We start from the raw sequence: 45,429 nt of genomic DNA, 5'->3' as shown, positions 1-45,429 counted from the left end.
CGACCGACCGCAACCACGGGTTCATCGTCGTGCATCACCTCGACAATCTGCGCCGCAGCGGACGCATCGGCGGCGCGGGGGCGTGGTTGGGCACCAAGCTGTCGCTGAAGCCGCTACTGCGCATCGATGGCGGCAAACTGGTTCTCGCGCAACGGGTTCGGACGGCCAACAAGGCAGTCGCGACGATGATCGACCGGGTATGCGAGATCGTCGGAGAGCGGCGCGCCTCGATCGCGGTCCATCATGTCGCCAACCCCGACGGTGCGCAGAACCTGGCCGGCGCGCTCGCCGAGCGGTTGCCCGGCTGCGAGCCGGCGATCGTCACCGGGCTGGGCCCGGTGCTGGCGTTACATGTCGGCGCCGGCGCGCTCGGCGTCTGCGTGGAAGTGGACGACTAGCTCGTCACGACTTGTGCACGGCCAGCGGCGCGGTGTTGGCGTCCTCGGTGACGGCCGCCGGCGGCTTCGGCTTGGCGTGGTCGCCGCGGGGATGGACAACCTGCGGCCACCAGAACCAGCGGCCCAGCAGCGTCGCCAGCGACGGCATGAACAGCGTTCGCACGATCAAAGTGTCGAGTAACAGACCGATGCAAACCGTCGAGCCGAACTGGCCCAGCACCGTCAGCTCGCTGCCCAGCATGGCCGCCATCGTGAAGGCGAACACCAGACCTGCCGAGGTCACCACCGCGCCGGTGCCGGCCATCGACCGGATGTACCCGGTTTTGAGACCGGCGTGTATCTCTTCTCGGAACCGGGACACCAGCAGCAGGTTGTAGTCGGAGCCGACGGCCAACAGGATGATGACCGACAGCGCCAACACGATCCAGTGGAGATGGATGCCGAACAGGTCCTGCCAGATCAACACCGACAGACCGAACGACGCGGCGATCGAACTGCTCGCCGTCCCGACGATCACCAGCGCCGCCACCACGCTGCGGGTGAGCAGCAGCATGATCATGAAGATCAGCGTCAACGCCGACACCACGGCGATCATCAGGTCGTACTTCGCACCGTCGGCCATGTCCCGGAAGGTCGCTGCGGTTCCGCCGAGATACACTTTGGCGTCCGACAGCGAGGACTGCTTGATTCCCTCCTGAGCAGCGGTTCGCTCCGCGCCCACCCGGTCGATGCCCTCAGGTGTCATCGGGTCACCTTGGTGAGTGATGAAGAACCGCACCGACTTTCCGTCGGGGGAGAAGAACATCTTCACACCGCGAATGAATTCCGGGTTAGCGAACGCCTCGGGCGGCAGGTAGAAGAAGTCGTCATTCTGCGACTTGTCGAAGCTTTGCCCTTGGACGATGGCGGTGTTACTCATCGCCTCCATCTGGTCGATCATGGCGTGGAATGTCTGGTACATGGTCAGCGTGAGACCATGCGTCGTCTTCAACGTGTTGAGCATGATCGGGATCAACTGCTCCAACTCGTGGGACGCCGCCGCGGTGCGGGCGATGTCGCCGGAGAGCTCGTGGAACTTCTCGGCGAGTTGGTCGAAACCGTCGACCGAGTCGAACAACGACCGAAACGAGAAACAGACCGGTATGTCGTAGCAGTGCTTCTCAAAGTAGAAGTAGCTGCGGATCGGCCGGTAGAAGTCCTCGAAATCCGCGATGTGGTCACGCAGGGTGTCGGTGATTTCGGAGGTTTCCTGCGTGGTTTTCGCGCTGTCGAGGGCGGCGGTGGCCAGGTCATGGGTGACCTTCGCCTGGCGTTCCGTCACGTCGATCATGATCTGCATCTGGTCGGCCATCGTCAGAAGGTCTTTCATTCTGTCTTTGAGAAAGCCCATATTCTGGATGGTCGTCTGGCTCTGAATGCTATTCTGGAAAGGAATTGAGCTGTGCTGGATCGGAATTCCCAACGGCCGGGTGATGTCCTGGACCATCGAGATGCCGACGGTGCGGATCTCGTTCTTGGCGACCTTGTCCAGCACCAGCATGTCGGCGGTATTGCGCATATCGTGGTCGGCCTCGATCATCAGCAAGTCCGGGTTCATCCGGGCTTCGGAGAAGTGCCGATCGGCCGCGGCATACCCGATGTTGGACGGCGCAGTTTCGGGTAGGTAGTGGCGGTCGTTGTAGCTCGTCTTATACCCGGGCAACGCGACCATACCCACCAGCACGACCGCGGCGCTCACCGCGAAAATTGGTGCGGGCCAACGCACGACGGCGGTGCCCACCCGCCGCCACAATCGTCCGCGGCCCTGGCCCTTCTTTTCGAAGAGACCGAAGCGGCTGCCCAGGAAAACCACGGCGGGTCCCAGCGTCAGGCCGGCCAGCACCACGACGATCATCCCGATAGCCACCGGTGCGCCCATGGTGTTGAACCAGGGCAGCCGCGCAAAGCTCAGGCAGTACGTCGCGCCGGCGATCGTCAGACCCGACCCCAGCACGACGGGAGCTACTCCGCGATATGTCGTGTAGTACGCAGTCTCCCGGTCTTCGCCGGCTCGGCGCGCTTCCTGGTAACGCCCGATGAGGAAGATCCCGTAGTCCGTGCCGGCCGCGATCGCGAGCATCGTCAGGATGTTTGCCGCGAACGTGGTGAGCCCAAATGCGTTGTTGTAACCAAGAACTGCGACGATGCCTCGGGCACAGGCCAGCGCGACAAACGTCATGAAGAGCTGGATCAGCGTCGTGACGATCGAGCGGTAAACCAAAAGCAGCATGATCGCGATCGCACCCAGGGTGAACAGTGTGATTTTCGCCAGACTGCCGTTGCCGATCACGTGTGTGTCGTTAGACAACGCTGCGGGGCCGGTGACGTAGCCCTTCACTCCGGGTGGCGCCTTTTCTTCGTCGACGACCTTGCGGACGGCCTCGACGGAGTTATTGGCTTGGGTGGTGCCCTGGTTACCGGCGATATTGGCCTGCACGTAGGCGGCCCTGGCGTCGGCGCTCTGGGCGCCCGCCGCGGTGAACCGGTCGCCCCAGAAGTCCTGGATGTGCTCGATATGCTTGGTGTCCTTGCGCAGTTTGCGCACGATGTCGTCGTAGTAGCGGTGTGCGGCCTCGCCGAGTGGCTGCTGGCTTTCCACCACGAACATCACCGTGCTGTTGGAGTCGAACTCTCCGAAGTCGTGTCCCACCCGCATCATCGCCTTCATCGACGGTGCGTCCAGCGGAGCCATCGGCGCCGAATGCGCCTCACCGACGACTTCCAGCGTTGGGACCGCGACGTTGACGATGACGGTCAGGGCGACCCAGCCGATGATGATCGGGATCGCAAAGATGCGGATGACGTGTGGGATGAACGCGCGGTGCGGCTTGGCTTCGGGTGTCTGAGTGCTGGCTTCGTGGTTACTCATGCGGACTTCACCAGGCAGAAAGTCTGGGCGTTGTGCCCGTCGGAACTCTGGTGCTCGCGCAGCTCGCCGTCGACGGTGATGCGGCAACCGATGAATCCGCCGTCGGTCTGCGCCATGATGTTGGCGCTCACTGTGGGCAGCGTCGTCGACACCGTGTAGGACCAGGGCAGCGGCGCATCGTTGATCTGATGGGTGTTCGCGTCGGCGTCCCAGTAGTTGATGTTGGCGGTGCTACCGGGCGCGCCGAAAATCTCGTATTTCACGACTTTCGGGTTGAACTGCACGATCTTGATTCCGGCTCCTGAATTCGCATTGAGGTCCTGCGAGGCGAACACCTTGTGCAACCGCGTCACGACGAGCGCGGAAACCGACAGCACGACAATGAGCAACAATGGTATCCAGGCACGTTTGAGCACACCGCTGATCGACATCGCCCTCACTCGGTCTCCTCCCGCCGCCCGTCCGCAATATTGCCCGCGAACGCGTCACGCCACGGATGCTTTCCGCAGTCGAGAACGGACCCATCCGGGGCAGCTTCGCCGAAAGAGCTGGCCTGAGCCGGGCATCGATGCGATGCCGATCAGAACCTTTGCTCGGCTAACGATGCTAGACGATAGAGCACGGCTGCGTTCTGATAGGGCCAACAATCCTTCGCCTTCGGCGAATCAGTGGGATGCGCGCCCGGTGACCGGCGGCAGGTCGGCCAGTGTGACGATGCCGGGCCTGGCCGCGACCACGGCGGGCACCGCGTTGGTCACCGGCATCGCGGTGTAGATCATCCCCAAGCCCATGAACCCCGGCTCGGTCCAGCCCTTGGGCGGCAGGCAGTGCACCACCGTGCGCATGTTGGGCACACCGAATACCTGAATGACGTGGCCGTGCTCGAGTGGCTTCGGCGGCGTGACGTAATTGCCCATCGTCCAGTTGAATCCGACGCTGACCACATTGCGATCGCCCACCCAGCCGCGGTGGTAACCGAAGACACTGCCGACGGTGCCGGCCGGAATCTGCATAAAGCCCAGGTCGGAGTCGGCGGTGGCCGCGGTGAACGTGACGTCGAAGGTCAGCTTGTCCAGGTGGGCGCCGATCGCGTCGGCCATCATCGCGGCCGATTCGGCGAAGACTTCGCTCTCGCGCCGCACGTTCTCGGCCAGTCCCGGCGTCTCGGGGTCTTGCGAAAATCCCATCGCGATCTGCGTCTCCGCCGACTCATAGGTCGAGCAGTCCACGGATTCGGTGATGCGGATCTCGTCGACGCGTTCGCACGACCCGCTGAGCGCCATCGCCACCAGGTTCGTCATCCCCGGATGCGCACCGCTGCCGAAGATCGTCGACTTGCCCCGCTCGCAGGCATCGAGGATGCGCCGCCGGTCTTGCGGCGTCTGCTTGCCGCCGGTGATCCAGGCTGCGCTGGTGCAGACGTTGACGCCGGACGCAAGCAGCCGGACCAACTCGTCGACGCTGGGCCACAGCGGGTTGTAGCAGCACGCATCAGGCTCGAGGGCCAGTAGTGCGTCGATGTCGTTGGTGGCCAGCACCCCCGTCGGCTCGGGCCAGCCGGACAGATCCGCCGCATCCACCCCGACCTTGTCCTGGCCGTGCGCGTAGACACCGACCAGTTCCAGGTCCGGCCTGCCGATGATGGCGTGGAGCGAGCGCCGGCCGATATTGCCGGTGGTCCACTGGATCACGCGTAACGGACGGTCGGCGGATTCGGTCATCTGACTCGCCCTAGAGCGTGACGACCTCGTAGTCGTTGACCTGATCGATCAGCACGTGCAGCTGGTCTTGCGCGGAGCCCAGGGTGTTGTCGATCGCAGTCAGCCGGGACGCGTAATGGCCGACCGGGTATTCGTTGGTCATTCCGATGCCGCCGTGCAACTGGATCGCCTCTTGGGCGATGTGACGGCCGGATCGTCCGATCTGCAGCTTGGCGCGCGCCGCGATGACCGGGTCGTAGTTGCCGTCGGCAACCGAGAGCCCAGCGTAGAGGTTCATGCTGCGAGCCAACTCCAGCGAGACATACATATCGGCGGAGCGCTGCGTCAGCGTCTGGAAGGTGTTCAGAGTGACGCCGAACTGCTTGCGCTGCTTGAGGTAGTCGGTAGTCAGGCGCAGGGCTTCTTCCATTGCGCCAACCGCCTCGGCGGCCAATGCGGACTGGATCCGAACGATGCCGTTACGGATCGCGGTCGAGGCGTCCACCGCGTCGCCGAGTGGTTCGCCGGGGGCGTTGTCCAGGTCGATCTGCGCGCCGCGCTGTCCGTCGAACGTGCGGTACGGGTGGCGGCTGACCGCCTCGCCATCGACCAGGAACAGTCCGACTCCGCCGTCGGGCAGCTTCGCGCTGACGACCAGGGTGTCGGCCGAGTCGCCGGCCAGCACCGGGTTCTTGTGTCCGGTCAGGACCCACGAATCACCTTGCTGCACCGCCGTTGTCGCGACGGCTTCGATGGCTGCCCCGCGAGCGCCAGGCTCCAGGTGTGCGAACGCCAGCAACCGCTGACCTTCGGCGACCTCGGCCAGCAGTTCTTTCTGGGCGTCGTTGCCGACCTCGGCGATGATCGCGCCGGGTCCCAACGCGGCATGCACGATGGGTTCGGGTGCCAGCCGGCGACCGACCTCGGTGAGCACGGTGATCACCTCGAGCTGCCCGGCCTCTTCGGGGTCGAATCCCAGTCCGAGAATTCCGGTTTCGGCAAGTTGCGTCCACACCTCGCGGCTCCAGCCCAACTCGGAGTCGACGGCCTTGATGCGGCTTTCGGCGTCGTAGCTCCGCGACAGCAGGTCGCGGGTGGTGTCGCGGAGCAGCGTCTGTTCTTCGCTCAGTTGAAAGTCCATGTCAATTCCTGTCTTACAAGCCGAGAATGGTCGACGCGATGATGGTGCGCTGTACCTCATTGCTGCCGCCGTAGATCGACGTCTTGCGGTAGTTCAGATAGTGCGGCGCGCTGCCCTGCGCCCAGGACGGGGACGCGATGTCATTACCGGCTTCGAACGGCAACGAATCCGGCCCGGCGACCTCCACGAGCAGTTCCGTGGCGATCTGCTGCAGCTGGCTGCCGCGCAGTTTGAGCACCGACGATGCCGGGTTGGGCTTGCCGCCTTTAGAGCCGGATGCGACCCTCATTTGGGTGAGTTCCAGTGCGAGCAGGTCGTTTTCGGCTTCAGCGACCCGGGCTGCGAACAGCGGATCGTCGAGCAGGCCGCTCTCGGCGGCACGCTTTTTCACATCGGCCAGCTTGACCTTGGTGCGGCCCACCTGAGCAATGCCGGTGCGCTCATTGCCCAGCAGGAACTTGGCGTAACTCCAACCCTGATTCTCTTCTCCGACAAGCTGATCAGCGGGCACCCGGACGTCTTCGAAGAAGACTTCGTTGACCTCGACGCTGCCGTCGATCAACTTGATCGGGCGCATCGTGATGCCCGGGGTGTCCAGATCGATGAGCAGGAACGAGATACCAGCCTGCTTCTTGGGCGCCTGCGGGTCGGTGCGGACCAGGCAGAAAATCCAGTCGGCGTACTGGCCGAGCGTGGTCCACGTCTTCTGCCCGTTGACGACGTAGCTGTCGCCGTCGCGCAGCGCGGTGGTGCGCAGCGAGGCCAGGTCCGAACCCGCTTCCGGTTCGGAGAACCCTTGGCACCACCAGATGTCCAGGGCGGCCGTCGGCGGGAGGAAGCGTTCCTTGATCGCCTGCGAGCCGAACTCGGCGATCACCGGGCCGACCATCTTGGCGTTGAAGTTCAGCGGCTCGGGCACCGAGGCCAGCTGCATCTCGTCCAGCCAGATCTGATGCTGGGCCGGTGTCCAGTCCTTGCCGCCCCACTCGACGGGCCAGCTAGGCACCGCGAGGCCGTGTTCGTTGAGAATCTTGTGGCTGGTCGCGAGGTCGTCGCGGTCCAGGCCTTCGCCCGAGCGGGTCCGCTCGCGGATCTCCGCGGGGATCTTCGTCGTATAAAAGGTGCGTAGCTCGTCGCGGAAGGCGGCTTCGTCCTCTGTGAGCGCCAATTGCACGGCAGTCTCCTTGGTTGGATCAGACGGTCCTGTGTTGCACGTTATCCGGCTGCCCAACCAACCAGTCAGGCGGCTCGTCGCTGAATCGTTCATGCACAGTCGCCGGCTCATCCACAGCAGGCACGTGCGGAGCACCGCGACAGCGCCGCCGGCGCGGTGGGCGGCCCTACGGTCGGCACATGCGAACAGAACTGCCCGCCGAGCGATTGCGCCGGCGACTCGGTGCTCAGCCGAGTGCGGCCGGGCAAACCGACTCAGACGCCGACGACAGCGACGATGCCGATACCGATCCCAATTCGCTTCTTCCGCGCTGGCTTCCGGACGATTCGATGCACGACGACGGCTGGCTGGCCAAGGTGCGCGCCGACCCCGGGCGCGCCGGGGCTATCGCGTTGGCCGCGGTCGCGGCGATCGCCGTGCTGGTCACCATCTTCACGCTGATGCGCGAACAGCCCGCACCGGTGGCGTCGGCGAAGTTGCCGCCCGTTGACATGGCGGCCACCGCGAGCCACACTCCAGGCCCTGCCGCGCACCCCAACCAGCCGGTGGTGGTCAGCGTCGTGGGCCTGGTACACAGCCCGGGGCTGGTCACGCTGCCGCCGGGGTCGCGCATTGCCGACGCACTCAAAGCGGCGGGGGGCACCACGGACGGCGCGGACACCATCGGGCTCAACATGGCTCGCCAGGTCGACGACGGTGAGCAAATCGTGGTCGGGTTGGCCCCGGTGAAAGGACAGCCCGCAGTGTTGGGGAGTTCGGTGAGCCCTGGATCGACTACCGCCGCGCCGACCGGTTCGCCTTCCCGCCCGGCCAAGGGCGGTCCGGCGCAGACGATCAACCTGAACACCGCGACCGTGCAGCAGCTCGACACCCTGCCCGGGGTCGGGCCGGTGATGGCCGCGGCGATCGTGGCCTGGCGGCAGGCCAACGGAAAGTTCACCAGCGTCGACCAACTGGGCGAGGTCGACGGCATCGGCCCCGGGCGGCTGGAGAAGCTGCGCCCGCTGGTCCGTGTCTGAGGCCGGTGCCGCAACCATCCACCGCCGATCCCAGTGCATCGCGGTTGGATGCACGCCTGGTGCCGGCGGCCCTGACGAGTTGGATCGTGACCGCCGCCGGAATCGTCTGGCCGATCGGCACGGTGATCGGTTGGATCTGGCTGCTCGCGAGCGCCTCCGGCGCGCTGCTGTGGCGCTTCGGGCCCCGGCGTCCCCGGGCCCGGGCGATCGGCGTCGGCCTGATCGCTGCGGGCATCGTCGGCGCCGGCTTCGGATTCGCGATCGCGTTGCGCGCCAACGCAGTCGCGCACCACCCGATCACCGCGGCGTTCGGTACCACTGTCGAGGTGGCCGTCACGCCGACCGAAAGCGCGGTGTCGGTCGGTCACAGTCGGCTGCTGTTCCGCGCCACGCTGCGTCGGCTCGGAGGCAGCGAAACTGACGGCCGCGTCGTGGTTTTCGCGCCGGTGCGCGACTTCGGCGCGGTGATGGTCGGCCAGCCGATGCGTTTCCGCGCGCGGATCAGCGCGCCCACGCGCCGAGATTTGAGCGTGGCCGTCATCACCGCGATCGGTGCGCCGACGATGGGCCGCGCCGGGCCGCTGAACCGCGCCGCGTACGCGGTTCGGGCCGGGTTCGCTGACGCGGCTCGTCGCGTACTGCCCGCCGATCAGGCGGCCATGCTGCCGGCGCTGGTGCTCGGCGACATGTCGACCGTCACGCCGGTCACCGGCCAAGAATTCCGCACGGCGGGTTTGACGCATCTGACCGCGGTGTCGGGGGCCAACGTCACGATCGTCTGCGGCGCGGTGCTGTTTTCGGCACGGCTGATCGGCCCGCGGGCCGCGGTCGCGCTGGCCGGCGTCGCGCTGGCGCTGTTCGTCATCGTGGTCCAGCCCTCGGCCAGCGTGCTGCGCGCAGCTGTGATGGGCGCCATCGCCTTGGTGGGTGTGCTGTCCTCGCGGCGCCGGCAAGCGATTCCGGCGCTTGCGGCCACCGTGCTGCTGTTGATGGTCATCGCGCCGCACTTGGCCGTGGACATCGGGCTGGCGTTATCGGTGCTGGCGACCGCGGCGTTGGTGATCATCGCGCCGATTTGGTCGCGACGTCTGGTGGCGGCGGGCTGGCCCAAGCCATTCGCCGACGCCGTGTGCGTGGCGTGCGCGGCGCAGCTGGTGACGGCGCCGCTGATCGCCGGTATCTCCGGGCGGCTCAGTGTGGTCTCCGCGGCGGCCAACCTGGCGGTCGCGGCGTTGATCGCCCCGATCACCGTGCTGGGTAGTGCGGCGGCGGCGCTCTGCCCGTGCTGGCCGGCCGGGGCGCAGCTGCTGATCCGGTTCACCGGCCCGGAACTGTGGTGGCTGTTGCGGATCGCGCACTGGGCGGCAAGCGTGCCTGGCGCCAGCGTCCCGGTGCCCCCGGGGCTATCCGGTGTCGTGATCGTCGGCGCCGGGGGATTGCTGGCCGTGCTGCTGTGGCGATGGCGGTGGTTCCGGGCCGGCCTGGCGCTGGCGGCGTGCGCGTTGCTGGCGTGGTCGCTGTCCGGTCTGCTGGCGGGGGCCGGTGGACCTGTCGGCCGAACATGACACGATCTACCGGTGAGCCAGCAGGATTCGGCAGTGCATCTCGTCCTAGGAGATGAAGCACTGCTGGTCGAGCGTGCCATCGCGGACGTGTTGCGGTCGGCCCGCAAGCGCGCCGGCACTGACGACGTTCCGGTCGACCAGGTACGAGCTGGCGATGTCGGGGTGTATGAACTGGCCGAACTGCTGAGCCCGTCGTTGTTCGCCGACGAGCGCGTCCTGGTCCTGGAATCTGCCGGCGAGGCCGGCAAAGAAGCGGCCGAGCTGATCGCCAAAGCCGCCGCGGACGTGCCGGCCGGCACGGAACTGGTCGTCGTGCACTCCGGGGGTGGGCGCGCCAAAGCATTAGCCAATCAACTGCAAGCGCTGGGCGCGCAGGTGCATCCCTGCGCGCGGATCACCAAGGCCGGCGAACGGTTCGACTTCGTGCGCAAGGAATTCCGTGCGCTGAAGGTCAAAGTCGACGACGACACGCTCAGCGTGCTCCTCGATGCGGTCGGCTCTGATGTGCGCGAATTAGCTTCGGCCTGTTCACAATTGGTCGCCGACACCGGCGGGCACGTCGACGTCGCGGCGGTCCGGCGCTATCACCACGGCAAGGCCGAGGTGAAAGGGTTCGACATCGCCGACAAGGCGGTAGTGGGCGATGTCGAGGGTGCGGTCGAGGCGCTGCGCTGGGCCATGATGCGCGGCGAGCCGCATGTGGTGTTGGCCGACGCGCTGGCCGAGGCCGTGCACAGCATCGGGCGGGTCGGGTCGCTGTCGGGTGATCCCTACCGGCTGGCCTCAGAGTTGGGAATGCCGCCCTGGCGGGTGCAGAAAGCGCAGAAGCAGGCCCGGCGCTGGTCACGCGACGCGGTCGCGACGGCGATGAGGTTGGTGGCGGCGCTGAACGCCGACGTCAAGGGCGCAGCCGCGGATGCGGACTACGCCCTGGAATCTGCGGTACGGAAGGTCGCCGAGTTAGTGGCTGATTAGCTGCTCAGCTTGTGCAGTGCGTGGGCGAGCGCCGACTTCTTGTTGGCGGCCTGGTTCTTGTGGATGACGCCCTTGCTGGCGGCCTTGTCCAGCTGACGGCTGGTCGAGACGAGTAGTTCGGCGGCCTTGTCCTGCTCGCCGGCCTCGGCGGCTTCACGGAAGTGGCGGACAGCCGTGCGAAGCGACGACTTCACCGACTTGTTGCGCAGCCGCGCACGCTCGTTGGTGCGGTTGCGCTTTTGCTGCGACTTGATGTTGGCCACGCGTAATTCCTTCGTAAATCTGAATGGCTTGTGGTGTCACGGTTTGCTCCAGCGGTTCACCGCTTAAGCGACGACTGCCCAGGGTATCAGTCCCCGATGCCTTCAACCAAAGCGAAGACCCCGGACCTGCGGAGCATAACGATTTGATGCAGCATGGCACAGTGGCCCTACGAACTTTGCCTGGAGAAACCAGACGTCAACAGCGCAGCAAGCCGCAGTCGCCGCCGCCCTACGAGGCCATCTTCGACGGCTATAACACAGCCACTGGGTGCTATCTGGAAGCGTTCGACGAGATGTTCGACGCACAGGGCAATGTCCGCGGACCGTACAAGGGCATCTACAAAGCACTGGCGCCGTCGGATGCCGGGGACCTCGACGACCGCGCTGAGGCGCTAGCCCGTGCGTTTGTCGACCAGGGCATCACATTCTCGCTGTCCGGTCAGGAGCGGCCGTTCCCGCTGGACCAGGTCCCGCGCGTCATCTCGGCCGCTGAATGGACGCGGCTGGAGCGCGGCATCACCCAGCGTGTGAGGGCCCTCGAGGCGTACCTCGACGACATCTACGGCGACCAGGAAATCCTGCGCGACGGCGTCATCCCGCGCCGGCTGATCACCTCCTGCGAGCACTTCCACCGCCAAGCCGTTGGGATCGTCCCGCCCAACGGCGTACGCATCCACGTCGCCGGCATCGACATGATCAAGGACGAGAAGGGCACCTGGCGGGTGCTCGAGGACAACCTTCGATCACCGTCGGGAGTGTCCTACGTGATGGAGAACCGGCGGACGATGGCGCGGGTCTTCCCGAACCTGTTCGCCAGCCACCGGGTGCGCGCCGTCGACGACTACGCGGCCCACCTGTTGCGGGCGCTGCGAAAGTCCGCGGCCACCAACGAGGCCGATCCGACCGTGGTGGTGTTGACCCCCGGCGTCTACAACTCGGCGTATTTCGAGCACTCGCTGCTGGCCCGTCAGATGGGCGTCGAGCTCGTCGAAGGCCGCGACCTGTTCTGCCGCGACAACCAGGTCTACATGCGGACCACCGAGGGCGAGGTGCAAGTCGACGTCATCTACCGGCGCATCGACGACATCTATCTGGACCCGATGCACTTCCGCCCCGACTCGGTGCTCGGCGTTGCGGGTCTGCTCAACGCGGCCCGGGCGGGCAACGTGGTGATCTCCAGCGCGATCGGCAACGGGGTGGGTGACGACAAACTCGTCTACACCTATATGCCGACGATCATCGAGTACTACCTCGGCGAGAAGCCCATGATCGCCAACGTCGACACCTATCGCTGCTGGCTGGACGACGAGCGCGAAGAGGTGCTCGACCGGGTCGATGAGTTGGTGATCAAACCCGTCGAGGGCTCGGGTGGCTACGGCATCGTCTTCGGCCCGGAAGCGTCCACCAAGGAACTCAACGCGATCAGCAAGAGCATTCGCGACGACCCGCGAGGCTGGATCGCCCAGCCGATGATGCAGCTGTCGACGGTGCCGACACAGGTCGGCGACGTGCTCACACCCCGCTACGTCGACCTGCGGCCGTTCGCGGTCAACGACGGCGACGACGTGTTCGTGTTGCCGGGCGGGCTGACCCGGGTGGCGCTGGTCGAAGGATCGCGGGTGGTCAACTCGAGCCAGGGTGGCGGGTCCAAGGACACCTGGGTGCTGGCGTCGCGCACGTCGGGCGCCGACCGCGAGCTGGGCGCCGCGGAGGTGGTGAAGAAGCTGCCCAAAGCGGCCGCGTCGACCAACGGCGAAGCGGACGGCGAAAAGTCGCAGAAACAGAAGCACTTCCAGCAGCAGCGGCAGACGGCGTCGAAACCGGAGGCCATGGAACAGCAGCCGGGTCAACAGCAGCAACTCCAACAGCAGGTGGTGATTCGCTGATGCTGGCACGCAATGCCGAGGCGCTGTACTGGATCGGCCGCTACGTCGAGCGCGCCGACGACACGGCACGCATCCTCGACGTCACGGTGCACCAACTACTGGAGGACTCCAGCGTCGACCCCGACCACACCTCACGAGTGCTGTTGCAGGTGTTGGGAATCGAGCCTCCTGACACCACCGAGCTGGATGTCTGGTCGTTGACGGATCTGGTGGCTTTCAGTCACAACGCCCCGGGTGACGGCTCGTCGATCGTCGACGCCATCACGGCCGCGCGCGAGAACGCGAGGTCGGCCCGCGAGGTGACATCCACCGAGACCTGGGAGTGCCTCAACACCACCTTCAACGCGCTGGGAGAACGCGAGCGCGCAGCCAAACGGCTTGGGCCGCACGAGTTTCTATCGTTCATCGAAGGTCGCGCCGCGATGTTCGCCGGGCTTGCCGACTCGACACTGTCCCGCGACGACGGGTACCGCTTCATGGTGCTGGGCCGCGCGATCGAACGGGTGGACATGACGGTGCGCATGTTGCTGTCGCGAGTCGGCGACAGCGCAGTGTCCCCGGCGTGGGTCACCGTGCTGCGCTCCGCCGGCGCGCACGACACTTACCTTCGCACGTATCGCGGTGTGCTGGACGCGAATCGGGTCGTCGAGTTCATCCTGTTGGATCGCCTTTTCCCGCGGTCGATCTTTTACTCGCTGAAGCTGGCAGAGCACAGCCTGGACGAGCTGCTGCACAGTCGGGGCAGTCGCATCGGCGCCACTTCTGAGGCCCAGCGGTTGTTGGGGCGGGCGCGCAGCGAGCTGGAATTCGTCCGGCCGGGAGTCCTTCTCGAATCCCTGGAGATGCGCCTGAGTGGCTTGCAGAAGTCCTGCTTCGAGGTCGGAGAAGCCTTGGCTGCGCAGTACTTTCACGCTGTGCCCTGGGTTGCCTGGTCCGACGCCGGTTATCGCGATCCGTTGCTGGCGGGGCAGGAGAAAAACTGATGTGGCGCAATCGCGTTCTCCACGCGACCGGATACGCGTACCCGTCGCCGGCAACGGCCTCCTACAACGAAGCCCGGCTCACCCCTCGATCAGACTCGCGGCAGAACGTCGTCCTCAACCGCGTCGAAACCCTGCCGGCCACAAGGTCATACCGGTACGTCGACTACTGGGGAACCGCGGTGACGGCCTTCGACCTGCACGCGCCGCACACCGAGTTGACCGTGACATCCGCGTCGATAGTCGAGACGGATCGGCCCGATCCCACGACGGAGAAGGTGTCCTGGTCTGACCTCAAGCAGGAGGCCGTGATCGATCGGTACGACGAGTTGCTGGGTCCGACGGATTACACGCCGGCGAGCAAACGCGTTGCGGCCGTAGGTAAGCGGATCGCCAAAGAGCACGAACCCGCAGACGCCGTGATCGCGGCCGCCGACTGGGTGCGCAGCGAACTGGACTACGTCAAGGGCAGCACCGGCGTGCACACGTCGGGATCGGACGCGCTGCGTGAAGGCAAGGGTGTCTGTCAGGACTTCGTTCACCTGTCGCTGATGGTGTTGCGCAGCATGGGAATTCCCGCGCGGTACGTGTCTGGATACCACCATCCCGACGCCGACGCAGCGATCGGAGAGACGGTTGACGGGCAGAGCCATGCCTGGATCCAGGCCTGGACCGGAAGTTGGTGGGACCACGATCCCACCAACGACACCGAGATCAACGAGCAGTACATCACCGTCGGGGTTGGCCGCGACTACTCCGACGTCTCACCGCTCAAGGGCATCTATCACGGGCAAGGCGCCACAGATCTCGACGTGGTCGTCGAAATCACCCGCTTGGCATAACCGCGGGGAACTTGATCGCAGGAGCGATGCTTAGCTGCGAAACCAGGCGGGTTACAGCTGATAGCATGATATCTTATTTCTGTGGCACAGATACTCGTACGGCAACTCGACGACGACACTAAAACCAAGCTGCAACGCCTGGCCCGGCAACACGGTCGCAGCACTGAGGAGGAGGTGCGCGAGATCCTACGAAACGCTGTCCTGGCGGCCGACGATCCGCCTCGGCGGCTCGGCTCCCGCATCGCGTCCCGCTTCAACCGGGTTGGACTGACGGACGACATTCCGGAGTTGCGCGGACAATCCGTGCAACCGGCGCAGTTCGAATCGTGATCCTGCTGGATACGAACGTGCTCTCCGCGCTGATGCGCGCCACGCCTGATCCCGTCGTGGTGGCATGGCTCGATAATCAGCCCGCAGAATCAATCTGGACGACAACCATAACGATCTTTGAAATCCGTGCTGGCATAGAGCTTTTAGTGCCCGGCCGGCGACGCAAGCGGCTCGACCAGGTCTTTTCTCAGCTATTGGCAGAGGACCTCAACGGTCGGGTTCAATCCTTCGATCAGATGGCTGCCCTCGCTGCCGGGAGCATCGCAGCGAACCGACAGCGCGCCGGCCGAGTGGTGGAGATTCGTGATGTTCAAATCGCCGGTATCGCAGTGGCGCGTCATGCGACCGTGGCGACCCGCAACACTCGTCACTTCGAGGGAACAGGCAACCAGTTGATCAACCCATGGGATTGACTGGCGTACCTCACATCGTTTGACAATGCCCCAGATCAAACGACAACGGACAGAAGTGAGACGGGGTCGCGCGGCCCGGACGTGGCGCGGCCGCGGTCCTTGAAGATGCTGTGCGAGGTCCCGGCGAGCCCCACTGGCGTTTGTTTCGGCAACTCGCCGCCGACATCGACGCCGGCGTTAAATGCCAGCGAGTCAGGGCGGCAGATCCACACGCAACTTACCGGCAGACCCACACGCTACGCCGAGGCCGCGGTGAACGCGGCACTGCAGGACACCCGAGTGGTGCTGGTCAACGGTGCCCGGCAAAGCGGCAAGAGCACTCTGGTTCGGTCCAACGAGCACCCGATCTGCTGCTGTCGATCAAGGCGCAGGTGGATTCAGACCCGACACCTGGGCGCTTCCTGCTGACGGGATCGGCGCGCGTGCTCGGCTTGCGCTCCCTGCCTGACACTCTCGTGGGCCGGATGGAGACTGTTGAGCTCTGGCCCTTCTCCCAGGGCGAGATCGACAGGGTCCCAGACGGATTCATCGACGCCGTGTTCACCCAGGGAGACCAACTGCGCCACAGCTCCACGGTTTCACGAGCGGAGTACGCCGAGCGACTTGTTCGTGGAGGTTTTCCAGAGGCAGTCGCACGGACCAACGACCGCCGACGACGCAGCTTTTTCAATTCCTACCTCGGCGATCTCATCGCGCGCGATGTGCAGCAATTGTCGGAGATCGAGCGAACAGCCGAGATGCGCGCATTGGTCCAGATGCTGGCCGCTCGATCGGGGCAGCTGCTGTCCGTCGCCACGTTAGGCAACGAACTCGGACTCGGCGCCACGACGGTGAAGAAGTATGTCGCACTGCTCGAAGAGGTCTTTCTCGTCAAGCGGGTACCGGCGTGGTCTCGAAACATCAGTAGCCGAGCAACCACAACCCCCAAGCTCGCGTTCGTCGACTCCGGTATCGCGGCATACCAGATCGGCGCGGACGCCCGCAGCATCCTGCGGCCCACTGGTCAGTTCGGGCCCCTCCTCGAGGGATTCGTCCTGATGGAGCTGGCACGCCAGCTGACCTGGTGCGAGGACGAAGTCGCGCTCTTCCACTACCGAACCAGGGATCAAGTTGAGGTCGATGCCGTACTCGAAAATCGGTGGGGCGCCGCGCGGTCCGGACGTACCGTGGCCGCGGTCCTTGAAGATGCTGTGCGACGTGGGCTCAATCCGGCTGAGCTGCGGACTCCGAGTCATTACCGTGTTCGACCGATGGGCAGGGGAGGGCTCCGCTAGCTGCCTAGATAGCCGGAGGCGGCGAGTGTCGTCGTGGGCCTCGATGTTGACTCGATTTCGCGCAGCTGCCACGCACCCGCCGATCTCGCCGTAGCCTGGATGTGAACCTGATCACACACGGCGGGAGGCCCCATGCGAATAGCAGATGTGTTGCGCGGCAAAGGTGGCGCGGTGGTGACGATCAAGCCTGACGCGACGGTCGCTGAGCTGCTTGCCGGGCTCGCCGACCACAACATCGGTGCCATGGTCGTGGCGGGGCCGGACGGCGTCAACGGCATCGTCTCCGAGCGTGACGTGGTGCGACAGCTGCACGCCCACGGGGCGTCGGTGCTGTCGCGACCGGTCGAGGAGATCATGACGTCGGTGGTCTCGACATGCACCAAGGAAGACACGGTGGACAGCCTCACGCTTCTGATGACCGAGAACCGGGTGCGCCATGTGCCGGTGCTCGAGGACGGGAAGCTGATCGGCATCGTCAGCATCGGTGACGTGGTGAAGACGCGGATGCAGGAACTGGAAAGCGAGCACGAGCAGCTGCAGTCCTACATCACCCAGGGGTAGCTCAGCTCCAGGAGTAGTCGCGACGCAATCGCGCGGCGACCTGATCGAAGATGGTGCGCTCTAGAATCGCGCCTTCGCGACGGATGCTCTCTTCGGGGACGTCGAGCACGCGGTCTAGGCGCACCCAACTGGGTCTGCCGTCGTAATCCCAGCTGCCGCTACCGATTCCGACCCAGTCCCGTTCGGCGGCGTGCCTTTCCTGACTGGATAACATCAAGCCGAGCAGGGTGGCGTGGTCACGGCCGACAACCAGCACCGGCCGGTCTTTGCCGCGGGTGGGATCTTCCTCGTACGTCACCCAGGTCCACACCACCTCGCCCGGGTCGGCGCGACCGTCCAGGTCGGGCGCATAGACCAGCTTGCGGGCCCGATGCGCGGTGGGTGCGCTGTTGCGGGTCACCGGCCGGCCAACGGTGATCTCGGCCGGCGGTTCGGCCACGGCGCCGATGATCGCGTCGATGCCGATCTTGATGCTGCGCTGGACGGTCGGCGACTGCTGCAGCTGACGGATCAGCTTGGGCGCCTCGCCGAACACCAGATTCGCAGCTAGTCGCTGGAACGTCCTCCACCCTGACGCCATCCTCGCAGTTTAGGACGGACCGCTGCGGTCGTGCCGCCAGCCGCCGGAGTCCAAAAGTGCACATCGTGCATTTGCCGCCGACACGCCCGTCATTTGTCCCGAACGGAGCACCGCCCATCCGAACAAAAATGGGGCCGCTTAAGACTCGCGCCTTCGACGAGGAGATTATGCGCGCCGGAAATGCGGTCGGGCGCAGCTAGCTTGGCCTGGCCCTAACTTCCCCGCGGTCACCGGCGAACTGACGGTCTTTTGACGCCGAATTCTCAGCTAGCCATGCCTGAACATCCTTGTTTCTCAGCTTCCGAACCGGCGGCGCCGTCCTCGGCCAGGTCGTATACGACCGCGGTGCTGCCGCCTACCCGGCAAGCCGTGACCCCATATGCCCTGCATGTGGCGCCTGACCAAGCGAGCGTGCCAAACGTTAGTACGAACGGTTGAACCTGAAAATTTCTCAGTCAAATGATTCCCAAACCCACATCCGTTTGTTACGTTCCTCTCAGGTTTTCGCCCGGGGAGCTGGGGGACCTTCGGCGGTTCGCCAGACCGTCGGTGGACATCTTTGAAAGGCTTGACATGAACACAAGTAGAGTTGCCGCGGCGGCGGCTTTCGCGTGCGGAGCGGCGCTAGCGTTCGCGCCACTCGCGGCCGCCGACACCACCAACGAAGCGGCGTCGTACATCGACACCGTAGCCAGTGCACTACCGGCGGCGGCCACACCGGTCAACATCGACATCTCATTCGACGGCTACCAGCTGTACAACGGCATGGGCACCGCAGTCGCCAACACTGGGGCCGCGGGCAACGGAAACTTTGACTTTGCGATTGCCTACGGTGATCACGCAAGCGCGTACGCTGCGGGCGGCTTCGGGGACTCCGCGTCGGCTTTCGGCACCTACGCGCTGGCCGACGCCGGATCCAAGGCCACCGGCGCCACCGGATTCAACTTCGACTCCGCCACCGACATCGGCAACAACGTCAACCCGGCAACGTATGTCGGCGCACCGGACGGCGCCTACGCCGGCGGCGCCAGCCTGATCGGTGGCACTGACGCTACTACCGCCAGCTCCAACGACACCGCCCAGTTCATCGGCAATGCCGGTATCGACCCCAACGTCGCCGACCAAAACGGTGGCAACAGCGGCGCTTTCGCCGGCGACAGTGGACTGATCGGCTATAACCACGTTGCCGGCAGTGGCGATACCGCTTACACCTCGGGCAACATCCTTGGCGCCAACGACGGCTCCGCCGCGGTCGGTGGCACCGGCGACTCCGCCTACACCAACGGCACCGAGACCGGCACGAACGAGGGCGCCTTCTCGGCCTTTGGCAACTACAACTCCGCCACCGCCGACACCAACTACACCCTCAGCAACCACGGTGTCTCGACTACCTTCGGAAACGACAACTACGCGTCGGTTTACGGGCCCAATAACAGCACCGGCCACGCCGGCGGCGTCGCAGCGACTGCAGTGACCCCCGAGCACGACGGCAGCGGCAACGTCGCCATTGTGTCGGACCCGTTCGGCACCACGGCCGACAGCGCCAACGCCGGCTCCACGACTACTGCATCCGGAAACAGCGACCTCGCTGAGGTGTTGCTCACGCACGGCAACGCGAGCGCTACGGGTGGCAGCAACCTGTATGACATCTTGTCGCTGTTCGGAAATTTCCACTCGGCGTCGTTGCCTGCGGCCGCGGACCCCGCCCTCGTGGCACCTGTCGACCTGCCGGCCGGCACTGTCGCCAGTGAGATTTCGTCGGAGAATTCCCTTTTCCAGTTCGACGCCTCACTCGCCGGCGTACCCAGCACCGACTATTCGTTGGTCGGCGGATTCGATCAGCTCACCCCCGCGAAAGACCTGATCGACGCGCCGCAAACTGGCACGCCCTCTCCTCTCGACTACCTGGTGTACGGCTTTAACCCGATCCATGCCGGCGTCGCAGACCCCACCGGTTCGTTCAACGTCTTCAACGGCGCGGAGACCAAGTTCGACGACGCCTACAACGTCGCGCTGTACGCAGCGGAAAACCACGGCGCGCTCCTTCCCGTCGCGGATGTGTTCGGCAATCACCTCGATTTCGTGACCGGGGCGGGCGCCACGGCTGCGAGCGCGTTCGAGAACTTCTACAACTTCGGGATCGGAGACCTGAGCGGCTTCTTTAACGTCGACCTGTCAGCCTTCGACATCACGCCAGCAATGTCTACGGAATTGATCACCCTGCTCGGCTCGCTGTAGTTCACGCTCCACAACGAACCCCCGGAGGCAACTCCGGGGGTTCGTTTGTGCCGCCAAGCCGGCAATGACCCGTCACAGACTTTTAACGTGTTCGGCACACACTTAACCTGCACTCAGCTGATTGCATCGATACGCTCAGATTTCACCAGCAGCGACGCTGAGGAACTTCGACGTGTGCACTGCCCCGCCGCCGGGGGACTCGTGAAAGGCAGACTATGAACATTCGCAGGATCGCCGTGGTCGGCAGCTTCGTGGCCGGTGCGGCACTGGCATTTGCGCCGCTCGCCGCGGCGGACGATTTGACTACGACGGTCGACAGCGAGATCGCGTCGCTGAATTCGCTCTTCGAGAGTGAAGTCGCCGTTGCGGGCGACACTGCCGACCTCATCCCAGGAGGCACCGGCGTCCTAGACACCATTCCGCTGGCAGACGCGCCGGATGCGGCCCCGTTGACGACCCTCGATTACGAGCTGTACGGGCCGTGGGCCAACTCCCTCATTGGGGGTCTCGACTCTGCGCCGGGTGCCCAAGACGTGTTGGACGGCGCGGTGGTCGAGTTCGACGACGCCTACAACACATTTGCATCCCTGCTATTTACTACCGATTCGGTGATTCCGGCCACCGACCTTATTGGGGTGGCAGATGCCGGGCTCGATACTGGTTCGCTCACCGATGCAGCCCTCTTCGCCAGCTTCATCAACACGGGTCTGACTGACCTTGTCACGTGGTTTACCTCCTTGGCGGTGGGATAGCGTCTGCTCCACAACGAGCCCCCGGAGAAGATCTCCGGGGGCTCGCTTTGGCCGGCCTGTCCCGCGATTGTGCTGCGGCGCCTGTCCCTCGATACGCTGGTAGCGCCTAAGCCCGGCCTCACCAGGAGATTCCCATCAGCAGTTTCGCCGACCAGACCTTCACCGCGCCGGCGCAGATTCGGAACTTCTGCATCATCGCCCACATCGACCACGGCAAGTCCACGCTGGCCGACCGGATGCTGCAGCTCACCGGCGTCGTTGCGGACAGAGACATGCGTGCCCAGTACCTCGACCGGATGGACATCGAGCGCGAGCGCGGCATCACGATCAAGGCCCAGAACGTCCGGCTGCCGTGGAAGGTCACCGGCGGCCCTGACGCCGGAAAAGAATTCGTCCTGCATCTGATCGACACCCCCGGCCACGTCGACTTCACCTACGAGGTGTCCCGCGCGCTGGAAGCCTGCGAGGGCGCCGTGCTGCTCGTCGACGCCGCCCAGGGCATCGAGGCGCAGACGCTGGCCAACCTCTACCTGGCGCTGGATCGCGGCCTGCACATCATCCCGGTGCTCAACAAGATCGACCTGCCTGCCGCTGACCCCGACCGGTACGCCGCCGAGATCGCGCACATCATCGGATGCGAGCCCGGCGACGTCCTGCGGGTATCGGGCAAGACGGGCGACGGTGTCACCGAGCTGCTCGACCACGTGGTGCGCGAGGTGCCTGCCCCGACCGGCGACGCCGACGCCCCCACGCGCGCAATGATTTTCGACTCCGTCTACGACATCTACCGCGGCGTGGTCACCTATGTGCGTGTCGTGGACGGCAAAATCACGCCGCGCCAAAAGGTCACGATGATGTCCACCGGCTCCACCCACGAGCTACTGGAAGTGGGCATCGTCTCGCCGGACCCGAAGGCATCCGTCGGCCTCGGCGTCGGGGAGGTCGGCTACCTCATCACCGGTGTGAAAGACGTCCGCCAATCCAAGGTCGGTGACACCGTCACGACCGCGCGACACGGTGCCACCGAGCCGCTGACCGGGTATCGCGAACCCCGGCCGATGGTGTACTCCGGCCTGTATCCCGTCGACGGTTCCGACTACCCCGACCTGCGTGACGCATTGGAACGGTTGCAACTCAACGACGCCGCGCTGACCTACGAACCGGAGACGTCGGTGGCGCTCGGTTTCGGCTTCCGCTGCGGCTTCCTCGGCCTGCTGCACATGGAGATCACCCGCGAGCGTCTGGAACGCGAGTTCGACCTCGACCTGATCTCGACGTCGCCGAACGTGGTGTATCGCGTTGTCAAGGAGGATAGTTCGGAACTCGTCGTCACCAATCCGTCGGACTGGCCCGAGGGCAAGGTCCGCGCCGTCTATGAGCCGATCGTCAAGACCACCATCATCACACCCAGCGAATTCATCGGCTCGATCATGGAGCTGTGCCAGTCCCGGCGCGGCGAGCTGGGCGGCATGGACTACCTGTCGCCGGAACGCGTCGAGCTGCGCTACACAATGCCGTTGGGGGAGATCATCTTTGACTTCTTCGACTCCCTGAAATCGCGCACCCGCGGCTACGCCAGCCTCGATTACGAAGAGTCCGGGGAGCAGGAGGCTGCGCTGGTCAAGGTCGACATCCTGTTGCAGGGCGAGGCCGTCGACGCGTTCAGTGCGATCGTGCACAAGGACGGAGCAGCGGCCTACGGCAACAAGATGACCGTCCGGCTGAAAGAGCTCATCCCGCGTCAGCAGTTCGAGGTGCCGATACAGGCCGCCATCGGATCCAAGATCATTTCGCGCGAGAACATCCGCGCGATCCGCAAAGACGTGCTGTCCAAGTGCTACGGCGGTGACATCACCCGTAAGCGCAAACTGCTGGAAAAGCAGAAGGAAGGCAAGAAGCGGATGAAGACCATCGGCCGGGTCGAGGTGCCGCAGGAGGCGTTCGTCGCCGCGCTGTCCACCGACGCCGCGCCAGACAAAGGCAGTAAGAAGTAGCCATGCGCAGGCTCGCGATGGCAACGGCGTGCACAGTGGTTGCCGTGTTCGCGGTGGGCTGCGGTTCGGTCGTCGCCGGCACGGCAAAGCCTGCGCCGAACCTGAAGCCGCGACCTCTATCCGGCCGGACCGTCGAACACGTACTGCTCGACGGCAAGGTGCTGTCGCGGATGCTCGGCCAGCCGTTCGTCGCGCGTCAGCCCGCGAAGTTCGGTGGGCCCGACCGGCTCGACGAGCGACAGGTCCCCGCGGAATCGGCCGACTGCCTGAGCGTCACAGCGATGCTGCAGAAAAGCGTGTACGAATCCGCCGACGTGCAGAACGTGGCATCGGTGTCGTGGTGGAACGACGGCGACCCGGCGCAAGTGATCAGCGTAATGGAGGGCGTCGTCTCCGTGCCGTCGGCGCAGCAGGCCCAGGCACTGTTCGCGAAATTCCCCGACCAGTGGCAGCGGTGCAAAGGCCGCACCACCACCGAAGAGACCGGCCCGATCAGCACAACGACCGAGATCGGCGAAGTCCATTCCCTGGATTCCGTTGTTGCAGTGACCAATACCGCGACAGCGACGCTGCCCAACATGCCGGCCCTGCAGCCGACACCGCAGGCCCGCGCCATCGGTGTCCGGTTGAACTGCATCGTCGAGGTCGAGATCGTCTTCTTCGGCGACCGGCAACCCACCGATCCAGGATCAGCGGACCCGGACAGCAGCGCCGTCGACGTCGCCCGAGCAATGATGGAGAAGGTCAGCCACCTCAGCTGACCCAGTAATCGCTCATGACCCCGGACACTCGCACACGGACCGACATGTGCCCCGGTGTGTGGCGACCGTGGCAGGCCGACGATGGGATGCTGATCCGCATCCGGCTGATGGGTGGCCTCCTGCCCACGACAGCGCTGCACCGACTGGCCAAGGTCAGCCGGGATCACGCCGACGGTCGCATCTATCTCACCCGGCGGGCGAATCTGCAATTGCGTGGGCTGCCGGGCGACGGACCGCAACTGACCGCGGCCGCCGCGGCGGCAATCGAGTCGACCGGTCTGATCCCCACGCGCACACACGAACTCGTGCGCAACGTACTCGCCTCACCGCAGACGGGCCGGGCGGCGGGTGGCCGCACCGATCTGCGACCGGTGATCGATCGCCTCGACTCGCTGCTGTGTTCCGATCCTGACCTTGGCCGGCTGCCGGGGCGTTTCCTGTTCACGCTCGACGACGGTCGTGGCGATCTGCTCGACCGGCTCACCGGAGCCGGCAAGCGTGGCACCGACCTGGGTTGCGTGGCGCTCGGCGACGACGTGGCTCAGATGCGCGTCGGCGACCACTGGGGAGCGGTCGCTCCGGTGGATGAGATCGCCGGCCGGCTGGCCGATCTGGCGTCGCAGTTCCTCGACGCCCGAGGCACCGGTACCGAGGCGGCGTGGCACATTCGCGAGCTCACCCGGACGCTGCAACCTCCCGTCGCCGCCGACCCTCGGATCCCGGCTCCGGCCCCGCCGCTGCCGTATGGCCCGGTGCCCGGTGGCAGCCACGTGCCGGCCGGGGACGGCGCCCTCACTCCGGAGCTCATTCAGTCGATACTCGAACAAGCAACCGACACAACCTATGTCGTCGTCACGCCCTGGCGCGGCATTCTCGTCCCGAACACCCCGGAGGTATCCGAGTGACCCAGACGAGCGATGCCCGCCGGCCGACCCGGCGCTACGACTACATCGCCGAAGGCCCCGCCATCTATGCTTACTCGTTCGCCACCATCCGCCGCGAGGCCGACCTGTCCAGCGTCCCGGCGGACGCGGAAAAACTGGCAGTCCGGATGATCCACGGCACCGGGCAGCCGAACCTGGTCGAGGACTTGGTGATTCACCCCGCGCTGGCGTCCGCCGCACGTTCCGCGCTGCGATCCGGCGCACCGATCCTCTGTGATGCCCGCATGGTCGCCACCGGTATCACCGCCGGTCGGCTCCCGGCCGCCAACGAGGTGCACTGCTTCCTGAACGACCCAGGCGTGCCGGAGTTGGCGAAGCAATGGAACACCACCCGCACGGCGGCCGCGGTCTCGTTGTGGGAGCCGTTGCTCGACGGCGCGGTCGTCGCGATCGGCAACGCGCCCACCGCACTGTTCCATCTCTTGGAGATGCTGATCGACGGGGCGCCACGACCCGCCGCGATTGTGGGCTGCCCTGTAGGATTCATCGGGGCCGCGGAATCCAAGGAGGCGCTCGCCTCGTTGTCCCGCGACCATGGCATCGACGTCCCGTTCGTGACGGTGCGGGGGCGGCGCGGCGGGTCGGCGATCACCTCGTCGGCCATCAACGCGCTGGCTTCGGAGGCAGAGTGACAGCCGGTCGGTTCTACGGAATCGGCTTGGGTCCAGGGGATCCCGAACTGATCACCCTGAAGGCGGCACGCATCATCGCCGGATCCGACGTCATTGCCTACCACGCGGGCGTCAACAAACAGTCCTACGCGCGGACCATCGCGGCGGAACTGATTCCGGCGGATGCCATCGAAGAGGAACTGCGCTACCCACTGACCACCGGGACCACGGATCACGCGCAAGGATACGCCGGCGCGCTGGCCGAGTTCTACGAGGAATCGGCTGCCAGACTCGCCGCGCACCTGGAAGCCGGTCGCACCGTTTCGCTGCTCGCCGAAGGGGATCCGCTGTTCTACGGCTCGTTCATGTACATGCACGACCGGCTCAGCACCCGCTTCGCTACCGAAGTCATCCCCGGCATACCGGCGTTCACTGCCGCGACGGCAGCCGTCGCCTCCCCGCTGGTCCGCCAGACCGACGTGTTGACTGTGCTACCCGGAACCCTGCCGGAAGCCGAACTCGCCCGCCGCCTGGCTGACACCGATGGCGCGATCATCATGAAACTCGGCCGGACGTTTCCGGCCGTGCGTCGCGCGCTCGCCGCGGCCGGGCGGCTCGATCACGCCATGTACGTCGAGCGGGCCAGTCACCCACAGCAGCGCTGGATGCCGGTGGCCGAAGTCGACGAGGCAAGCGTGCCGTATCTGTCGCTGATCGTGGTCAACGGCGATTCGATCAATGGTCCGCGGTCCCGCATCATGGTCGAAGAACCCAGTCCCGCAACAGTATCTACCGGGACCGGTATCGCCGAGCTGCTCGTGATCGGGTTGGGGCCTGGGCCGGATGGCTGGCTGACGCCGGAGGCGGCGACCGCGCTGTCCGAAGTGCAGCACGTGGTCGGCTACGGGCCGTACGTGGCGCGGGTGCCGCAGCGAGAAGGCCTGCAGCGGCACGTATCCGGCAACACCGTCGAAGTCGACCGCGCGCGGTTCGCGCTCGGCCTCGCGCTGCGTGGGGAGTCCGTCGCCGTCGTCTCCGGTGGCGACGCGGGGGTGTTCGGGATGGCCTCGGCGGTGTTCGAGGCCGCCGACGACGAGCGCTTCGCCGAGGTACCGATTCGCGTGCTGCCCGGCGTGTCGGCCGTGCACGCCGTCGCCGCACTGGCCGGCGCCCCGCTGGGCGCCGACTTCGCCGTGATGAGTTTGTCGGACCGGCTCAAGCCGTGGTCGGTGATGGAGAGGAGACTGCGCGCCATCGCCGACGCCGATCTCATCCTGGCGATCTACAACCCGGCCTCGCGAGCCCGGCCCGGCCAGATCAAGCTGGCCCGCGAGATCTTGCTCGAACACCGTCCCGCCGAGACTGTGGTTGTCATCGGACGTGACGTCGGGCGGGTCGAGGAATCGCTGATCGTGACGACGCTGGGTAGCCTCGACACTGACGCCATCGACATGAAAAGCCTTGTCCTGGTTGGAGCGTCGAGTACCCGCGCGACGGCCTCCGGCCGGGTGTGGACGCCGCGGTGGGTACGATGAACGCCGTCCAGTTCGTCGGCGCCGGACCGGGTGCGGCTGATCTGCTGACCGTCCGGGCGATCCGGCTGCTCGAAGTGGCCGACACCGTCCTGTACCCGGGCAGCTACCTCGATGCCGATATGCTGGAAAGCTGTTCTTCGGCAGCTGATTTGGTCGACACCCAGAATCTGAACCTCGACGAGATCCTCGCCCATATCGTCGAGGCGCACAGCGCCGGCCGACGGGTCGTGCGTCTGGTATCGGGCGACCCATCGCTGTACAGCGCCGTGTCGGAGCAGACCCGGCGACTCGACGCGGCCGGCGTGCCCTGGCAGATCACGCCGGGGGTGCCGTCCTACGCCGCCGCAGCCGCCCGAGTCGGTCGCGAGCTCACCGTTCCGCTGGTCGCACAGTCCGTGGTGTTGACCCGGACCCAGGCGCGTTCCACCGCGATGCCGGAATCCGAGTCGCTGGCGGCTTTTGCGGCGACCCGCGCAACCCTGGTGCTGCACTTGGCCATTACCGCCATCCGCACGCTGATGGATGAGCTGGTACCGGCACACGGCCAGGACTGTCCGGTCGTCGTGGTGTACCGGGCGTCTCAGCCCGAGGAGTTGATTCTTCGCGGCACCGTCGCTGACATCGCCGACCAGGTCGAGGCGGCCAAACTGCGCCAAGCCGCGGTGATTCTGGTGGGCGAAGCGCTCGGTGCGGATCCGCGCGCGGGGGAGAGTCATCTCTACGACCCGCAGCGCGATCGATCGGCCAGCCGGTGAGATCAGCCCGGCAGCTTGGTGAACGCCCACTGGGTCACCGCGCGCGCCGGAGTCCAGCCGGTGAACGACCCGACCGGCGCGGCATGTTCGACATGGATGCGAGTGAGTTCACCCCCGTGCTCGGCGTACGCCGCGGCGAGCACCGCCTCGGTCTCCACGGTCACGCCGTGCACGACGAGCCGCCCGCCGCCGCGCAACCCCTCGAGGCATCGCCGCACCACCCCGGGACGGCTCGCGCCGCCACCGACGAAAACGGCATCGGGAGTGGCCAAGTCGCTCAGGGCTTCCGGCGCCGACCCGCAGACGACGTGCAGTGCGGGCACACCCAGCGACCGGGCGTTGCGGCCGATTCGTTCGGCGCGAACCGGGTCAACTTCCACCGCGACGGCTCGACACAAGGGGTGAGCGCGCATCCACTCGATGCCCACCGAACCCGCGCCGGCGCCGACGTCCCACAACAGCTGACCCGGCGCGGGCAGCAGCCGAGCCAGCGCCGCGGCGCGCAGATCCCGTTTGGTGAGTTGGCCGTCGTGCTCGAAGGCATCGTCGGTCAGGCCGGTCGCCCACCCCGCGAGCAGCGGCCCGTTCAGTTGCAGTGCAACAATGTTCAGCCGCGGCGACGCACCCGAGAATTCGCCGGCTGTGGTGTCCTCGACCGTCTCGTCGTCGCTGCCGAGGCCACCGAGCACCACGAATCGGCTCGGCCCGTATCCGCGCGCGACAAGCAGATCAGCAAGGGCCGCAGGCGTTTTCTCATTGGACGACAGCACCAGGACCCGGCGCCCGGGGGCCAGCTCCCGCAGAGCCGCATGCACGTCGCGGCCCACCACGCTGACCACCGCGGTGGATTCCGCGGACCAGCCGAGCCGCGCCCGCGCGAGCGTCTCCGAGGACAGATGCGGGATGACCGTGACCTGGCCGGCGCCCAAGATGTCGACCAGCGTGGTCCCGATTCCGCTCAGCATCGGGTCGCCGGAGGCCAGCGCGACCACCTGCCGACCCGCGAATCGCGTCAACAGCTCCGGCAACGCCGCACTCAACGGAGACGGCCACGTCTGGTGGACCTGACCATCCGCGACGGGCACCAGCGCCAGCTGACGCGGCCCACCCAGCACGACTTCGGCCGAGCCGATAATCGCCCGCGCGGCCGGCGTCAGCCCGTCCCAGCCGTCGGCGCCGACGCCGACGACAGTTACCCGCAGGTCGGAGGTCGACACGGCGGCGATGCTAGCGTAAGGGCCGCGAGGCACCCCGCGAACAGGCGTAATCGGTTCGTCGGGGCAACGAGGGAAGCCGGTGGGACTCCGGCACAGGCCCGCTACGGTGTTCCGTCGCGCCGCCCGGTCAACGGGCGCACGAACGGTCAGTCCGAATACCGGCCTCGCGTGCCAGAGTTGGCAACCACGAGCGGAGCCTCACTGTGACCTCGACCGGTCAGCTGTACCCGTTTCCCGCCGTCCTGGGCGGCGATCCCGACGCGCCCGGCGGCCTCGACGACATGGCGCTGGCGCTCGTTCTCAGCGTCATCGACCCTGGCATCGGTGGCGTGCTCGTGCGCGGCGAGAAGGGCACCGCGAAATCCACTCTGGTGCGTGCCCTCACTCAGATCCTGCCTCCCATCGACGTCGTCGCCGGTGACCGCTTCTCCACCGACCCGGCCGAGCCCAACCCGGCCTCGCCCGACGGAGCCTTCGGGCCAGACACACCCGTACAGACCCGACCCGTGCGCCTGGTGGAGCTTCCGGTTGGAGCCACCGAGGATCGCGTCGCAGGATCCATCGACCTCAAACAGGCGCTGGCCGACGGCGCTGTGCACTTCGAACCGGGCCTGCTGGCCAAGGCACACCGCGGAATCCTCTACGTCGACGAGGTCAATCTCCTGCACGATCACCTGGTCGATCTGCTTCTCGATGCGGCCGCAATGGGCACCGTCACCGTCGAACGCGACGGCATATCGGTCACCCACGCGGCGAGGTTCGTGCTGGTCGGCACGATGAATCCCGAAGAGGGCGAGCTGCGTCCGCAACTACTCGACCGCTTCGGCCTGGCCGTCGAGGTCGCCGCGCCGCAGGACCCGGCGCAACGCGCCGACGTCGTGCGTCGGCGCCTGCAGTTCGACGCCGACCCGCAGGCGTTCTGCGCGCGTTACGCGAATGCCGAAGAGCGACTTCGCGATCGGATCCAGCACGCCCAAACCATCCTGGCCCGAATCGAACTCACCGATGCGGCGCTGCTCCGGATCGCCGAAGTCTGCTCAGCGGCCGGTGTCGACGGCATGCGAGCCGACATCGTCATGGCGCGGGCAGCCGCCGCCCACGCCGCCTGGCACGACCGCGACCACCCGAACATCAACGATCTGCGGGCCGCCGCCAAACTTGCACTGCCACATCGCCGTCGGCGCAACCCGTTCGACGCACCCGGACTCGACGACGACGAACTCGACGAGCTGTTGCCGCCCGACACCGATCAAGAACCCGACCCCGATCCCGACGACCCGGGTGGCGGACACGACACCGACGACACCCCGGACATCGTCCCGCCGATTTCCGGCGACCAGCAGAATCCGACGTCCACCCCGCCGGTCGGTGCCGGTGAGCCCTACCGGACAAAGCTTTTCACGGTTCGCGGAGTGGGGGACGGCCACGCCGGCCGTCGCAGCCGCGCCCGGACGACGACGGGTCGACGCACCGGGGCCACCCCGTTGTCCGACGCGGGCATCCATCTCGTCGAGACCGTGCGGGCCGCGGCGCCTCATCAGGTCGCTCGCGGGCGCATCGGTGGTCGACTGCTGCTGCGGCCCACCGACCTGCGCCGCGCGGTCCGCGAGGGACGCGAGGCCAACCTGGTGGTGTTCGTCGTCGACACCTCCGGGTCGATGGCCGCGCGGGAACGGATGCATCAGGTCAAGACGGCCATCCTGTCGCTGCTGCTCGATGCCTACCGGCGACGTGACCGGGTCGGCGTCGTCACCTTCCGCGACCGGACGGCGGAGATCGCCCTTCCCCCAACCGGTTCGATCGACATCGCGGCCAAGCGGCTCGACGACCTGCCGGCGGGTGGGCGGACGCCGCTCGCCGAGGGGCTGATGAAGGCGGCCGAGGTGGTGCGGCGCGAGCGGCTGCGCGATCCCAGTCGGCGGCCGCTGCTCGTCGTCGTCACCGACGGTCGCGCGACCGCCGGCGCGGATGCCGTCGGCCGGGCCCAGCAGGCCGCGGCGTATCTGGCGAACGAAGGTATCGGCAGCATCGTCGTCGACTGCGAAAGTGGCCGGATGCGAATGGGTCTGGCCGCGCACTTGGCTGAGCATCTGCATGCCGAGCATGTGCCGCTCGCGCATGTGAACGCTCAGGCGCTGGCCGACATCGTTCGCGGCGCAACAGCTCCGGGAGCGGCCTGATGCCGCAGGGTCAGGTATCCGTCGTGCCCGACGACCAGCTCACCACCCGCCAGCGCCGCAACCGGCCACTGCTGATGGTGCATACCGGCGACGGCAAGGGAAAGTCCACCGCCGCTTTCGGATTGGCGCTGCGTGGCTGGAACCAGGGATTCCGGATCGGGGTGTTCCAGTTCGTCAAGTCGGCCAAGTGGCGCATCGGCGAGCAGACCGTGCTCGAGCGTCTTGGCGCGCTGCACACCGAAACCGGTGAAGGCGGCCCGGTCGAATGGCACAAGATGGGGTCGGGCTGGTCGTGGAGCCGCAAGGCCGGCAGCGACGTCGACCACGCGCAGGAGGCCGCGGCCGGTTGGGCCGAGATCAAACGGCGTCTCGCCGCCGAGACCCACGACCTCTACGTGCTCGACGAATTCACCTACCCGATCGGCTGGGGCTGGGTCGACATCGACGATGTCGTCGACACGCTGGCCGGCAGGCCAGGTCACCAGCACGTCGTCATCACCGGCCGAAAGGCTGACCCGCGACTGATCGAGATCGCCGACCTGGTGACCGAGATGACCAACGTGAAGCACCCGATGGACGCCGGCCAGAAAGGCCAGCGAGGCATCGAGTGGTAGCCACCGCGATTCCCCGCATCGTCGTCGCGGCCCCGGCATCCGGTCATGGAAAGACCACTGTTGCAACGGGATTGATGGCCGCCCTGGCCGCACGCGGCCTGTCGGTATCCGGCCACAAGGTCGGGCCGGACTTCATCGACCCCGGATACCACGCCCTGGCCACCGGCCGGCCGGGACGCAACCTGGACCCGTTCCTGGTCGGCGAGCACCGCGTCGTCCCGCTGCTGCTGCACGGCGCACGGTCTGCTGACGTCGCGGTGATCGAAGGTGCGATGGGGCTTTTCGACGGCCGGCTGGGTACCGCCGGGGAAGCATCGACCGCCCACGTCGCCGTGCTGACGGCGTCACCGGTGCTGCTGGTCGTCGACATTTCGCACGCGTCGCGAACGCACGCGGCGGTGATCGCCGGATTGGCGGCCTTCGACACCGGAGTCCGCATCGCGGGCGTGATCCTCAACAAGGCGGGCAGCGTGCGACACGCCGACGAGGTTCGAGACGCGCTGGGCCCGAGCGGCATTCCGGTTCTCGGAGTCCTACCCCGCGACGACGGCATCGAGACGCCGTCACGTCACCTGGGTCTGGTGCCCGCCGCCGAGCGCGCCGAGTCCGCGCACACCCTCGAGCGGATGGCGGACGTGATCGCCGCACATGTCGATATCGACGCGGTGCTGGATATCGCTCGCGGTGCCGCGGAGCTGCACGAGTCGCCGTGGGATCCGACCCGGGACGTCGCCCCGCCCACCCCGGCCCGCCCGGTCGTCGCGATGGCCGGTGGGCGGGCGTTCACCTTCCGCTACGCCGAAACCGAAGAACTGCTGCGTGCCGCCGGATGCGACGTGGCCGAATTCGACCCGCTGGTCGATGTGACCCTGCCCGCCGGCACCGCCGGCATCTATCTCGGTGGCGGCTTCCCCGAGGTGCACGCCGCCGAGCTCGCCGAGAACCGTTGCCTGATGGCCGAATTGAAATCGGCCATCGCCGCAGGCGTCCCGACCGTCGCCGAGTGCGCCGGGCTGCTGTACCTGTGCCGGTCGCTCGACGGCACACCGATGGTCGGCGCGGTGCCGGCCGATGCGGCGATGACACCGAAGCTCACCCTTGGCTACCGAACCGCCGTCAGCTCGGCGGATTCCGTGCTCGCCGAAAAGGGCCTCACGGTCAACGGGCACGAGTTCCACCGCACGAAAACTAGTGCGCTCGAAGGCCACCCGGCGTGGCAGCTACCCGCGGGCCCCGAAGGCTTCGCCACCGCGACACTGCACGCCGCCTACCTGCACACGCATTGGGCCGGCCAGCCCGCGTTGGCGCAACGATTCGCCCACGCCGTCCACGGGTGCGAAAGGATACAGACGCCGCGTCCACGGATCGTTGGTCTCGGTCACCGGCCGCCCTGAACGACGAGACGAAGGCCGGCGTCGATCACGTTGAGACCAAGGAGATCTCGGTGGCGGCTGTGCCACCGGTATCGAGGCTGTGAACCCGTGGGATGCCTCTCGCTAAACGAAGGTTCACAGGGCGGAATTCAACTGTTGGTCATCGACGCAACTTGGCCGTACACTGGACGTACGAGTTCAGGAGTTAGCTATGGATCACGAGTTGCGCCGCAGAAATCGACGGATGGACTTGCGCACGACGATAGAGGAACGAGAGTTGATCGACCGCGCCGTGTGCGCTAGCGGAACCGATCTCACGGACTTCGTCATCACCCACGCATCCGACGCTGCGCGCCGGCTACTCGCTGACCGAGACCACTTCCAACTTGACCCGTTGGCTCTCAAACAGTGGGAAGACGTCAACGCCCAGCCTTCCCGCGACCTGCCAGGGCTGCGCAGACTGATGGAACGCCCCACGCCATTCACCGAGTGAGGCAATATCGCCCACCCGAACTGCTGGGCGACCATCACGACCTGACCGAATTCCAGAGCCGCTCAACGGAGCAGACCCAGTGGCTACGCCGGTACGCCCGCCAGTCAGCCGCAGTCGGTACGACGCGAGTCTTTGTCGTCACCGAGCACCACAGCCAACGAGTCGTCGCCTATTACGCCTGGTGCATGGCCCAACTCGACACGGACGTCGCCCCGGGTCGGGCGCGCAAGGGTGCCGGTCGCTATCCCCAACCGGTAGCCCTCCTCGCTCGGCTCGGCGTGGACATCGACCACGAGCGCGCGGGCCTTGCGGCCGGCATGCTGCAAGACATCTTCGCCCGGCTCACCGAACTCTCTGACGACATTGGTTGCCGAGGCCTGCTCGTCCACGCCGAATCCGCTGACGCCCGCAATTTCTACAGACATCTCGTACCCGAGTTCGAGCCAAGTCCTACCGACGAACTTCACCTCATGCTCCTGACGAAAGACATCCGACGCACCCTCCCGGCCGATTGAATCGCCTCGAGCTGCCAAGCTGATAATCGAAGGGTTACTGGTGTCGGCGTTCGACGATTCTCGGACATGTGCCCTACCAGTGGCACTCGGACTAGGGAACTGGCCTCGACGAGTCACGTTGCGCGGCTAGCCATTCGATGACGTCGTCGACGCCGGACACCACCGGCACCCCGGGTGGACCGGCCGGCCGGCGCACGATCACGACCGGTATTCCCAAGTCGTCGGCGGCCTGCATCTTCGGCCAGGTGTACTCGCCGCCGGAGTCCTTGGTGACCAACACATCCGCCCGATGCTCGCGCAGCAGCGCCAACTCCCCAGGCAGCGCGTAGGGCCCGCGATCGTGGACCAGCCGCCACGCCGGCGGCAACGCGAAGTCTGGCTCGTCGACCACGCGTGCCAGCACCGCCGACTCAGCGAGGGCCCCGATGAAGGCCCCCAGCTGCTGGCGGCCGACGGTCAGCAACGGCCGGGTGCCCAGTCGCAGCACCTGCTCGGCCGCGTCGCGGTGCGAACTCACCCAATGCCACGACGGCCGTGCGCGGTCGGCCCAGCCGGGACGCTGCACGCGCAACAGCGGAACTCCTTCGTCGGCGCAGGCGTGCACGGCGTTGCCCGAGATCGTCGCCGAGAAGGGATGCGTGGCGTCGACCACGGTATCGAAGTCCGCCAGCGCCTTTCGCAACCCCTCGACACCGCCGAATCCGCCGATGCGCACCGTCCCCACGGGCATTCGCGGTCGCGAGACCCGCCCGGCCAGTGAGCTCGTCACGTCGACCCCGTCGGCGACCAGCCGCGCGGCGAGCGCGCGGGCTTCCGCTGTCCCGCCCAGCAGCAGCACCCGCATCAGGGCCGCCGCAACAGATAGATGTCCATCACCCAACCGGTTTCGGCGCGCGCCTGCTCGCGGGCGTCGGCGATCTGCCCGGCGACCTCGCCGAGTCGTCCCGAGATCAGCCGCTCGCCGACAGCGCCGAGATTGGCGGCCCACCACACCGACCAGTCGTCCAGGCCGGTGAGGTCGAGCCGGTCCGGCGGCGGGTTGAGCATCATGAGGATGTTGTCCTGCCCGGCAGCGACGGCGTCCTGCAGCATGCGCGCGGTGCTGATGTGCACTGATCGGCCGACCTCGTGCAACACGATGCGGTGTCGCGCGGCGAGCAGCTGTGGAGCACTGATTCCCGGCAGCACGTCGAATTCGAGTGGGACACCGAGCTGCTGAATCTTCTCGACGACGCGGATGGTCGAGTCGTACAACGAGGGGTCACCCAGCACCAGGAACGCCGCAGTGCCGCCGCGCCTCCTCAGCACGTCGGCGTAGGCGGCGGCCCGGGCGCGATGCCAGTCGGCCACCGCACGCGGGTAGCTGGCGGTACCCAGATCCGTGGCACGGTCCCGCTGCGGATCACGCACGGGCACAACGTCTACCGAGCCGTCGGTGTGCGCCTCGACGATCGCGCGCCGCAGCGCCAGCAACCCGTCGTCGTCGGCGTCAGAACCCTTGTCGGCGGCGAGCACGTAGTCGACCGACCGCAGCGCCTCGGCGACCTCCGGCGTGACCTGCTGAGGGCCCATGCCGACCCCCAGGATGCGGACCCGGACCGGATCAGGCACCGGCGCGGCCCTCGATGTCGCCTTCCACCTCCAAATAGGCCTGCCGCAGCGCGGCCAGTGTCTCCGGCGACGGGTCGGCCCACAGGCCCCGGTCGGCGGCCTCCTGCAGGCGCTCGACCATGCCGTGCAACGCCCACGGGTTCGACTGGTTGAGAAACTCCCGGGTCTGCGGGTCGAGAACGTAAGACTCGGCGAGCTTTTCGTACATCCAGTCGTGCACGACGCCTGCGGTGGCGTCGAAGCCGAAGAGGTAGTCGACGGTGGCGGCCAGTTCGAAGGCGCCCTTGTACCCGTGCCTGCGCATCGCCGAGATCCAGCGCGGGTTGACCACCCGGGCGCGGAACACCCGTGCGGTCTCCTCGGCCAGTGTGCGGGTGCGCACCGCGTCGGGGGTGGTCGAATCACCCACGTACGCCTTGGGATCGGACCCGGTCAACGCCCGCACGGTCGCGATCATGCCGCCGTGATACTGGAAGTAGTCGTCGCTGTCGGCGATGTCGTGTTCGCGGGTGTCGATGTTCTTGGCCGCCACCTTGATTCGCTTGTAGTTGGTGCGCATGTCATCTGCGGCGGCGCTGCCGTCCAGCCCGCGCCCGTAGGCGAATCCGCCCCAGGCGGTGTAGACCTCGGCCAGGTCCTTGTCGTCGCGCCAGGTCCCGGCTTCGACGACCTGCAGGATGCCCGCGCCATAGGACCCCGGCTTGGATCCGAAAACCCTTGTGGTGGCGCGGCGTTCGTCACCGTGGTCGGCGAGGTCGGCGCGCGCGTGCGCCGCCACGTAGTTGTCCTCATCCGGCTCGTCGAGCAGCGCCACCATTCCCACCGCATCGTCGAGCATCATCACCACGTGCGGGAAGGCGTCGCGGAAGAACCCGGAGATGCGGATGGTCACGTCGATGCGCGGCCGCCCGAGTTCCTCGAGCGGGATCACCTCCAACCGGCTCACCCGCCGGGAAGCCTCGTCCCAGTCCGGCCGAACGCCCAACAGCGCCAGCACTTCCGCGATGTCGTCGCCGGACGTGCGCATCGCGCTGGTGCCCCACACCGACAATCCGACCGACCCCGGGTAGGTGCCGGTGTCGTCGAGGTAGCGCTGCAGCAGCGACTCCGCCATCGCCTGCCCGGTCTGCCAGGCCAGCCGCGACGGCACCGCGCGCGGGTCGACGGTGTAGAAGTTGCGACCGGTGGGCAACACGTTCACCAGACCGCGCAGCGGCGAACCGGACGGCCCGGGCCGCACGAAACCGCCATCCAGAGCACACATCACCGCGTCGATCTCACCCGCGGTGCCGGCCAGACGCGGCACCACTTCGGTGGCCGCGAACCGCAGCGACGCTTGCACATCCGGTGCGTCGTGCAGGTCAGCGACGGCGCGCGCGTCCCATCCGCCGGCCTCCATCGCCTCGACCAACGCACGCGCCTGGTTCTCGACGTCGTCGACCGTGGTGAGCTCGGCGCCCTCCTTCAAACCGAGGGCGGTGCGCAATCCGGGGACGGCGTGGTCTTGGCCACCCCACACCTGGGCGGCGCGCAGGATCGCCAGCACCAGGTTGACCCGCGCCGCTCCGGTCGGCGCTTCGCCCAACACGTGCAGGCCGTCGCGGATTTGGGCGTCCTTGATCTCGCACAGCCACCCGTCGACGTGCAGCAGGAAGTCGTCGAACACTTCGTCGTCGGGCCGGTCGTCGAGCCCCAGATCGCGATGCATCTCCGCGGCCCGCATCAGGTTCCAGATCTCGCCGCGGATGGCCGGCAGCTTGGCCGGATCCATCGCCGCGATGTTGCCGTATTCGTCCAGGAGTTGCTCGAGTCGTGCGATGTCGCCGTAGCTTTCGGCGCGGGCCATCGGCGGGATCAGGTGGTCGACGATGGTGGCGTGTGCGCGCCGCTTCGCCTGCGCGCCCTCGCCGGGGTCGTTGACCAGGAACGGGTAGATCAGCGGCAGGTTTCCCAGCACGGCGTCGGTGGCGCACGCCGCGGACAGCGCGGCGTTCTTGCCCGGCAGCCATTCCATCGAGCCGTGCTTGCCGAGATGCACCACCGCGTGGGCGCCGAAGCCGTGCTCCAGCCATCGGTAGGCCGCCAGGTAGTGGTGGCTGGCCGGCAGGTCCGGGTCGTGGTAGATCGCCACCGGGTTCTCCCCGAATCCGCGCGGCGGCTGGATCATCAGCACGACGTTGCCCGCCCGCAACGCCGCGACCACGAGATCGCCGTCCCCGTTGACGAACAGTCGGCCCGGCGCCGGGCCCCACGCCTGCGCCATCGCACCGCGTAGTTCAGCGGGAAGGGCGGCGGTCCATTCGGCGTATTGAGCCGGGCTGACCTTCACCTGCGCACCGGCGACCTGATCGCTGGTGAGCCACTGCTCGTCCTGGCCGCCCGCGTCGATCAGCGTGTGCATCAACCGGTCGCCGGCCTGGGTGTCGTCCTCGATGCCGAGCACACCGAATCCGTCGCCGACGTCGTAGCCGTCCTCGGCGAGACGCCGCAACAGCCGCACCGTGGACGCCGGGGTATCGAGGCCGACGGCGTTACCGACGCGAGAATGCTTGGTGGGATAGGCCGACAGCACCAAGGCCAGCTTTTTGTCGGCGTTGGGCACCCGACGCAGCAGCGCGTGGTTGACCGCGATGGCGGCAACCCGCGCGCAGCGCTCCGCGTCGGCCACGTAGTGGGGGAGTCCGTCGCTGTCGACTTCTTTGAAGGAATACGGCGCTGTGATGATGCGCCCGTCGAACTCGGGGATCGCGATCTGCGTCGCCGAGTCGAGCGGGGTGACGCCGTCGTCGCTGGCCTCCCATTCCTCACGCGAGGATGTCAGGCAAAGCCCCTGCAGCACCGGGATGTTCATTGCGGCGATCCGCTCGATGTCCCACGACGAGTCGTCTTCGCCCGCACCGGCCGACGCCGCCTTCGACCCGCCGGCCGCCAGCATGCTGACGACGACGGCATCCAGATCGCCCAAGGCGCCGAACAATTCGTCGGGCGCGCTGCGCAGCGAGGACGCGAATATCGGGACGCCGACCGCGACGCCGGTGGCATCGATCGCATCGGCAAGAGCGTGGGCGAAACCGGAGTTGCCGCTGACCTCGTGGGCCCGGTAGTACAGCACGCCGATCCGCGTCTTTGCGCTCACGTCGGCGGGCCGCTCGGCGTACCCCCACTCCGGAATCACCACCGGCTCGTCGAATCCGTGACCGGTGAGCAGCACGGTGTCGCACAGAAAAGCATGCAGCTGAGCGAGATTGGTCGGGCCGCCTTCGGCGAGGTATGAGTGTGCTTGCGCGGCAAGCCCGATCGGGACCGTCGAACACTCCATCAGTTCGGCGCTCGGCGCGCGTTCCCCGCCGAGCACGATCAGGGGTAAACCGGCGGCCCGCAAAGTGGCGAGTTCGTCGGCGACCTCCGCCGAGGAGCCGAGCACCCGGAGGACCACGACCTCCGCGTCGCCGAGAACGTCCTCGATCGGTTGGCGCGCCGGGTTACCCAAGCGGTATGCCGCAAGCGACGCGCGCGCCGACAGCAGGTCGGTATCCGACGTGGACAGCAAGGCGATGCGGTGGACACGCTGCGGTGTGTCGACGGTATTCACTCAGGTCCTCCCCGGGGTTCTCGCCCCGTCGAGTGGAGTGCCTCGCGACCAGTGTCTGGCTCGGGCCGACGGCTGCACACCGAGGCCCTCACAGTGGCGGAACCGCCCCGGGCTTTCACCGGATTCCTGTCGCCACGAGACGTGCGCGGATCAGCTTAGTAGGGTGAGCGCGATGAACGCGATTCTCAGCTGGTGGGACGGCGTCGAGCTGTGGCTGTCCGGGCTGGCGTTCGTTTTCCAGACGATCGTGGTGATGCCGGTCGTGCTGGCGTTGGCTTACGTGGTCGCGGCGGGAATGGACGGGGCGCTGGGCCGCGGTATCGAGGTGCTGCGCCGACTCCGGCACATCGACAGCGAGGCCGGATGAGCCGAAACACCGGCATGCCGCAATCGCGGGTCACGCTGATCCTGATCGCGCTGGTTGTGCTGGTCATCGTCGCCTGGTTCCTGACCCGCTGACCTGCAACGGCTGCTGCGGCGGGCCGGATCGATTCTGTTACGCTTTCGCCCATGCACGCAGCGTCCGGCAGTACCGAGTGCCACGTCTTGGCGCTCATTGCCGTGGGCGATTGCGCCGTCGCTGACGTGCATTGTTGTCGCTGACTTTCTGCCCGCGCGCCGAAACTCGTTTTCCTTCGCAACGGATCCGTCAGACGCCACGCTCACTTCCGAAAGGTCGACCATTGTTCGACGACAGCAAAAATCCCGTGAGGTGGCGGCACGCGGTCGCGCTGACGCTCGCCGCGGGCATGATCGCGGCGTGCCACGGGGGCGCCAGCGATGTCGTCGGGGGTGGTGGCCCGTCCGGAGCGAACACGAGCATCACGCTGGTCGCCTATTCGGTACCTGAGCCCGGCTGGAGCAAGTTGATCCCGGCGTTCAACGCCTCACCGGAGGGCAAGGGTATCCAGGTGATCGCCTCTTACGGCGCCTCGGGTGACCAGTCCCGCGGTGTCGTCGACGGCAAGCCCGCCGACATCGTCAACTTTTCGGTCGAGCCCGACATCACCCGGCTGGTCAAGGCGGGCAAGGTCTCCAAAGACTGGGACAAGGACGCGACCAAGGGCATCCCGTTCGGGTCGATCGTGACCTTGGTAGTGCGGCCGGGCAATCCCAAGAACATCAAGGACTGGGATGACTTGCTACGTCCCGATGTAGAGGTCGTGACACCCAGCCCGTTGAGCTCCGGTTCGGCGAAGTGGAACCTGCTCGCGCCCTATGTGGTCAAGAGCGGCGGCGGCCACGACCCGAAGGCGGGCCTTGACTACATCCACAAGTTGGTCGGCCAGCACGTCAAACTGCGCCCCGGATCGGGACGCGAAGCCACCGACGTGTTCGTCCAGGGCAGCGGCGACGTGCTGATCAGTTACGAGAACGAGGCGATCGCGACCGAGCGACAGGGAAAGCCGATCACTCACATCAACCCGCCGCAGACCATCAAGATCGAGAACCCGGTGGCGGTGGTGACCACCAGCCCCCACCTGAACGCCGCGGTCGCGTTCAAGAACTTCCAGTATACGGCGGATGCCCAAAAGGTCTGGGCGGCTGCGGGATTCCGCCCGGTCGACCCCGCCGTCGCGACCCAGGTGCGTGACCAATTCCCGGCACCGGAAAAGCTGTGGACGCTCGCCGATCTCGGTGGCTGGCCGTCGGTGGACACCGATCTGTTCGACAAGAAATCGGGCAGCATCACCAAGATCTACACACAGGCCACCGGATGACGACGGCGATCACGCGCGAGATAACCGGCCGCGCCGGCGGCGGTAAACCGCGGGGCCGCAACAAGCTGGCCAACAACGGCACCTCGCTGCGGGTGGGCGTCTCCGTCGTCTGGCTCTCGGTGATCGTGTTGCTGCCGCTGGCCGCCATCTTCTGGCAGTCCGTTGGCGGGGGCTGGCAGGCCTTCTGGCTCGCAGTCACTTCGAATGCGGCGTTGGAGTCGTTCCGGGTGACGCTGACGATCTCTGCAGGCGTCACCGTGCTCAACATGTTCTTCGGACTGTTGATCGCCTGGGTTCTGGTGCGCGACGACTTCCCGGGCAAGCGGGTGGTCGATGTCCTCATCGACCTGCCATTCGCCTTGCCTACGATCGTGGCCAGCCTGGTGATGTTGGCCCTCTACGGGAATCACAGTCCGGTCGGCCTGCACCTGCAGCACACCGGGTGGGGTGTGGGTGTGGCGTTGGCCTTCGTCACGTTGCCGTTCGTGGTGCGGGCCGTGCAGCCGGTGCTGCTCGAGATCGACCACGAGACCGAAGAAGCGGCCGCGTCGCTCGGTGCCAACAACGCGACGATCTTCACCACCGTCGTGCTGCCGTCGCTGACCCCGGTTCTGTTGACCGGTGCCGGCTTGACGTTTGCCCGGGCCATCGGCGAGTTCGGTTCGGTGGTGCTGATCGGCGGCGCGGTGCCCGGTAAGACCGAAGTGTCCTCGCAGTGGATCCGTAGCTTGATCGAGAACGACGACCGCACCGGGGCGGCTGCGATATCTATTGTGCTGCTGGCGATCTCGTTCGTCGTGCTCTTCGTGCTCCGTACGCTCGGATCGCGCGCGGCCAAGCGTGAGGAGTTGGCGTGACACCGCCGGCGACGATCGACAGGGCAGTGCGATCCGAGAAGGGCAGGAGGAGCGGCGGAATATGACCTTGTCGCCTGCGGTGCGCTATCTGCTTCGTTTTCTGGCCCTGGCTTATGTGTCGGTGCTGCTCGTCGTCCCGGTGGGGCTGATCCTGTGGCGCACCTTCGAGCCCGGTATCAGTCAATTCTTCGACTGGGTCAGCACGCCGGCGGCGATTTCCGCGCTGAACTTGTCGGTGCTGGTGGTGGCGATCGTGGTGCCACTGAACGTCATTTTCGGAATCCCGACCGCATTGATGCTCGCGCGCAACCGGTTCCGCGGCAAGGGGGTGTTGCAGGCGATCATCGACCTGCCGTTCGCGGTGTCGCCGGTGGTGGTCGGCGTGGCGTTGATCGTGCTGTGGGGCTCGGCGGGGCTGCTCGGCTTCGTCGAGAGAGACTTCGGCTTCAAGATCATCTTCGGCTTGCCGGGCATCGTGCTCGCCAGCATTTTCGCGACGCTGCCTTTCGTCGTGCGCGAGGTCGAGCCGGTGCTGCACGAGATCGGCAACGATCAGGAGCAGGCCGCCGCGACGCTGGGTTCGAATTGGTGGCAGACGTTTTGGCGGATCACCCTGCCGTCGATTCGATGGGGCTTGACCTACGGGGTTGTGCTGACCATCGCGCGCACACTCGGTGAATACGGCGCGGTGATCATGGTGTCGTCCAACCTGCCGGGGCAATCGCAGACGCTGACGCTGTTGGTGTCCGACCGCTATAACCGGGGTGCCGAGTATGGCGCGTACGCACTTTCGACGCTGCTGATGGCGGTGTCGGTACTGGTTCTGATCGTTCAGGTGATTCTCGATGCTCGCCGCAACCGGGCAGCCAAGCAGGTATGACAGGGAGGAGTGGCGCTAAATGCGCGTCAACGACGATGCAGAGCGAAGCGATGAGGAGGAGTGGCGCTAAATGCGCGTCAACGACGATGCAGAGCGAAGCGATGAGGAGGAGTGGCGCTAAATGACCGACAACGCAATCACAGTGCGGGGCGCCCACAAACGTTACGGCGACTTCGCCGCGCTGGACAACGTCGATTTCGATGTGCCAGAAGGATCTTTGACGGCACTGCTCGGGCCCAGCGGGTCAGGTAAATCGACCCTGCTGCGTGCCATCGCCGGACTCGACCAGCCGGACAGCGGGACGATCACGATCGGTGGTCGCGACGTCACTACCATCGCGCCGCAACGGCGTGGAATCGGTTTCGTGTTCCAGCATTACGCGGCCTTCAAGCACCTGACCGTTCGTGACAACGTGGGCTTCGGCCTGAAGATCAGGCGGAGGCCGAAGGCCGAGATCACCGAGAAGGTCGATCATTTGCTCGAGGTGGTGGGCCTCAGCGGATTCCAGACCCGTTACCCCAGTCAGCTTTCCGGCGGTCAGCGCCAGCGCATGGCGTTGGCGCGCGCGCTCGCGGTCGATCCGCAGGTGCTGCTCCTCGACGAACCTTTCGGCGCCCTCGACGCAAAAGTCCGCGACGATCTGCGGGCCTGGTTGCGCCGCTTGCACGACGAGGTGCACGTCACCACCGTCCTGGTCACCCACGATCAAGCCGAGGCGCTGGACGTGGCGGATCGGATCGCCGTGCTCAAAGACGGGCGCATCGAACAGGTTGGATCACCGAGCGAGGTCTACGACACCCCGGCCAACCCGTTTGTGATGTCGTTCCTCGGTGCGGTCTCGTCGCTGAACGGGATTCTTGTTCGCCCACACGACATCCGGGTGGGCCGCAATCCCGACATGGCGATCGCGACCGGCGACGCCACCGCCCAGGCCACCGGTGTGGTCCGTGCGACCATCGATCGCGTGGTCGCACTGGGCTTCGAGGTGCGCATCGAGTTGACCAACGCTGCCACCGGCGGACCGTTCATCGCCCAGATCACCCGCGGTGACGCCGAGGCACTCGGCTTGAAGCGGGGCGACACCGTCTATGTTCGTGCCACCCGGGTACCGACACTCCCCGAGAATCCGTTGGCGCCCAATGACACTGATGTCGACGCGGAGCCCGCGAGGGCCGAAGCACGCTGACCATCGGCTCGATGGCGAGACGCGCCCGGCGGACCGTCATTGGCAGCGCTAGCAGCTGTTGTTTCGCCGCATCACGCCTGGATGCCGCCCGGCCCGAGGAAATCGCTCATAGTGGCGCCGAGAGGCCGAGCCAAGATTAATGCCCACCCAGAACAGGTGCTCAGCGATTGCGGGGCAACATTGCATGCTCCTGGCGACTTCGATGTGTCGATGCAATCCGTCGTGCGGTCCTGCGTGAGTTGATCGGCGATCACGAAGGACTCGTCGCTGTGCCGATGTCCAGAGCCTGCCGCTCCGGCGTTGGCCTACAAGGCGTTTGTTCAGCGCACCTACCAGCTGCGCAGCACACGCACCGTCGTCGATAGCGTCTGCGTCGCCCTCGCCGAGAGCCTCGCTGCGCCGCTGATCACGTGTGACGGACTACTCGCTCAATCCCAGGGCCACAGCGCGGAATCGAACTTATCGCCTGATCAGCGTTCCCAGCGTTCGCGGCCAAGCCGCGTTGCAGGTTGGCATACGCGTGGTGCCAGGCGGGCGCGTCTGTTTATAGCCCGAACAGGTTGGCCAGCGACGCCGGCTCGACGGTGGTGATCCCGTCGCCAAAAGCATTCGCGGTGAGGCCGTCGCCGAAGACGGCGGCGAGATCGTTGCTACCGGTTGAGCCAGGGATCTCAAATTGGCCGGCAAAAGCATTGCTGCTGTTGCCGAAGACGGCGGCGAGGTCATTGTTGCCGACGGAGGCTTGGGCAACGCTGCTGTCGCCGAAGACGGCGGCGAAGTCGTTGTTGCCGTCCCCGGAAAAAGCACTGCCGACATTACCGATGTTGCCGAAGTAGCTGGCGAAGTCGTTGTTGCCTTGAATGGCATTAGCAAATCCGTTGTCGCCGGTGATGGCGATGTCGTTGTTGCCTTCAAAACCGGCTAATGCAGCGCCGTTGGCACCGGCGATGGCGATGTCTTGGTTGCCAGTATTGCCAGCGATACTAAGGCTGTTGACGCCGTCGGCGAAGGCAAAATCGCTGACACCGGTGGCCTGGGCAAAGCTGTTGGCGCCGTAGCCGCTGGCGAAGTCGTAGAGGCCGCCGGTGGCACTGGCGTAGCTACCGGCACCGTCGGCGAACGCAAAATCGAAGTTCCCGGCAGTGCCCGAGTCGGCGACTGCGCTACCAGTCGTGAACAGGTTCATCCCGTCGAACGAGATAGCAAAAATTGGTCGGATCGAATGGCGCTGATGGGTCGGCGAGGGCGGCCCCAGCCGCCGCGTCGACCGCTTCCCCGACCGATGGGTCAGCGGAGGCAGTCCCCGCCGTCACGACCACCGTCGCCCCGATGCCCAGCCCTAGCGCCAGCCCCCCGACGCAACCGAGATACCTAGCAGATCCCATCAAGTTTCCTTTCTCATTGGCCGCACCCTGCCGGACACGGACGTCCCCACCAGTCCCGACCACCAATATTTCTGAGAATACGGCAATTTCACGGTATCCGCTCAGCAGAAATTTAGGCCTCGCTCAGATTTCTAAGGTTGGTGCGCTCGAGGGCGCGAGCCGTGTTGTGGCCGATTTGTTTCACATGTCTAATAATGCTTCTACGC

General features: G+C 66.3%; 42 protein-coding genes and 2 riboswitches. Of the genes, 30 read left to right on the top strand and 12 right to left on the bottom strand.

Translation table 11 applies throughout. The features are described from left to right. Window positions 1-398, top strand: a 398-nt coding sequence (locus ACQY5A_RS00280) for a DegV family protein (RefSeq protein WP_428338356.1), incomplete at its 5' end; no start/stop codon positions are given. Window positions 399-402: 4 nt separating this feature from the next. Here the strand turns inward: ACQY5A_RS00280 and ACQY5A_RS00275 are convergent. The 5 genes from ACQY5A_RS00275 to ACQY5A_RS00255 form a co-directional block, all read right to left on the bottom strand. After that, window positions 403-3,306: an RND family transporter gene (locus tag ACQY5A_RS00275; RefSeq protein WP_428338355.1), complete on the bottom strand. Its 2,904-nt coding sequence runs from the start codon at window positions 3,304-3,306 to the stop codon at window positions 403-405. Further along, the gene (locus ACQY5A_RS00270; RefSeq protein ID WP_428338361.1) at window positions 3,303-3,737 is read right to left on the bottom strand and encodes an MmpS family transport accessory protein; all 435 of its coding nucleotides are present in this window, start codon (window positions 3,735-3,737) and stop codon (window positions 3,303-3,305) included. Before ACQY5A_RS00270 ends, ACQY5A_RS00275 begins: the two co-directional genes overlap by 4 nt. A gap of 234 nt (window positions 3,738-3,971) precedes the next feature. Next, window positions 3,972-5,027 carry an NAD(P)H-dependent amine dehydrogenase family protein gene (locus ACQY5A_RS00265; protein ID WP_428338354.1) on the bottom strand — a complete coding sequence of 352 codons (1,056 nt, stop codon included), beginning with the start codon at window positions 5,025-5,027 and terminating at the stop codon, window positions 3,972-3,974. Window positions 5,028-5,037: 10 nt separating this feature from the next. Continuing rightward, window positions 5,038-6,147, bottom strand: coding sequence for an acyl-CoA dehydrogenase family protein (locus ACQY5A_RS00260; protein WP_428338353.1), 1,110 nt, complete (start codon window positions 6,145-6,147; stop codon window positions 5,038-5,040). 13 nt (window positions 6,148-6,160) lie between these two features. Further along, entirely contained in the window at window positions 6,161-7,321 is a 1,161-nt protein-coding gene (locus ACQY5A_RS00255) for an acyl-CoA dehydrogenase family protein (protein WP_428338352.1), read from the bottom strand. 179 nt (window positions 7,322-7,500) lie between these two features. Between ACQY5A_RS00255 and ACQY5A_RS00250 the strand changes: the two genes are divergently transcribed. From ACQY5A_RS00250 to holA, 3 genes are read left to right on the top strand one after another with little or no spacing between them, the layout of a single operon-like run. Beyond that, complete coding sequence (locus tag ACQY5A_RS00250; protein ID WP_428338351.1) at window positions 7,501-8,340, top strand: helix-hairpin-helix domain-containing protein; 840 nt, start codon at window positions 7,501-7,503, stop codon at window positions 8,338-8,340. Between the two features lie 5 nt (window positions 8,341-8,345). After that, window positions 8,346-9,905: a ComEC/Rec2 family competence protein gene (locus tag ACQY5A_RS00245; RefSeq protein WP_428338350.1), complete on the top strand. Its 1,560-nt coding sequence runs from the start codon at window positions 8,346-8,348 to the stop codon at window positions 9,903-9,905. 12 nt (window positions 9,906-9,917) lie between these two features. Beyond that, window positions 9,918-10,880, top strand: coding sequence for a DNA polymerase III subunit delta (gene holA, locus ACQY5A_RS00240; protein WP_428338349.1), 963 nt, complete (start codon window positions 9,918-9,920; stop codon window positions 10,878-10,880). Here the strand turns inward: holA and rpsT are convergent. Continuing rightward, window positions 10,877-11,143 carry a 30S ribosomal protein S20 gene (gene rpsT, locus ACQY5A_RS00235; protein WP_428338348.1) on the bottom strand — a complete coding sequence of 89 codons (267 nt, stop codon included), beginning with the start codon at window positions 11,141-11,143 and terminating at the stop codon, window positions 10,877-10,879. The two genes, holA and rpsT, sit on opposite strands and share 4 nt — an antisense overlap. A 293-nt stretch (window positions 11,144-11,436) precedes the next feature. Between rpsT and ACQY5A_RS00230 the strand changes: the two genes are divergently transcribed. The 7 genes from ACQY5A_RS00230 (at window position 11,437) to ACQY5A_RS00200 (ending at window position 17,429) form a co-directional block, all read left to right on the top strand. Further along, window positions 11,437-13,029: a circularly permuted type 2 ATP-grasp protein gene (locus ACQY5A_RS00230; protein WP_428338360.1), complete on the top strand. Its 1,593-nt coding sequence runs from the start codon at window positions 11,437-11,439 to the stop codon at window positions 13,027-13,029. Then, window positions 13,029-14,012 carry an alpha-E domain-containing protein gene (locus tag ACQY5A_RS00225; RefSeq protein ID WP_428338347.1) on the top strand — a complete coding sequence of 328 codons (984 nt, stop codon included), beginning with the start codon at window positions 13,029-13,031 and terminating at the stop codon, window positions 14,010-14,012. Before ACQY5A_RS00230 ends, ACQY5A_RS00225 begins: the two co-directional genes overlap by 1 nt. Next, entirely contained in the window at window positions 14,012-14,851 is an 840-nt protein-coding gene (locus ACQY5A_RS00220) for a transglutaminase family protein (protein WP_428338346.1), read from the top strand. Before ACQY5A_RS00225 ends, ACQY5A_RS00220 begins: the two co-directional genes overlap by 1 nt. Before the next feature lie 81 nt (window positions 14,852-14,932). Next, on the top strand, window positions 14,933-15,181 hold the full coding sequence (locus ACQY5A_RS00215; RefSeq protein WP_428338345.1) for a FitA-like ribbon-helix-helix domain-containing protein: 249 nt from the start codon (window positions 14,933-14,935) through the stop codon (window positions 15,179-15,181). Continuing rightward, window positions 15,178-15,594 carry a type II toxin-antitoxin system VapC family toxin gene (locus tag ACQY5A_RS00210; protein WP_428338344.1) on the top strand — a complete coding sequence of 139 codons (417 nt, stop codon included), beginning with the start codon at window positions 15,178-15,180 and terminating at the stop codon, window positions 15,592-15,594. Before ACQY5A_RS00215 ends, ACQY5A_RS00210 begins: the two co-directional genes overlap by 4 nt. Before the next feature lie 110 nt (window positions 15,595-15,704). After that, on the top strand, window positions 15,705-16,868 hold the full coding sequence (locus ACQY5A_RS00205; RefSeq protein ID WP_428338343.1) for an ATP-binding protein: 1,164 nt from the start codon (window positions 15,705-15,707) through the stop codon (window positions 16,866-16,868). A 132-nt stretch (window positions 16,869-17,000) separates the two neighbouring features. Continuing rightward, a complete protein-coding gene (locus ACQY5A_RS00200) occupies window positions 17,001-17,429 on the top strand; it encodes a CBS domain-containing protein (RefSeq protein WP_428338342.1) in 429 nt (142 codons plus the stop codon). Between the two features lies 1 nt (window position 17,430). Here ACQY5A_RS00200 and ACQY5A_RS00195 read toward each other — a convergent pair whose 3' ends face one another. After that, window positions 17,431-18,009: a type II toxin-antitoxin system PemK/MazF family toxin gene (locus tag ACQY5A_RS00195; RefSeq protein WP_428338341.1), complete on the bottom strand. Its 579-nt coding sequence runs from the start codon at window positions 18,007-18,009 to the stop codon at window positions 17,431-17,433. A 573-nt stretch (window positions 18,010-18,582) separates the two neighbouring features. Between ACQY5A_RS00195 and ACQY5A_RS00190 the strand changes: the two genes are divergently transcribed. The 8 genes from ACQY5A_RS00190 to cobM all read left to right on the top strand — a co-directional run bounded on the left by ACQY5A_RS00190 (window position 18,583) and on the right by cobM (window position 27,599). Further along, window positions 18,583-20,247, top strand: coding sequence for a hypothetical protein (locus ACQY5A_RS00190; RefSeq protein WP_428338340.1), 1,665 nt, complete (start codon window positions 18,583-18,585; stop codon window positions 20,245-20,247). Window positions 20,248-20,462: 215 nt separating this feature from the next. After that, window positions 20,463-20,999, top strand: a complete 537-nt coding sequence (locus ACQY5A_RS00185) for a hypothetical protein (RefSeq protein WP_428338339.1) — start codon at window positions 20,463-20,465, stop codon at window positions 20,997-20,999. A 128-nt stretch (window positions 21,000-21,127) separates the two neighbouring features. After that, entirely contained in the window at window positions 21,128-22,993 is a 1,866-nt protein-coding gene (gene lepA, locus ACQY5A_RS00180; RefSeq protein WP_428338359.1) for a translation elongation factor 4, read from the top strand. Between the two features lie 2 nt (window positions 22,994-22,995). Further along, complete coding sequence (locus ACQY5A_RS00175; protein ID WP_428338338.1) at window positions 22,996-23,754, top strand: sensor domain-containing protein; 759 nt, start codon at window positions 22,996-22,998, stop codon at window positions 23,752-23,754. Between the two features lie 14 nt (window positions 23,755-23,768). After that, window positions 23,769-24,659, top strand: coding sequence for a nitrite reductase (locus ACQY5A_RS00170; RefSeq protein WP_428338337.1), 891 nt, complete (start codon window positions 23,769-23,771; stop codon window positions 24,657-24,659). Next, complete coding sequence (locus ACQY5A_RS00165) at window positions 24,656-25,330, top strand: precorrin-8X methylmutase (protein ID WP_428338336.1); 675 nt, start codon at window positions 24,656-24,658, stop codon at window positions 25,328-25,330. Before ACQY5A_RS00170 ends, ACQY5A_RS00165 begins: the two co-directional genes overlap by 4 nt. Then, complete coding sequence (locus ACQY5A_RS00160) at window positions 25,327-26,844, top strand: precorrin-2 C(20)-methyltransferase (protein ID WP_428338335.1); 1,518 nt, start codon at window positions 25,327-25,329, stop codon at window positions 26,842-26,844. The genes ACQY5A_RS00165 and ACQY5A_RS00160 overlap by 4 nt, the downstream gene beginning before the upstream one ends. Continuing rightward, window positions 26,841-27,599, top strand: coding sequence for a precorrin-4 C(11)-methyltransferase (cobM, locus tag ACQY5A_RS00155; RefSeq protein ID WP_428338334.1), 759 nt, complete (start codon window positions 26,841-26,843; stop codon window positions 27,597-27,599). Before ACQY5A_RS00160 ends, cobM begins: the two co-directional genes overlap by 4 nt. A 2-nt stretch (window positions 27,600-27,601) precedes the next feature. Here cobM and cbiE read toward each other — a convergent pair whose 3' ends face one another. Then, window positions 27,602-28,816 carry a precorrin-6y C5,15-methyltransferase (decarboxylating) subunit CbiE gene (gene cbiE / locus ACQY5A_RS00150; RefSeq protein ID WP_428338333.1) on the bottom strand — a complete coding sequence of 405 codons (1,215 nt, stop codon included), beginning with the start codon at window positions 28,814-28,816 and terminating at the stop codon, window positions 27,602-27,604. A 10-nt stretch (window positions 28,817-28,826) separates the two neighbouring features. Then, a riboswitch (cobalamin riboswitch) is annotated at window positions 28,827-28,997 on the top strand. A 100-nt stretch (window positions 28,998-29,097) separates the two neighbouring features. On the opposite strand from cbiE, the gene ACQY5A_RS00145 reads away from it, so the two are divergent. The 5 genes from ACQY5A_RS00145 to ACQY5A_RS00125 all read left to right on the top strand — a co-directional run bounded on the left by ACQY5A_RS00145 (window position 29,098) and on the right by ACQY5A_RS00125 (window position 33,991). After that, window positions 29,098-30,996, top strand: a complete 1,899-nt coding sequence (locus tag ACQY5A_RS00145; protein WP_428338358.1) for a VWA domain-containing protein — start codon at window positions 29,098-29,100, stop codon at window positions 30,994-30,996. Beyond that, window positions 30,996-31,610 carry a cob(I)yrinic acid a,c-diamide adenosyltransferase gene (gene cobO, locus ACQY5A_RS00140; RefSeq protein WP_428338332.1) on the top strand — a complete coding sequence of 205 codons (615 nt, stop codon included), beginning with the start codon at window positions 30,996-30,998 and terminating at the stop codon, window positions 31,608-31,610. Before ACQY5A_RS00145 ends, cobO begins: the two co-directional genes overlap by 1 nt. After that, window positions 31,604-33,004 carry a cobyrinate a,c-diamide synthase gene (locus tag ACQY5A_RS00135; RefSeq protein ID WP_428338331.1) on the top strand — a complete coding sequence of 467 codons (1,401 nt, stop codon included), beginning with the start codon at window positions 31,604-31,606 and terminating at the stop codon, window positions 33,002-33,004. The genes cobO and ACQY5A_RS00135 overlap by 7 nt, the downstream gene beginning before the upstream one ends. Before the next feature lie 223 nt (window positions 33,005-33,227). Next, complete coding sequence (locus tag ACQY5A_RS00130) at window positions 33,228-33,476, top strand: DUF1778 domain-containing protein (RefSeq protein WP_428338330.1); 249 nt, start codon at window positions 33,228-33,230, stop codon at window positions 33,474-33,476. Next, entirely contained in the window at window positions 33,473-33,991 is a 519-nt protein-coding gene (locus tag ACQY5A_RS00125; protein ID WP_428338329.1) for a GNAT family N-acetyltransferase, read from the top strand. The genes ACQY5A_RS00130 and ACQY5A_RS00125 overlap by 4 nt, the downstream gene beginning before the upstream one ends. 91 nt (window positions 33,992-34,082) lie before the next feature. Here ACQY5A_RS00125 and ACQY5A_RS00120 read toward each other — a convergent pair whose 3' ends face one another. From ACQY5A_RS00120 to ACQY5A_RS00110, 3 genes are read right to left on the bottom strand one after another with little or no spacing between them, the layout of a single operon-like run. Beyond that, window positions 34,083-34,835 (bottom strand): cobalt-precorrin-6A reductase, encoded by a 753-nt coding sequence (locus ACQY5A_RS00120; RefSeq protein WP_428338328.1) that lies wholly within the window; start codon window positions 34,833-34,835, stop codon window positions 34,083-34,085. After that, entirely contained in the window at window positions 34,835-35,602 is a 768-nt protein-coding gene (gene cobF, locus ACQY5A_RS00115) for a precorrin-6A synthase (deacetylating) (protein WP_428338327.1), read from the bottom strand. Before cobF ends, ACQY5A_RS00120 begins: the two co-directional genes overlap by 1 nt. Continuing rightward, entirely contained in the window at window positions 35,595-39,194 is a 3,600-nt protein-coding gene (locus ACQY5A_RS00110; RefSeq protein ID WP_428338326.1) for a cobaltochelatase subunit CobN, read from the bottom strand. The genes cobF and ACQY5A_RS00110 overlap by 8 nt, the downstream gene beginning before the upstream one ends. A gap of 29 nt (window positions 39,195-39,223) precedes the next feature. Next, window positions 39,224-39,346, bottom strand: a riboswitch (cobalamin riboswitch). Window positions 39,347-39,366: 20 nt separating this feature from the next. On the opposite strand from ACQY5A_RS00110, the gene ACQY5A_RS00105 reads away from it, so the two are divergent. From ACQY5A_RS00105 to ACQY5A_RS00080, 6 genes are all read left to right on the top strand, one after another. Then, a complete protein-coding gene (locus tag ACQY5A_RS00105; RefSeq protein WP_428338325.1) occupies window positions 39,367-39,561 on the top strand; it encodes a hypothetical protein in 195 nt (64 codons plus the stop codon). A 143-nt stretch (window positions 39,562-39,704) separates the two neighbouring features. Continuing rightward, on the top strand, window positions 39,705-39,797 hold the full coding sequence (locus ACQY5A_RS00100) for an Ms4533A family Cys-rich leader peptide (protein WP_350355740.1): 93 nt from the start codon (window positions 39,705-39,707) through the stop codon (window positions 39,795-39,797). Between the two features lie 146 nt (window positions 39,798-39,943). Then, window positions 39,944-40,915, top strand: a complete 972-nt coding sequence (locus ACQY5A_RS00095) for a sulfate ABC transporter substrate-binding protein (RefSeq protein ID WP_428338357.1) — start codon at window positions 39,944-39,946, stop codon at window positions 40,913-40,915. After that, window positions 40,912-41,772 (top strand): sulfate ABC transporter permease subunit CysT, encoded by an 861-nt coding sequence (cysT, locus tag ACQY5A_RS00090; protein WP_428338324.1) that lies wholly within the window; start codon window positions 40,912-40,914, stop codon window positions 41,770-41,772. The genes ACQY5A_RS00095 and cysT overlap by 4 nt, the downstream gene beginning before the upstream one ends. A 61-nt stretch (window positions 41,773-41,833) precedes the next feature. Beyond that, window positions 41,834-42,652: a sulfate ABC transporter permease subunit CysW gene (gene cysW, locus ACQY5A_RS00085; protein WP_428338323.1), complete on the top strand. Its 819-nt coding sequence runs from the start codon at window positions 41,834-41,836 to the stop codon at window positions 42,650-42,652. A 121-nt stretch (window positions 42,653-42,773) separates the two neighbouring features. Next, window positions 42,774-43,838 (top strand): sulfate/molybdate ABC transporter ATP-binding protein, encoded by a 1,065-nt coding sequence (locus tag ACQY5A_RS00080; protein WP_428338322.1) that lies wholly within the window; start codon window positions 42,774-42,776, stop codon window positions 43,836-43,838. Window positions 43,839-44,382: 544 nt separating this feature from the next. Here ACQY5A_RS00080 and ACQY5A_RS00075 read toward each other — a convergent pair. Further along, a complete protein-coding gene (locus tag ACQY5A_RS00075) occupies window positions 44,383-45,024 on the bottom strand; it encodes a hypothetical protein (RefSeq protein WP_428338321.1) in 642 nt (213 codons plus the stop codon). Between the last annotated feature and the right edge of the window lie 405 nt (window positions 45,025-45,429).

Source organism: Mycobacterium sp. (genome assembly GCF_965277065.1).
Taxonomy (GTDB): Bacteria; Actinomycetota; Actinomycetes; order Mycobacteriales; family Mycobacteriaceae; genus Mycobacterium.
The sequence above is the reverse complement of the archived record's forward strand: the minus strand, read 5'-3'. Positions and strand labels throughout refer to the sequence as shown.

What these genes read in the sequence shown, in the direction of transcription:
- ACQY5A_RS00095 (WP_428338357.1), top strand. Translation starts at nt 39,944, where the DNA reads ATGATCGCGGCGTGCCACGGGGGCGCCAGCGATGTCGTCGGGGGTGGT.
- ACQY5A_RS00250 (WP_428338351.1), top strand. Translation starts at nt 7,501, where the DNA reads ATGCGAACAGAACTGCCCGCCGAGCGATTGCGCCGGCGACTCGGTGCT.
- ACQY5A_RS00120 (WP_428338328.1), bottom strand. Translation starts at nt 34,835, where the DNA reads ATGCGGGTGCTGCTGCTGGGCGGGACAGCGGAAGCCCGCGCGCTCGCC.
- cysT (WP_428338324.1), top strand. Translation starts at nt 40,912, where the DNA reads ATGACGACGGCGATCACGCGCGAGATAACCGGCCGCGCCGGCGGCGGT.
- ACQY5A_RS00175 (WP_428338338.1), top strand. Translation starts at nt 22,996, where the DNA reads ATGCGCAGGCTCGCGATGGCAACGGCGTGCACAGTGGTTGCCGTGTTC.
- ACQY5A_RS00270 (WP_428338361.1), bottom strand. Translation starts at nt 3,737, where the DNA reads ATGTCGATCAGCGGTGTGCTCAAACGTGCCTGGATACCATTGTTGCTC.
- ACQY5A_RS00185 (WP_428338339.1), top strand. Translation starts at nt 20,463, where the DNA reads ATGAACATTCGCAGGATCGCCGTGGTCGGCAGCTTCGTGGCCGGTGCG.
- ACQY5A_RS00195 (WP_428338341.1), bottom strand. Translation starts at nt 18,009, where the DNA reads ATGGCGTCAGGGTGGAGGACGTTCCAGCGACTAGCTGCGAATCTGGTG.
- ACQY5A_RS00275 (WP_428338355.1), bottom strand. Translation starts at nt 3,306, where the DNA reads ATGAGTAACCACGAAGCCAGCACTCAGACACCCGAAGCCAAGCCGCAC.
- ACQY5A_RS00230 (WP_428338360.1), top strand. Translation starts at nt 11,437, where the DNA reads ATGTTCGACGCACAGGGCAATGTCCGCGGACCGTACAAGGGCATCTAC.
- cobM (WP_428338334.1), top strand. Translation starts at nt 26,841, where the DNA reads ATGAACGCCGTCCAGTTCGTCGGCGCCGGACCGGGTGCGGCTGATCTG.
- cysW (WP_428338323.1), top strand. Translation starts at nt 41,834, where the DNA reads ATGACCTTGTCGCCTGCGGTGCGCTATCTGCTTCGTTTTCTGGCCCTG.
- ACQY5A_RS00225 (WP_428338347.1), top strand. Translation starts at nt 13,029, where the DNA reads ATGCTGGCACGCAATGCCGAGGCGCTGTACTGGATCGGCCGCTACGTC.
- ACQY5A_RS00170 (WP_428338337.1), top strand. Translation starts at nt 23,769, where the DNA reads ATGACCCCGGACACTCGCACACGGACCGACATGTGCCCCGGTGTGTGG.
- ACQY5A_RS00220 (WP_428338346.1), top strand. Translation starts at nt 14,012, where the DNA reads ATGTGGCGCAATCGCGTTCTCCACGCGACCGGATACGCGTACCCGTCG.
- ACQY5A_RS00105 (WP_428338325.1), top strand. Translation starts at nt 39,367, where the DNA reads ATGAACGCGATTCTCAGCTGGTGGGACGGCGTCGAGCTGTGGCTGTCC.
- ACQY5A_RS00130 (WP_428338330.1), top strand. Translation starts at nt 33,228, where the DNA reads ATGGACTTGCGCACGACGATAGAGGAACGAGAGTTGATCGACCGCGCC.
- ACQY5A_RS00260 (WP_428338353.1), bottom strand. Translation starts at nt 6,147, where the DNA reads ATGGACTTTCAACTGAGCGAAGAACAGACGCTGCTCCGCGACACCACC.
- ACQY5A_RS00075 (WP_428338321.1), bottom strand. Translation starts at nt 45,024, where the DNA reads ATGAACCTGTTCACGACTGGTAGCGCAGTCGCCGACTCGGGCACTGCC.
- ACQY5A_RS00190 (WP_428338340.1), top strand. Translation starts at nt 18,583, where the DNA reads ATGAACACAAGTAGAGTTGCCGCGGCGGCGGCTTTCGCGTGCGGAGCG.
- ACQY5A_RS00200 (WP_428338342.1), top strand. Translation starts at nt 17,001, where the DNA reads ATGCGAATAGCAGATGTGTTGCGCGGCAAAGGTGGCGCGGTGGTGACG.
- ACQY5A_RS00100 (WP_350355740.1), top strand. Translation starts at nt 39,705, where the DNA reads ATGCACGCAGCGTCCGGCAGTACCGAGTGCCACGTCTTGGCGCTCATT.
- ACQY5A_RS00145 (WP_428338358.1), top strand. Translation starts at nt 29,098, where the DNA reads ATGGCGCTGGCGCTCGTTCTCAGCGTCATCGACCCTGGCATCGGTGGC.
- ACQY5A_RS00265 (WP_428338354.1), bottom strand. Translation starts at nt 5,027, where the DNA reads ATGACCGAATCCGCCGACCGTCCGTTACGCGTGATCCAGTGGACCACC.
- ACQY5A_RS00080 (WP_428338322.1), top strand. Translation starts at nt 42,774, where the DNA reads ATGACCGACAACGCAATCACAGTGCGGGGCGCCCACAAACGTTACGGC.
- cobO (WP_428338332.1), top strand. Translation starts at nt 30,996, where the DNA reads ATGCCGCAGGGTCAGGTATCCGTCGTGCCCGACGACCAGCTCACCACC.